This window comes from Clostridiales bacterium, from assembly GCA_018333995.1.
Taxonomy (GTDB): Bacteria; Actinomycetota; Coriobacteriia; order Anaerosomatales; family SLCP01; genus JAGXSG01.
Map to the genome: position 1 here is coordinate 1 of JAGXSG010000016.1, position 57,671 is coordinate 57,671.

Here is a 57,671-nt window from a genome sequence, read left to right on the forward strand (position 1 = left end):
CGAAAACGCCGAAGCCTTGCGCGACGTTTGTCACAGAGCCTGCGTCAACGTCTGCTTGCGTGATGGTGTAGGCGGCCGTGAAGGTGATCTGCGCGCCGGGGGCGAGGACGTCGGGGTCGCCCGGGACGTCTGCGCGGCTCGTCGCGGCCTTGTCGTCTGTGACGGTGAATGGGCCCATCAAGGTCACGTTGCCTGAGTTGGTGAGCGTGTAGGTGTAGGCGATGACGTCGCCGGCCGCGTCATAGGTGGCAGGCGCCGCGGACTTCACGAGCGCAAGTTCAGGGTTCTGAAGCGCGTTACCAAAGTCCTTGTCCCACAGCTTGGTCCCGTTCACAACCGTGAAGCTGCCAACAGGCGCGACCGTCTGGAACCATCCGGGCTGTAAGACCTCGGCCAGGGTGTACGAGCCTGGCAAGGGGTTCAAGAACGCGTACTTCCCAGTAGAGTCCGTGATCGTCGATGCGTAGAGCGCGCCGCCGCGGGACAACTCGATACGCCAGCCCCCAAGACCGGACTCGCCAACGTCCTTGACGCCGTCAGCATTCAGGTCTTGGAACTTCATCCCATTGATGAGGGCGCTGTAGGTGAACGTGTTCGTCTTGTCTGCATTCAGGGTCTCGGACATCGTCTCACTACCGAGCAGGATTTCGATCCCACCGTAGGTGGCGTACCAGTCCACGCGCGTGATGGTCGAGCCTTTGGGAAGGGTCACCGATCCTGCGTACTTCGTCGCAGCCCCAGCCACGAGAGGCACATCGGGCCTCGGGCTGCTGGAGCCACTCAGCCAGTAACGGGCGAAGAAGGTTGCGCCCGCGGGAGCGCCCGAGTATGTGAGCTCGAATGTCTTGACCACCGTCTCAGGGGCGGGTTTGAAGCAGAAGCTCACGTGGCTGAGCCCATACGGCCTGTTGTTCTGCGTGTTGATCGGAGCCTGCAGGCCGGTGTCCCACGTCGCCCCTCCGAGAGGCACGTAGTCGTACAGGTTGGCGTCGGGGCCACCCTTGGCGACCACCTTATAGACGATAATTCCGCTCGCGGACCAATCAAACGACGTGCTCGACGCGTTCGAAATGGTCACTGTGCCGCCACCGGGCACCGCATACACGCCGTTCGTAGGCGCTCTGTCGATCTTGAACTCGGTGTAGCCCTCGGATGGAGAGATACTGCTACATGTGGGATTGCCCTCAAGGAATATCGCGGTCACGCCTCGACCGCTCGTCTGGCTGTTACTCGCGATCCGCACGGTGCCGCCGGTCGCACCGCCCCCGGTCGATGTCGAGGTCGAGGCGATTCGGGATCCATCCGTGGCTTCTAATACGCTATCGCCATCAGAGTTCGCGGAATCGGCTTCGGCGCCCACGTCGTCACTGTCCGTCAGACCCTCTGTCTCGCCCGCGATGTCGACCGGTGCGTCATCACCGGCGACCGGTGCGTCATCACCGGCGACAGACGCCGTCGCCACTACTGATTCGCCGACGTCAGCGGATGTCTCGGGTGGCGGCGCCGCCTCCCCGGCATACGACACGGGCGGCGACGCACCGGCACCCGTGAACATTATGGAAATCACGAGAATCAGATATGTCTTGAACACCCTGTGTAGCAAAGAGTTGCTACGCACCATACGCGACATGGTTTCCAACCCCTCTTCTCAGTGACACCGGACCCCTGCCTGACCGCTTTCGAAAAGGACTGAAAACGACAGATCTAATGGGCCGGTCTCACCACTGGCTCCCCGCCGCCCTGCTCGGTGACCGACATGATGTCGGCGACGGATCTTAGCCTCCCTGATGATTCGGGCACAGCCCGAACCATCACGATGGGGTTTTCAACGGGTGTCGTGCTCGGGCTACCTTCTTCAGCGTATACCCGCAGTCCGAGGAAGACACTGGTGAGCGCCATCGTTCATTCGTATGAACTCGGGTTGGCGCGGTGTTCAGGCAGTCGCGTCAGCGCGTGTCCGGGTCACGGCGTTTACGTTGCACCGGTGGTCGGCAGAACTCTACAAGGGCGCGTTTGAGCACCTCATCCATGGTATTCACCGGGATGATCGCCAACTCATCACGAATATGTTGTGGAACCAGTTCGAGGTCGCGCTCGTTCTCTTTAGGTATCAGCACGGTTGCCAGTCCTGCCCGGTGTGCCGCGAGAAGTTTCTCTTTGAGGCCGCCGATGGGCAGGACCCGGCCCCTCAGCGTGATCTCACCGGTCATGGCGATGTCCCGCCGCACCGGGCACCCCATCAGAACGGACGCGAGAGAAACCGCCATGGTGATCCCCGCCGACGGCCCGTCTTTGGGAATCGCCGCCGCCGGCACGTGGATGTGCATGTCGCACTTCTCGGCGAAATCCTGATCGATGCCGAGCGCCTCGGCCCGCGTCCGGATGTAGGAAACCGCGGCTTGCGCCGACTCGCGCATCACGTCGCCGAGGTGCCCAGTCATCAAGAGCGATCCTTTGCCGGGCATCTTGGTCGCCTCGATCGTGATGACATCGCCGCCGGCCTCCGTCCACACCAGGCCCGTCGCGGCTCCGATCTCATCTTTCTCCTCGGCGAGGCCGTACGAGAACTTCGGGGGACCTAGATACTTGTGGGCGGTCCGCCCGGTGACGCGTGTCTTGCCCCTTTTGCCCTCAACAACCTTGCGGGCGACTTGGCGGCACACCATCGCGGCCGTTCGCTCCAGGTTGCGAACTCCCGCTTCGCGGGTGTAACGGCGGACGATCTCTCGAAGCGCGTCTTCGGTGAACTCAAGCTTGCCAGGTGTCAGACCGTGCTCCCTGATCTGTTTGGGCACCAGGTACGCCTCGGCGATGTGGAGCTTCTCGTCTTCTGTGTAGCCGGGGAAGTGAATGACCTCCATGCGGTCGCGCAGGGCGGGCGGAATCGGGTCTAGGAGATTGGCGGTGGTGATGAACATGACATTGGAGAGGTCGAACGGCGCCTCGAGGTAGTGGTCTTGGAACGCGTAGTTTTGCTCAGGATCGAGCACCTCGAGCAGTGCGGAGGTTGGGTCGCCACGGAAATCCATCCCGACCTTGTCGATCTCGTCCATCATGAAGACAGGGTTGCTGGTGCCCGCCTGGTTGATCGACTGGATAATGCGGCCGGGAAGCGCGCCCACATAGGTGCGGCGATGCCCACGTATCTCGGCCTCGTCACGCACCCCGCCAAGCGATATCCGGATGAACTCGCGCCCAAGCGAGCGCGCAATCGATTTGCCGATCGAGGTCTTGCCCACACCTGGCGGACCGACGAAGCATAGAATCGGTCCGCGCATCTTGTCAGTGAGCTTGTGCACGGCAAGGTATTCGAGGACGCGTTCCTTAACCTTCTCGAGACCGTAATGGTCCTCGTCGAGGATCTTTTGCGCGTCAATCAAATCGAGCTTCTCTGTGGACTCGACACGCCACGGCAGCCCAATCAGCCAGTCGAGGTACGTGCGGATGACGCTCGTCTCGGCGGCCGCCGGCGGCATCTTCTCAAGACGTCCAAGCTCCTTTAGAGCCTTCTCCTCGACCGCATCCGGCATGCCCGATGCGGCGATCCTTTCCCGGTACTCGTCAACCTCGGCCTGAATCTCGTCAAGATGACCGAGTTCCTGTTGAATCGCTTTTAGCTGCTCGCGCAAGAAGTACTCCCGCTGCGTCTTGGTCATCGACTCCTTTACTCGATCCTGGATCTTCGAGCCAAGCTCGAGGATCTCGAGCTCCTTTTTCAGAAACACCGAAGCCGTCTCGAGTCGCTTCCGAGGGTCTGCCGCCTCGAGGATCTGCTGTTTCTCGCCAACTTTCAGGTTCAAGTGGAAAACGATGAAGTCCGCGAGCCTTCCGGGCTCCTCAATGGCCGAGGCGGCCATGAGCACTTCTTGCGGAATCGGCTTGCCGAGGTCAGTCGCGCGCTCAAAATCATTCACGATCGCACGCATGAGCGCGTGCGTCTCGAAATCAGCCTCCGTCTCCTCCTCGATCACCTCGACACGCACGAGGAAGTGCGGCTCCGTCTGAAGGTACTCCAGGATACGTATCCGCTGCTGGCCCTCGACGAGCGCTTTGGCGGTGCCGTCGGGCAGCTTCAGCTCTTGCAGGATGGTCGAGACGCACCCTATCTCGTAGATGTCACCAACTCCCGGATCAGGCGTCTCGGCCTCCTTCTGCGTGACGAGGGCCACGAGATGGTCACCGCGCAGTGCCTCCTCGAGCGCCAGCATCGATCGCTCTCTGCCCACGAAGAGCGGGACGACGAGATTCGGGAAGAGTACGAGGTCCCGCAAGGGTATGAGCGGAAGTACCTCGGGAATGCTGTTGGTCTGGCTACTCTGGGGCATCTCGGCGTGGTTCCCTTCTCTTGTCGCCGTGCGATAATCATTCTGCCCTATTCACCCTGGCGATACACGCGCCGGTCACTGTGGCGGACAGGGCGTACGTGTGGAGACTAGGTGTGAGGAGCACCCTTTGGCTCTGACCCACGTAATCGGCAGACCGCCAACCAAGCGGCTTGCACTTGCGGCCGTGGCGTGTCTCACCGCGGCCCTCATTGGCCTGCCTGGAAGTAGTGTGGTACACGCCGCGCCTGAGAGCGCGACCATCGACGTGCATGTGTCGGCGAACGCGATATCAGTACCCTCCGACGGGGCATTCTCGGTTGCCGTCTCATCGTTCGTGAAGGTGCCCACACCATACTTCGAGGTCCGCTTTCAACTACGGCGGCCAGACGGGCGGCTCCTCTTCCAACGCACAGAGGTGCGAAACAACGTCGAAGCCGGAACGGTCGACGTCGTGTTCGAGCGAACCCTCGACGACCTTTCACTCCGGCCGGCGGCGTATCCGTACGAGATACGCGTGCGAACCGAGACCGGCGAGCCTCGGGAGCAGACGATCGAAGGCGCCCTGCTCGTGCATGCGCGTGAGCCCGAGGTAACACCATTTGCCCTCGTCGTCCGCGTGAATCCCGTCCCCCTGTTCGATCCCGAGGGCCGGTTCGTGTCAAGCCCCCACGAAACAGACGGCGCGCGACAAGCGGTCGAAACGCTTGCGGCCGCGGTGCTTTCCGATCCCCGGCTGTCCGTTTCGCTTCTCATGCCACCAGTGGTGCTCGACGAGTGGTCCCAGATCGCAGACGGCTTTCAGATCGCCGGACCGGCAGGCATAACCGACGTGGGCGCTGACGAGGCTGCGCCCCTCCAGTACCGTCAGTCACTCGACGATCTCAAAGCGGCGCTCGCAACCGGTCGACTCGAACTTCTCAACGTCCCCTACGCCGACCCGGATCTCGCGGGACTGATCGAAATGCGCTCCTTGCACGACCTCGGCACGCACTACTCTCGCGCCCAATCGACGGTTCTTGCCACTACCGAGACGAGCCCTTCTGCCGGATCCGCGACCTCATCGCTGTACGCAAGCGAAACGGTGCTGGATGTCTTGGCTGGCCGAGGCATCGAGTACGTGCTGCTCGACCCGGATAGCCTGCGCGCGCACGACGCTAGCGCGACCCCGGGAGTGTGGAGTCTTCGGGGATCGGCACTCAAAGCGCTCGCGGTCGACACTGTCGCGCGCGAGCTGATCGCCTCACGCGACGCCACTGCCGCCATCGAGCACATCTTCTCGCGCTCGGTGTCATCTGAGCCGAGCGTCCCGGTGGTCGCCGTACACGACGCGGGAACCGGATCTCCCGCCGGGATCGTGGCGGCGCTCGATCTCGTTCGCGCGATGGCTAGCGTTCCGTGGGCGCAACCGGTGACAGCGGCTGAAGCCGCGCTTGCGCCACCGAGCGGCACAGCGGCCCCGATTGCGCAGCATCCGGCCGACGACGCTCCACCGGGGTACTGGGATGAGGTCGCTCAAGCCCGGCGATACGCCCACGCGCTCGAAAGCGCGGTCGGCACGAACGACCCCGACGCCCAGGCGGTCGCAAGAGCGTCACTCATCGCGCAAAGCAGGAGTTGGGCGGGACCCGATGGCCGGTGGAGTCTTGCTGACCGTGGCCGCGCCTTCTCGGCCACCGCTGTTCGCCAAGCGCGAAGTCTCCTCGAACAGGTAAGCGTGACAACACGGGACGTGACCCTCTCCGGTCCGCGGGGGCGTATCCCGCTTAGCATCACGAACGGATCGGACAAGACCCTGACCGTCACCCTCAAGCTCTTCGGCGAGGGGATGCACTTCGGAAGCGGCGCGTCCGAGAGGATCACATTGCGTCCGCAAGAGAGCTACCATACCGTTCCCGTTGACTTGCAGTCGTCACTGAGCGGCAGGTTCACCGTGGAGATCTGGGCATCGGAGGTTATGCTCACGCAGACGACAGCGACCGTGCGAGCATCGTACCTCGACAGACTCGCCGTTATCGGCGGGGTTGCGCTCGTACTCATCGGACTCCTCTACTTCATCCGGCGCAAAACACGCGAACTCGGGGACGTACCGTAGTTGAGAGCGTGGATTCTCCACACGATCACCGTGTCCCGGACGGGACGAAACGCTAGCGTTCCCTATACCATTGGGCATACTGTGACGAAGCCCGGCATATGATCGACCCGAGGATGCGCCCATGAAGACCGTCGTACTCGACACCAACGTGCTACTAGCCGATCCAAACGCACTGCTCGCATTCCCGGATGCCGAGGTCGTGATCCCTGAAACGGTCTTGAGCGAACTCGATAAGCTCAAAACCTCACGAGTCGATCCTGACCTGCGCTTCCGCGGCCGTGAGGTGAGCCGAATTCTTTTCGAGCTCTCCGAGCAGGGCAACCTCATCGAGGGTGTCGACCTTCCCGACGGTGGCACGCTGCGAGTGGTTCCGCTCGACACGGACGCTGAGATTCCTGACGGACTGACCGTTCGCAACTCCGATGACCGAATCCTGGCCGTCACGGTCCAACTGAGCCAAGCGGGCTCTCCGGACGGCATCAGGCTCGTGACCAACGACCTCAACATGCTCCTCAAAGCGCAAACGTACGGCGTCGAGGTCGAACGTCACTCAGATGGACCAGACGGCGGTTTCGCGAAGCGATTCATCATCCGCCCGTTCCAGCGGTACCGGATACCTCTTGGCATCCTCGCTACCTCGGTCGCGATTTTCGCAGCCATCGTGTTTGTGTCGGTGTGGGGCCCCGGCACGCGGGCACCGTTAGCTGGCACCCTCCCCGCCGAGTTCCGCGACCAGCTTCCAGTCAGTCAACAACGCATCCTCGACTACTTGATCGCGCTTGACCAGAACGAAACGGATCTCGACACGCGGCTCTCACTCGCAAACCTCTACTTCGACCTCCTCGTGAACACCGGGGACATCGGCTACGCGACTCTCGCGATACGCCACTACGAGCGCTATTTGGAGATTCGCCCAGAGAACTCCGAGGTGCGAGTAAACTACTCCGTCGCACTGTTCCGCGCTGGAAGCACCGACCGGGCGATCCAGGAGAGCGTGCGCATCCTGGAGCATGAGCCGAACCACGTGCTCGCGAACTACTATCTCGGCCTGTACTACTGGCGGGGCCGTCAGGACTTCCCGCTCGCCGCGAGTCAGTTCAGCAAGGTGATCACCCTAACTGGCAACGGAGACGAGCGGGCGCAGACGATCAACCGTGACGCGGCCGCCGCGCTCGAGCAGGTACGAGTCGACGCCGAGGCCGCGGGCGAACCGCTTCCCGAGGGGGGGACGTTTTAGCATGCACTCCGTCGACATCGCCATCATCGGTGCTGGTCCCGCCGGTCTGACCGCTGCCCTCTACGCCGCCCGCGCACGGGCGCGCACCGTTGTATTCGAGCGAGGGATCCCGGGTGGACAGATCATCACGACCGATTGGGTGGAGAACTATCCGGGTTTTCCCAAGGGGCTCTCCGGACAAGAGCTCGGTGACCTTATGCTGGCCCAGGCCGAGGAGTTTGGTGCCGAGGTCAAGCCGTTCACCCCTGTCTCGTCGCTCCGGGGCGAAGGCCTCGATTTCGTCGTGTCGACCGAGGACGGAGAGGAATATCTAGCGAAGGCCGTCGTCATCGCGACCGGAGCCGTGCCAAAGAAGCTCGGGGTTCCCGGAGAGGCCGAATACACCGGGCGCGGAGTGTCGTGGTGCGCGACGTGTGACGGCGCGCTCTACCGGGACAAGACCGTCGCGGTGGTGGGCGGCGGAAACGCGGCGGTGGAAGAGGCGCTGTTCCTCACCAAGTTCGCTTCCCGCGTCTACCTCATCCATAGGCGAGGAGAACTGCGCGCGACCAAGTGTATCCAGGAGCGCTGCTTTGATAACAAGAAGATTGAGATGAAGTGGAGCCGTGTGGTCGATGCCATCGAAGGCGACGGCTCGCGAGTCACGGCCGTACGTCTTTCGCCCGCCGAAGGCGGCGTTGCCGAGCGACTTGAACTCGACGGCGTGTTTGTCTTCGTCGGAGTCGATCCGGTCAACTCGATCGTGAGTGACCTCGTCGAGCTCAACGAAAGCGGGTACGTCAAGATCGATCACGACGGCCGCACCGGGTGGCCGGGACTGTTCGCGGCAGGCGACGTGACTGACTCCGAGCTCAAACAGGTGATCACCGCGGCCGCGAAGGGCGCGTCGGCTGCGTTCGAGGCGCTGCGGTACGTCGATGATAAGGTATGCTCCATCTAGAGTGCATCGCCGAAAGGAGTCAGGGATATGGGAGACACGCTAATCCAGGTGACCGACGCAAGCTTCGAGCAAGACATCGTAAACGCGGCCACGCCGGCCGTACTCGATTTCTGGGCACCGTGGTGCGGCCCGTGCCGCATGATGGAACCCGTGCTTAAAGAGCTCGCCGAGGAGTACGCTGGAAAGCTCGTTGTGGGCAAGCTCAACGTCGACGAGAACCCCACAACCGCGAGCACATTTGAGATTCTGTCGATCCCCACCCTCCTCATCTTCAAGGACGGCGCTGTCGTCAAGAAGCTCGTTGGAGCGATGCCTAAGAAGAAGCTCGCGGAGGAGCTCGCCCCCTTGCTCGGATAGCGTGCGACGCTGCGCCGGCCTCGAGCCATGTTCGTACGTCGCGCCCGTCCCACCTTCTTCGTCACCGGCTCATCGAAGGGCGGTAGGTCACCATTTGCCAGACCGGAATACATATCGGACAGTTGAAGCTCATGATCGCGCAGGCAGATGAGACGGTCGCGCTCGCGCAAAAGTGGCTCGAGCAAATTCACCACCTGGCGGATCACGCCGACCTCGCTGCCGAAAGCGCTCTGGTAGCGCAATCAACTGTGCTTCTCGGTGAAGCGCGGTCCAAGCTTGAAAGCGCGATTGAGGATCTTGAGTCGGAAACCGGCGGCTCAACGGTAAGACGCGTCTAGCCGCTCGCTTCACGCCCGCACGCCGGACACGCCTGCATCGTCAGCGGCTTCTCCAGGCCGCTCGATGCGAGTAACGCCGCGTCAGCGAACACCTCTCGCGTCGGACCGTCAGCCCTCACCGCGCCGTCACTCATCACCACCGTTCTCTCGCACAGCTCGAGCGCCAGGTCGAGATCGTGGGTCGCAATGATTTTTGTGTGCTCGAACGTCGCGAGCAGATCGATGAGGCGACGCCGCGCTCGCGGATCGAGGTTCGACGACGGTTCGTCCATCACGAGAGCGCTCGGACACATCGCAAGTACCGTCGCAATGGCCACGGCGCGCTTCTCTCCTCCTGAGAGGCGGTACGGCGGCCGATCAGCCAGGTGCGACGCGCCCACACGTGCGAGCGCGTCGGCCACTCGCGTCGCGACCTCCTCCGGCGGCATGCCGAGGTTCATCGGCCCAAATCCAACATCTTCACGCACGCTCGGCATGAATAGCTGGTCGTCTGGATCTTGGAAGACCATCCCGATATTGCGGCGAATCTCTTGGACGGTCGACCGCGTGACCGGTGCCTCACCGACGCGGACACTGCCTGTAGCGGGAAACAAGAACCCCATGAGATGCATGAGCAGCGTGGACTTGCCTGCACCGTTCGCGCCCACGAGCGCGATCGACTCCCCGTGGGTGACGCGCATCGTTACCCCGCAGAGCGCCGCCGTACCGTCGGGGTAGCGATAGTGAACGTCCGTGATCTCGATGCTGTGGTGGCTCATCCAATCACCCGCGTCACCAGCGTGCCCACGAGTAGCGGCACGTCAACGATTCGCATCGTGACAAATAGCGTCGACCATCCCGCGAAAAAGAATGCGTCCCCGCGGCGGAATCGCAAGACGTGCATCGTACGGATTTCGCCATCGAAGCCGCGAGCACGCATCGCCTGGTAGACCCTCTGAGCGCGAGCATACGTCCTGAGTAGAAGGTGGCCGAGAATCTGCACGTAGACGCCTAACCCCATGCCAGCGCCGTCGAAGGAGCGAAGCGCCCTGGCGCGCGACATGCGCATCGTCTCTTCGCCGAGGACAAAGAGGTACCGGTAGAGAAAGAGCAGCTGCGTCACGAGCACGTCGGGAACGCGCATCTTCCCAAGAGCCATGCACACGCCCGCGAAACTGGTGGTGGCGATGAGCACGAGAGCCGCGAGTGTCGTGAGGAGGAAGCGAACGACGATGGATGCGTAGGACACCCAGCCGCCCGTCACCCCGAGGTCTCCGATGTATAGCAGGACCTCGCGGTCGAAGACTGGATTGAACGCGCCCACGAAGAGCGCGAACGGCGCGACAGCAGCGAGTTTGCGCAAGAGAAATCCGGCCGGAAGGTCAGCCTCGGCCATCAGAACCACCGGATAAAGGGCGAATGGCGCCATCGCGATCAACGCGTAACGGTCGAACGACACAACGCACACGAGGAACACCAAGGTGGTCAAGACCTTTGCGCGGGGGTCAATACGGTGAACGGCCGACTTTCCGTAGGAGAGCCTGTCGAGGCGCCCGAGGTCGTAGAGTCCATTTTCGAGAGTAGACATCGCGGGCACCTACACCAGACCATGGCCGGTGGTCGTGGCGGCGAACTTGCCGTGTTTGACCCCCTTCGTCCCAATCAGTTCAGACGCGAGCTGACCGATCCGGCGCGCCTGTCCTCTGAGCACCACCACCTCGAGACAGTGGTGAGCGTCGAGATGAATGTGAAGGGTCGACACGATCTCATCATGGTGATTGTGTTGGCGTTCCGTCAGTCTGTCGGCGAGATCGGTTGAGTGGTGGTCGTAGACGAGCGTGACGGTTCCCACCGCCTCTTCCTCGCCCGCCGTCCACTGCTCCTCAACGAGCGCCCCGCGAATGAGGTCGCGAACCGCCTCAGACCGGTTGACGTAACCCTTCTTGGCAATGAGAGCATCGAAACTGTCGAGCAGGCGCGCATCCGCCGATACACCAAATCTGACCACTCCCGACACGGTTCCTCCTTGTAATTCGTTCCGAATCGCTTGACGCAGACGGGTTCGGTGCTTATCTTTGGCGCAAGCGTAACACGAGTTCCCAACTCGTGGCACGACTTGGCCCTTCGCCGCCACCGGCACCGCGACGAACGAGCAGGAGACACCTATGCATATGGCAGACGCGCTTATATCCCCGGCTGTAGGCGGGTTGATGTGGGGAGCTACCGCGGTCACCACGGTGTATTGCGCGCGGAAGGTTCGGGAAGAGATCGACGAGGCGGCTGTGCCACTCATGGGCGTCACAGGCGCGTTCATCTTCGCCGCACAGATGCTCAACTTCTCGATTCCCGGCACGGGATCGAGCGGTCACCTCGGGGGCGGTCTCATTCTTGCGGCACTTCTCGGTCCGCACGCCGCGTTCCTGGTGATGCTCTCGGTGCTTGTAGTGCAGGCACTGTTCTTCGCGGATGGAGGCCTGCTCGCCCTCGGAGCGAGCTCTTTTAACCTCGGATTCTTTCCCGCGTTTGTAGCGTTTCCCTTCATCTACCGGGCAATCGTAGGTAACAAGCCCACTCCACGCCGCGTGCTCGTCGGAAGTGTCGCCGGCGCGGTCGTGGGGTTGCAGCTCGGGGCGTTTGGCGTGGTTGCGCAGACCACGCTTTCCGGCGTGAGCGAACTGCCCTTCACGGCGTTCATGCTCATGATGCAGCCGATCCACCTCGCCATCGGAGTGGTCGAGGGACTTATCACCGCCGGGGTGATCACGTTCGTGCTGCGAACGCAGCCTGACATCTTGAGCCGGGTAACGTCGGGCCGCCCGCTTGCGGGGATCGTGGCGCGCCCGGTCCTGACGGTCCTGCTCGGCGCGGCGCTCGTCTCCGGAACCGCACTCGCGTGGTTCGCCTCGGCCGATCCCGATGGACTTGACTGGGCGATTGAGCGGGTCGCCGGTACCACCGAAATCACGGGTGCCGCCGCCGATGCCCACGAAGCGGCAGCGGGCGTGCAGGCACGAACGTCCTTCTTGCCCGATTACGGTTTCCCCACGGCCAACGAGGATGACGGCGACGGGGCGTGGCCCGCAGTCGATGCGGGAACGTCGACTGCGGGAATCGTTGGAGGAGTTATCACCCTCGGCGTGACGGCGCTCATAGGCGTCATGCTCAGACGGCGTCCGAAGGGCCGTACACAACCCGCACCGGACACTGTCTGACACGCTCCTGCCGCGGGTTGCTGTTACAATCGGCATGTGAAGCACGTACGCGCAGACTCCCGGCATGCGTCAAGCCCCGCTCGCGAGGCTCCGACGTTCTTCGAGTGCCCGCAGTGCGGCTTTCTCACCCCTGACGCCCGATTCGGTGCCGATGAGATCGTGTGTCCGACGTGCGGCGCGCACGGCGACGGCCGACGCACATTCCCACCGGAAAGACTGCGCCGTCTTGACGCTCGTATCCGCTCTTACCATGACGATGAAGAGCACGAGATCGTCGTCATCTTGGTCGAGACGTTCCTCGAGTCGATTCTCGAAGACATCATCGACCGCATCCTCAAGGCGCGCGGCGCGGACGTGACCGTCCGGGAGGTCGTTCTCGATGGCCAGCGGGCGATCGGAGCACGCATCGGCCGCCTTTTCCCGCATCTGACCGGTGAAGAGTTCGAAGAGGCCGCGGCAGAGCTCGGCTACCGGGAGTTCCCGCAGCGGTGGCGCAAGCTGCGCGCCGCACGCAACGCGTTCATCCACGACTCGCCATTCCGTGGCACGCAGGAATCGCTTAGCGCTGATGACGCCGCAACCGCCATGGAGCTGCTCGACCAGGCGTACGAGCTGTTCGTCCTGATCAACAACCGCTTCGTTGCGTCAGCGGAACAAACGTCCCCGTTTTGCGATCGCGCGTGACCACACCTCCCGATTACCAACCGTGATCACGTTGCTCATACACGTCCGCGGCGTCGTACAGGGTGTCGGATTCCGGCCGTTCGTGTACGGACTCGCAACACGTCTCGGTCTGACCGGCTGGGTTCTCAACGCTTCAGACGGTGTCCACTGTCTGATCCAAGGTGACGCGGAAACTACCTCCCGCTTCCTCCACGCGCTTCGCGAGGAAGTACCGCCGATAGCGTTCATAGACTCGGTCGATACCGAGGAGGTGGAGCACGAACGACTCACCGGATTTGAGATTCGGAAGTCCACAGTAAAAGAGGGAGCGATGACGCTCGTCTCCCCCGATATCGCCACGTGCCCGGCGTGTGTGGCCGAGATGAGCGATCCGTCAGACCGGCGCTTCAGGTACCCGTTCATCAACTGCACCAACTGCGGCCCCCGTTTCACCATCATCGACGACGTGCCCTACGACCGGCCTGCAACCGCGATGCGCGAGTTCGCAATGTGTCCCGCGTGCGCCGCGGAGTATAAAAACCCCGCTGACCGGCGCTTCCACGCCCAACCTGACGCGTGCTTTGTGTGCGGCCCGAGGCTCTACCTGCACGCTCCGGACGCTTCATCGGGATGGCGTTGGTCGCAGGATTTTGAGACTGACCCGCGGCCCCACCGCTCTATAGCCGCCGAGCGCGAGCGCTCTGACGCGATCATCGCGCACGCGGCCGCGCTCGTCGTGTCAGGTGGTATCCTCGCGATCAAAGGGCTCGGCGGTTTCCACCTCGCCTGCGACGCAACAAACGCCGACGCGGTCAAGTTGCTGCGCGAGCGCAAGTTCCGGTGGGGCAAGCCGCTTGCGATCATGGTGCCGGACCTTACTATGGCGCGCGAGATGGCCGACATTGACACTGTTGAGGCGGGGCTTCTAAAAGGCACGGTTCGCCCAATCGTGCTTCTTCGCAGGCGCGCCGAACGGATCGTCGGCGACCCCCCGCACATCGCTTCGGACGTGGTCGGCGACCTGCCCGATATCGGCATCATGCTCCCGTACACACCGGTGCACCACTTGCTGCTCGAAGCGTGCGGCCGCCCGCTCGTGATGACATCGGGCAACCTCACCGACGAGCCAATCGCGACCGGCAACGCCGAGGCGCTCGACAGACTTTCCGCGATCGCCGACGGTTTCCTTCTGCACGACCGCTCGATACGCTCGCGCTACGACGACTCGGTTGTGCGCAGCGTTGCAGGCATGGCGCAGCCCCTTCGCCGGGCCCGCGGATACGCGCCCCATCCGCTCTCAGTGCCGTTCTCGGCGGACGAAGCAATCCTCGCGACAGGGCCGGAGCAGAAGAACACCTTCGCGCTGCTCACCGGCGACCAGGTGTTTGTATCGCAGCACATCGGCGACATGGAAAACGTGGCCGCGCTCGAGCATTTCCACGACACCCTTGCGCTCTACAAGCGGCTCTTCCGCGTCGCCCCCGCGCTCGTCGCCCACGACATGCATCCTGAGTACCTCACAACCAAGTTCGCCCTGACACTCGACCTGCCAAGCATCGCCGTGCAACATCATCACGCCCACATCGCCGGTGTGGCCGCCGAGCACGGCGTGAGCGATCCAGTCATCGGAGTGGCGTTCGATGGCACCGGCTACGGGGCGGACGGCCATATCTGGGGCGGTGAGGTGCTGATCAGCACGTGGGGCGGATTCGAACGAGTGGCGCACCTCCGCGAGGTCCCGATGCCCGGAGGGGCGGCGGCGATCCGGCGCCCGGCTCGCATGGCCCTCGGCACGCTTCTCGGTCTGGATCCGGCGCTCCTCGGCCATCCGGGGGCCGAACCATTGCTCTCGCGCCTCGCCGATGGTGAGGAGGCGACCGTGCGCCGCATGATCACACGTTCGCTCAACTGCCCCCTCACCTCTTCGATGGGGCGCCTGTTCGACGCGGTCTCCGCGCTCGCAGGCATACGCGACAACGCGCGTTACGAGGGTGAGGCCGCGATAGAACTGGAGGCCGCGCTCGACCCGCAAGCCGAGGGGGCGTACGAGTTTGCGCTTGTCGGCTCAGGACCGCTCATCATCGACTCCGCGCCGGTGATAGTGTCGGTGCTCGACGACATCGCACGCGGCACGCCCGCCGCCACGATATCGGCACGCTTCCACCGTGCCGTCGCGCGCTGTATAGTCACAACTGCCGCCGATGTCGCGAAACATGCCGGGACGAGAACCGTCTCCCTTGCGGGGGGCGTGTTCCTCAACCGTTTCGTGCTCGAAGCGGCGATGCGAGACCTTGGCCGAGCCGACTTTACCGCTCTTACCCACGAGCGGCTGCCGGTGAGCGACGGCTCAGTCTCGTATGGGCAAGCCGTGGTCGCCTGGGCCAGACGGCATGAAGTGTAGGGCCGATCGGGACCGAACCAGTTTCTCGTAAGGAGGACGTCGACTATGTGTCTTGCCATTCCCGCTCAGGTACGCTCGCTCGGTGCAAACAACATGGCGGAGGTCGAGATCATGGGGGTGACTCGTCATGTGAGTCTCGACCTGATCCCCGGCGCCGCTGTTGGCGACCACGTGCTCGTGCACGCGGGCTTCGCCATCCAGGTGGTGGACGAAGAGTTCGCAAACGAGACGATCGAGCTGCTCAAGCAGCTCGACATCTATCAGATCGGTGAGGCCGAGTAACATGGACCTCACTGGATTCCGTGACCCGGCACTCGCAACCGGACTCATCGACACGATAGCGGCCACCGTTGATCGCCCGATCTCGATCATGGAGGTGTGCGGCACCCACACCGTCGCGGTCGCGAAGCACGGGCTCCGCGGCGTGATGCCCGAGCGGCTGCGGCTACTCTCCGGACCCGGATGCCCGGTCTGTGTGACGTCCAACGCCGACATAGATCTCGCGATCGAGTTCGCACGTCAACCCGGCGTGATAGTGGCGACCTTCGGAGACATGATGAAGGTGCCCGGCTCACGTTCATCGCTCGCGCGCGAGAAGGCGGACGGGCGCGACGTGCGCATCGTCTACTCGCCGCTCGACGCCCTAGCGCTCGCCGGGCGCGAACCGGATCGGCATGTCGTCTTCATCGGCGTGGGCTTCGAAACAACGATACCGCTTATCGCCGCCGCCATTGAACGCGCCGCGGCGGCCGATATTGCGAATTTCAGCGTCTTTTCGGCGCACAAGACGGTACCCAAGGCGCTCCGCGCGCTCGTCGACGATCCCGATGTCGCGGTCGACGGCTTCATCCTCCCCGGACATGTCTCCGCGATCATCGGCATCGAGCCCTACCGATTCCTCGCCGAGGAGTACGGGGTCGCGAGTGTGATCACGGGGTTCGAACCGGTCGATGTCTTGCAGGGTATCTGGATGCTCGCGGCCCAGCTCGCAGAGGGGCGCGCGGACGTCGAGATCGCATACACACGCGGCGTGCCCGCACAGGGCAATCCTATCGCCATCGCGCACATCGAACGCGTTTTCGAGCCGAGCGACGCGGAGTGGCGCGGGATCGGCGTGATCCCCGGTACGGGCTTGTCGATCCGCTCTTCCCATGAGCGGTTCGACGCGATGGTTCGTGTGCCAGTCGAACCCGAGCCGCCCCGAGAGACCCCCGGTTGTCAGTGCGGCGAGGTCCTGCGGGGAGTGACGCTCCCGTTCGAGTGCCGACTCTACGCCAAAGCGTGCACGCCGGAACATCCGGTGGGACCGTGCATGGTCTCCTCGGAAGGATCGTGCGCGGCGTACTATCGATACACGGACCACGGCAAGTCGTAAGAGCGACACGAGACCTGCCCACGCCGCGATATCGCGGCAGGGTACCCATCGATACTTTGAGGAGCGAGATGGACTCCGACACGATCCTTCTAGCGCACGGCAGCGGCGGCTCTCTCATGCGCCGCCTGATCGACGAGGTCTTCGTCGCCGACTTCGCCGACTCCGCGCTAAGCGCGACTGACGACGCCGCCACACTCGAGATGCCTGCCGGGCAGCTCGCATTCTCAACCGACACCTATGTCGTCTCACCACTCTTCTTCCCAGGAGGCGACATCGGACGACTCGCCGTGTGCGGCACGGTGAACGACGTCGCGACAGCGGGTGCGCGACCGCTCTACCTCTCGGTGGGCTTCATCCTCGAAGAAGGGTTGTCCGTCGCAGACCTGCGGCGCGTGCTCGCCTCGATGCGGAATGCCGCCCTTGAAGCCGAGGTGCACATCGTCACAGGCGACACTAAGGTAGTCGAACGCGGTCACGGCGACGGCATCTACATCAACACCACCGGGATCGGAGTAGTGCCCGCAGGCGTGTCGCTGTCCGTCGCGCGATGCGTTCCCGGCGACATCGTGCTGCTCTCGGGCACGCTCGGCGATCACGGCATCGCGGTCGTATCGATCCGCGAAGGCCTCGAGTTCTCGACGGACCTCACGACTGACGCCGCTCCGCTCGGTCGACTCGTCGCTTCAGTGCTTGACGCCGCACCCGGCGTGCGCTGTTTCCGTGACCCGACCCGCGGAGGACTGGCCTCCGCGCTCAACGAGATAGCCGGGGCCTCCGGCGTCTCGATAACCGTCGAAGAAACGTCGGTCCCCGTTCACCAACAGGTGATGGGTGCGTGCGAGATGCTCGGATACGACGTCTACCATGTCGCCAACGAGGGTAAGATGCTTGCCGTGGTGCCCCCCGAGCAAGCCGACGCGGCACTGGCGGCGATGCGCTCCGCCCCGTACGGCGAGAATGCTGCCATCATCGGCGTCGTAGGCGAATCCCCCGCCGGCACCGTGCACGTCCGGACGGCCTTCGGCGCGACCCGCATCATGGACATGCTCGTCGGCGAACAGCTGCCGAGGATCTGCTAGCACCCGCGACCGTGGAAGCCGGGCTCTCGCGAAGCGCGTCAGCAGGTATCGCCCGTATCGCGATCGCCGCTACCGTCTGGGGCTCAATCGCCATCTTCGTGCGAGGCGCCGAGTCTCACCCGGCGGTCGTGGTCTTCTGGCGTGTCGCGTTCGCGGCCCTCGCCATAGGCGCGTATCTGGCGTTTCGCGGGCGTCTCGGAGAGCTGATGGCGCTACCGCCACGCACCAAGCTGATCATCGCGGGCATGGGCGTGCTGCTCACGCTGAACTGGGTGCTCTTTCTCGCGGCCCTGTCCCTGACCAAGGTGGCGGTCGCCGTGTTGCTCGGCTACTGCGGTCCGATCATAGTCGCTGTCTTAAACCCTATCATCGCTCGGCAGCCTTTCGATGCGCGCATCGTCGCGCCGCTCGCGCTCGCGCTCGGCGGAACGGCGATCATCGTTGGACCCCAGAACATCGCGCTCCAGGAAGGCACCCACCTGCTAGGAGCGGGGCTCGCACTCGCGTCCGCCATCACGTACGCGCTGCTCATCGTCATCGTCAAACAACTGCTCAAGGATATTCCCGCATCCACGTACATGTTTGGCGAGTACCTGGTGGCTATGTTGGTACTGTTGCCAGCGGTGCTCCTGCTCGACGGCCCCGCCACGTTGCTCCAGTGGGGCTCCGTCGCAACGCTCGGCATTGTGCACACCGCGTTCACCGGAGCACTCTTCTTAACGGGACTGCGCCTCGTGCGCGCCGACCACGCGGCGATCATCACGTATGCCGAGCCGGTGAGCGCCGTCCTGTTCGCCGCCGCGTTCCTCGGCGAGCGAATTGGCCTGTTCACGATTGCGGGTGGAGCGCTCGTCATCATAGGCGGGCTGATCGTTGCCCGGCTCAAGCCCGCTGCCGCGACGGTCGAAGGTCCTCCCGTCCCCGTACAAGCGACCGACACTCCCCCCGGTACCGCCGCCCGGTAGCGGACGACTCCGGAGGGCGGCCCCGCTATACTCAGAAGCGAGAGTCGCTCCCTGCCCGCCACCTGCCAAGGAGACCCGCATGGGCAGCATGCAAACGCTGATCGACAACGACGCGGTCGCCCGGCTCGTCAACCGTGACGTTTCGCTCTTCTCGGTCGACGTGGATCAACGCCAGGCAATCAAGCAGCGTCTCGGTTGGACCGATCTGGCCGAGAAGGCTGTCGCGCGTCTCCCGCAGGTCACGACCCTCGCCTCGGCGATGCGCGCCGAGGGCGTTCGCGACGTCGTGGTACTCGGCATGGGCGGCTCTTCACTGGCATCGCTCGTCATGGCGAGCGTGTTAGGTCCGGTTCCGGACGACTCGCGCCTGCACGTGCTCGACACGACGTCACCGCAGGAGTGCGCACGCCTCCTCGCTTCGCTCAACCCAGCCGAGACGGCGTTCGTGCTCGCGAGCAAATCGGGGACGACACTCGAGCCGCTCTCACTCTATGCGATCTTCCGGGCATGGATGGACGAAGCACTCGGACGAGTGACCGCAGGCAGACACTTCGTCGTCATCACCGATCCCGGCAGCGACCTCGAGCGTCGACGGCAGAAAGATATCATGCGCATCGCGCTCCTCGCCCCGCCTACAGTGGGTGGCCGCTTCAGCGCGCTGTCACTCTTTGGCCTCGCGCCAACAGCCCTCGCGGGCATCGACGTCACAGCCGTAGTCGAGCACGCGCTCGCGACCGAGAAGGCGTGCCGGAGCCGTGCGGAAGACAATCCCGGCGCCCATCTCGCAGCGTGGATCGCTGACGCGTACGCCGCCGGACGCGACAAGCTCACGTTCGTCGCGTCGCCGCGGTACACCTCGTTTGGGGTGTGGATCGAGCAGCTTGTCGCCGAGTCGACTGGCAAGCGCGGCCACGGTGTGGTCCCGGTGCCAGAAGATGGCGGCGTTCCTCCTGAGGCGTACGGACGTGATCGCGCGCTCGTGGTCATGCGCGAAGCGGACGATTCGAAAGTCTCCAATTTCGCTGAAGCGGCACGCGTCGCGGGTGTCCCGGTGATGGAGTTCGTCCTGAGCGAACCCGCGGCGATCGGCGGCGAGTTCGTTCGGTGGACGTTCGCGGTGGGCCTCCTCGGTCACCTGCTCGGTGTCAATCCGTTCGATGAGCCTGACGTCGCAAAAGCAAAAGCCGCCACCGTTGAAGTGCTCAACGGGAAGGCGGCGGTTCCTCGGGCGCGCGTCGACCTCGACGGTGTGTGGCCAACATTCGCGGGCGGCCTCGCAAGCGCACCCGATCCTGCCGGACTCGAAGAGGCGATCGTTTCGCTCCTCACAACCGCACGGTCCGGCGATTACCTCGCCGTGCTCGCCTACCTTCCCTACGATGAAGCCCTCCTGGCGCCGCTGCGTAGCGCGTGCCGCGAAGCGTCGGCGTCACTATCGGTTCCGGCGTGCGTCGAGATGGGTCCCCGGTATCTGCACTCGACCGGCCAGCTCCACAAAGGCGGACCTGATAGCGGCGTATTCCTCATGATAACCACTCGCGATCAGACCGATGTAGCGATCCCGGGCGCACCCTACACCCTCTCGCAACTCTTCCGCGCGCAAGCCGAGGGTGACCTCGTCACGCTTTCAGAAGCCAAGCGGCGGATCCTCCGGCTCGACCTGCCCTCCGCAGAACCGTCTGCCCTCACACGCGTGGCTGACGCCATCGCCCGCGGTGCCCGCAACGTGCGGACATGACGCTACAGGCCGAGGGCCTTCTTGAGAGACGGTACCCGCCGTCTCGACACAGGCACCTGCGAGTTCTCCTGATCCTGGAGGGTGAGCAGAAGCGTGCCTCCGTACATCGGGACCACTTCGCGCACCTTAGACAGATTGACGAGGTAGCGACGGTGGACGCGAAAAAACCCTGCCGTCGTCAACCGCTTCTCCAGTTGAGAGAGGGAGACCGTGGACAGGTACCGCTCGCCGTCAGTATGAAGGTAGGAGTAGTCGTCTCTTGCCATCACGTAGCAGATGTCCTCGACGTGGAGCAGCAGCTTCTTTCCGCTCTTTTCCACCGGGATCCGATCGACGCGCGCACCATCGGCGGGAGCTGGGGAAAGACGCGCGATCGCGGCCCGTAATCGTTCCATCTCCACCGGCTTCATGAGATAGTCGGTCGCTGAGACCTCGAACGCTTTCACCGCGTGCTCGCTATGGGCTGTCACGAACACGATCGCAGGCTGGCGATCCACGCCCGCAAGGGTCTCGGCAAGCCGCATTCCCGAAAGTCCCGGCATGTCTATATCGAGAAAGACCACGTCGTACGGGATTGCCTTGATAAGCTGGAACGCCTCTGACACGTTCGAAGCCTCGCCCACAACCTCGACACCGCCAACTTCGTCAAGCAAGAAGCGGAGCTCGGCGCGCGCTGGAGCTTCGTCGTCGACAACGAGCGCCTTAAGCGTCATCCGAGCCTCCTCGATCCGTCTCGCCGAGCACGACGGTAATCAGTACCTGTGTTCCGCCGCCCTCGGCGTGCTTGACGGTCAAGCCGGAACCAGGGCCGTAGTATCCCCTCAGCCTATCGTCCACGTTTTTAAGCGCGATTCCAAGTCCCTTCCCGAATCCTGGCTCCAGAACGCGGCTGAGATCATCCTTTGCGATTCCGGCACCATCGTCGGTTACTTCGATCTCGATTCGGGAGCCGGCGCGACGAGTGGTGATCGAGATCGTTAAGGGATCGACCTCTTTCATGCCGTGCTGCACGGAGTTTTCGACGACCGGCTGGATCGCGAAGGCGGGAACAAGCAGGCCCTGCACCCCGGTATCGATTTCCTCGATAACCTCGAGACGGTCGCCAAAACGCGCCTTCTCAAACGCGAGATACGTGCGCACGTACTCTAACTCCTGCTCGAGAGGCACGAGGTCTTCCGTCGCCTCGAGTGTGCGACGGTAGAAGCGGGCGAAATCACGGAGCAGTTCCCGCGCTTTCTCGGGGTCGGTACGGATGAGCATGGCGATCGTGTTAATCGTGTTAAAGAGGAAATGCGGGTGTATCTGCGCTTGCAGCGCCTTGAGTTCCATACGGCACGCGAGTTCCGTCTGCCGCTCAAGTTCTGAAAGCTCGAGTTGTGTCGAGAGCAAGCGGGCTAATCCTTCGGCCATCGCGATCTGCGTCTCGTTGAGCAAGCTGCGATGCATGTAGTAAAACTTCAGAGTGCCGACCGGCTGACCTCTCATTTCGAGCGGCACGACTATCGCGGCCTTGAGCACGCATTCCCATTGGGGACAGCCGATTTCGGCGCTGTTCTCAAGGATACGGTGTTCGTTGGTCTCGATCACCTCGCGTGTCCCTCGCGTCATGATCGGCTCACCCGCAACATGGTGGTCCTCACCTATTCCCGCGAATCCAAGCACGCGCTCCGTGTCGGTGATCGCGACGGCGGCCGCCTCGCTGTGCTCGAGCGCAAGGCGGCACACAGCGCCCGCGCTCTTCTCGGTCAGCCCTTGACGCAGGTAACCCAGGCTCCCGTTTGCGATCTCTAACGTGCGATGCGACTGCATGGCCTTCAGATGGTCGGGTCGGCTGACCCAGCGCGCCACGCCGCTGCCAACCGCAATGAACGCAAGCCCCGCGAGCGCGATCACGAGCATCCAACCCGGTGCGGTGGAAGAGATGATGACCCAGCCCGCCACTACCGCAAGTACGGTCGAGGCGAACAGCAGGATCGTATCGAATAAGATCGTGCGCCGGGGCGTCACGATGCGCACGCGGTTCACCCCTCCCGAACATCACGAACGAGAAACACCAGTCTCGTTGCGAGTTCGCGCATCCCAGCTTTCGCGTAGAGGCGGCGCGATGCCATATTTGCCTGCTGGGTGCACAGACTCACCGTGCCAGAGCACGTCCGGCCGAGATACCGGAGCGCTTCAGAAAGAAGCGCTTCGCCGACACCACGCCTGCGCGTGGCGGGGCTGACCGCCAGACGTCCGATCGTTGGGCTGTCTCTCACGACCGTGGCCAGAGTATAGCCGATGACCCTTCCGGCCTCATCGGCGACCGAAAGGCGATCCTCTTCAAGGTGGCGGGTTAACCTATTGGCGTCGTAGCGCCAGAACTCGTCGAAGCACGCCGCGTCGAGCGTCACAAGCGCGCCGAGATCGCCCGGAACCGCAGGACGGATGATCACACCCGGTGGTGGTTGAACGCGCTTGGGCTCACGCGCGGCGCGCAGCACGACCATCTCAGTGTGCACACGCATCCCCGCAGCCTCGTAGCGGCACGCGGTATCGGCACAAACAAGCGGGCTCAGCAACAGACCGAACTCCTGCGCCCCTGCGACAGAGGCAAGCGAATCGATCAGAGCGCCGATCCGCTCCTCGGCGCAGTACAAGCCCTTCACGGCGAGAATGTCGAGGTGATCGCGCCACCTCTCAACTATCGCTGCTTCGGTGCCGTTTTGGGATATCTGTATCCGCCACGGACCCTGCTTCCGGAAGCGTTCGTACTCCTCGGCCGAATCGAACAGGAGCGCGCGCCTCACCACCGGCCACAGCCGCACAGCTTCATCATCGGTAGCCGTACGCAAAGCGCCGCCGTTCACACGAGGCCTGCCTCACTCGCCCCCAGGAGTATCGCGCTCACGGCAAGCATGAACGCGAAACCCGTGCGGAGCGTGCGCTCTCCCGCGGCTGCGGTAAAACGCGCACCGATGATCGCTCCGGGAACCGCTCCGATCGCAAGAGCGAGCGCAAGCCCCGGATCAACGTTGCCGAGCACCCAGTGCGCGACCGCGCCCGGTACCGCAAGGACGGCGATAGCGACAAGACTTGTTCCCATCGCGACCTTGACGCGGTATCCCAGCAGCCGATGCAGGAGCGGGACAAGCACGATGCCGCCCCCCAAGCCGAGAAACCCCGAGAAGAGTCCGGTCACGATGCCGAGAAGAGCGACGGTTGCCGGACGCCGGAGAGCCGGAGCACGCGTTACGCTGGAGTCATCGCCCTGCCCCCCGCGAAGCACCATCACGGCGGCACAGAGTATCATGAAGGAGTTGGCAACGATGACGGCAGTCCCGCCCGCGTGCACGGACGCCTGCGCGCCCGCGGCGGACGCGATTACTCCCCACGCCCCAACCGCGACGCCCGTCTTCACGTCCGCGTGCCCACTGCGCATGTGCGCGATCGCTCCCGCGGCCGAGACAGGCACAATCGAGGCGAGTGCGGTCCCGACAGTCACGAGGGCCGGGTACCCGAACACAAGCCGGAGCGCTGGGATCGTAAGCACGCTTCCGCCCACCCCGAACGCGCCTGAGAGCATACCGGCGATCAGGCCGGTGAACACGGTCGCAAGTGAAAGCGTAAGCGTGAGCATCACCGCTTCGTGTCGTGGCGAATCTGAGGGAACCGGCCGGTGATCGCCGCGCGGTCTACTCGGCGCTCACCAGAGAACAGCGATCGTAACGCTATATCGTCCCAGATCCGATCGAGAAACATCGGCCACCTGCGCTGAAAGTCGAAGTAGTTATGACAGTTCTGCCGAGCGTACTCGGACGCGTCTTTGACGGCCGCGCGAGCGACCCTGAAGTACCGTCCTCCCTCTGAGCGGCGGGAGACGCCTCGAAGCATCGCGGTAGCGACCGCGCGCCACACCACAGACGACGACATGAACCGGCCAGGATAGGGCTCCATTGACTCGGGCGTCACCTGTCTCAAATCGACCTGCGACTTGGCGAATTCGATCTTGCGGTGCTCGTAGACGAAGCGGTACACGTCCTGGCGGAACTGTAGCGCTTCACTGGGAAGCCGAGGCGGACGGTGAATCACCGACCACTCTCCGTCGAGGAACACGTCACCGCCGTGCATGCGGACGTTGATGACATAGTCGATGTCCTCGCCCCGCACCACCCATGGGTCAAACGAAACGTTGCAATACATGTCTCGATGAAGCGCGAGGCATCCTCCAAACGCGACAGTCGATGGCGTCATCCTCGGCGGACGATCGACCATCGCGAGAGCCTCATTGAACGCGTCCTCCCGGCGCCAGAACATGTCCGCCCATTGCGGGTCAGCGTGACGCTGGTAACGGCCATCCTCATCGGTGTAGTAGCCGGTCTTCGCCAAAATCGCCTTGCCGTCGTCCAGCCGCATCCCCAGACCCTCAAACGCCTTCGTGAAGAAGGCCGGGTCATCGATGATCTGGTCGTCGTCGATGAACAAGACCGCCTCGCTCCCAAGCACCGCGGCGGCGATGAGGCCGACGTTACGCACGGCGCCGTACCCCACAAGATTCACTCCAGGAATCATGTCCGCGAACTCGAGTTGCTCCATGCGGCGATGAAGCGATCCGATCTCAGCGGGACCAAACACGAACGCGTCCATGCCCGGGATGTCCGCGAGAATCTCACGCACGCGGTCCTCCGCCGCGTGTTCGATCGAAGGGTCCGTCGCAGCCACGGTGACTACAACCCGCTCGACTCCCTCGACCTCCTGCAACGAACGCAAACACGCTGGCAGCGTACCGTCTGAATCGATTGGTGTGGGGTGGTCGTATACGGCGAGCACGTTGTTTGGCACCCTGTTGCGGCGCCCCGTCCAGAAGGTAGGGATGATCACGCACGGATTCACGCTGGCCACCTCTGCGTCTGCGGTGTCTGCGCCAAAGTTGCATCGGACCGCTCCGATTCTACCGCTTCACCCTCCTCGTGCACATGGAGACCGCATCGCTTGAGCGCCTCGCGGATGACGGCAGCCGGACGCGAGCCGATGATGAGCTCGTTGCACACCAGCGTCGCCGGCGTCGCGTCGATGCCGATATGCAGCGCGACGTGCCTAAACTGATGGAGCCTCTCGTCGTAGCGGTCTTCGCTCCAAGCCAGCCGGGCGGCGGCAGAATCGACACCGGCGCCTTCGGCCACCGTCAGCAATATCTCCTCATCGCCGATATCGAGACCCTCGGCAAAGTACGCCGCAAAGATCGAGCGGTGGACCGCTTCGTGAATCTCGCTCCCGTGGTCGCGAGCAAGCTCGGCTAGCGTGTGCGCCTTGTGCGTGTTGGGCAGAAACTCCGGCAGCACAAGCGGAAAACCTTCCTTCTTCGCAACCCGGCGCAGGTGCTCAGAGACACGGTCTGAGTGTCCGGCCGCCTCAAGTTCACTCACACGCCAGCCCTCAAGAGGCATCGAAGGCCTGAGCTCGAAGGGCACAAGCACCATCTCAAAGTCCGTATCCACGCGCACCGTGTCCAACCGGAACTGGTCGACGTAGCAAAACGGTCAAGTGTAGTCGAAGAACACGAGCACGCGGGGGCGCTCGAGCACCGGTTCTGCGTGTCCGGATCCGACATCAAGACCGTGGCCCTCACGCTCCAGCGTCATTTCACTCCCTGCTCTGTCATTCGACGATCCCGAGGTTGTGTCCACACGAGACGCAAACGCCCGCACGCGTCGCGCGCCTGATGATGGTGTACCCATCGCGGACGATCGCGCGCGCGCCGCACGCGGGACAGACGGTGTCCCCAACACCTGTCTCTAACACATTGCCGATGTAGATGTAGTCGAGTCCCTCCTCGGCGCCGATCTCGGCGGCGCGTCTCAACGTCTCGACCGGCGTTGGTTCGAGATGCGCGAATTCGAGACACGGGATGAACCGTGTCACGTGCCACGGTGTGGCGGTTCCGAGCGACCGCGCCACAAACCGCGCGATTGCCCGCAACTCCGTGGCGGAGTCGTTGATCGTGGGGACGACATTCGTGACGACCTCGACATGCATTGACCACGCCTCTTGAGCGTAAACCGCCATGTCGAGCACCGGGCCTCCCGAGGGAACCTTGCACAACGCTCGGTATGTGGCGTCTGACGCCCCCTTGATGTCAACACGCCACACATCAATATGCTGCCCGAGATAGTCAAGTCCGTCGCTCGTGATGTAACCGTTTGTGACCATCACCGTGTACAATCCGCTGGCCTTTGCGATCCGGGCGACGTCATGGACGTACTCGGCCCAGATAACAGGTTCGTTGTAGGTGAAGGCGATGCCCGCGCAGCCGGAATTGAGCGCGCACTGGACGGCGTCATCTGGTGTTATCGCCTCGATCCGCACACCGTGCCCGGCACCCTTCTCCCTGCTGATTCGCCAGTTCTGACAGTGACCGCACGACATCGTGCAGCCAACGCTCCCCACTGAATACACCGTCGAACCTGGGTGGTAATGGAACACGGGCTTCTTCTCGATCGGATCGACCGCGGCCGAAGAGACGCACGCGTACGTAGTGGCGATGAGCGTGCCTCCGTCGTTCCTCCGCACGCCGCACACACCGGTACGGCCTACAGCGATCAGGCACCGGTGGGGACAGAGCAGGCAACGAACGCACGTGTCTTCCGGTCGCCAAAGATCCGCGGTACGCACGGTCAGCGCTCCTCGTGGCCGGGAGCGAGTCTCACTCGATCGCGCCCCTGTTCCTTGGCCCGGTAGAGCGCCCTGTCAGCGTCCTCGAACAGCACTTCGTGACTCGTCATGGCCGAGTGTGCCGAAGCCAAGCCCACCGAGATGGTCACGGGCACGATCCCAGCGGCTTCCGCGCCGGCCGGCACGCGCAACCGGGAAACCGCGATACGCAACTTCTCCGCGACCGCGTACGCCGCGGTCTTGTCGACGCCCGGTAAAATGATCGAAAACTCGTCACCGCCGTAGCGGACAGCGATGTCCGTCTCACGCAAGACGTTCTTGATCGTGTCCGCGACAGCGCGGAGCGTCGCGTCTCCCGTCGAGTGCCCATACGTGTCGTTGATCGCCTTGAATCCGTCGAGATCGAGCATGAGAAGCGAGAGCGACGGACCGTACCGGCGGAACCGGGCGAACTCGTTCACGAGCCGCTCGGCGAAGACTCGACGGTTCCACAGCCCGGTGAGCGGGTCGACGGTAGCAGACTCGCGCAACGCTGCCACCTGGTCTTCCAAGCCGCGAACGTGCATCGGGACGCACATCCGCCACTGGGAGGCCCCGGCGAGGACCGCCGCGGCGTGCTCCACACATGTCCGATAGCCACACGCGCCACAATCGCGAGTCTCATCCCGGCTGGAAAAACCCCCGTCCCGCAAGGCGGCATCGATAGCCGCATCGTCGAAACTTAGCAGCGGCACCGGATCGGGCGAAAACTCCCGGCGCACCTCAACGCCCGGAAGCAGCGTGAGCACCCTGCGTGAGGGAATAGGTGCTGTCCTGTGCTGCGTCAACTCGAATGTCCGCAGTGACCGCCGGGCGTAGCTCGACAGGTGCGCACCCATCGCGGGGCCGTCAACACAGCTCTCGCAGTAGAGCATGTCCACGACGCCAGGCGTTGTCTCACCGGCCTCTATGGCGGCCAGCAGCCGGTCGACCGTAGCAAGTCCCCTGACCGTCACCACTCCTCCGGGCACGTTGTCGCGAGCTTGCAGCAACGTCCGGGGAAAGCCGTCGGTAAGCGAGATTTCCTTCCTGGCGGCCAGCGAGCGAGCCTGACTCCCGCCGGTCACTCCTTCGGTACCCGCTATGCCGCTCACCATGCTCTTGAGCTCATCAAAGCCGATGACCGCGTCGATGGCGCCCGCAAACGCAATATCCGCATACTCGTCTTTTCGGGCGAAGCACGGCGACACGTAGACGACAGCGAGATCGGGACCGGCGTACATCTCGCGAACAAGACGTGCCTGCGCGATGTAGGGCGGGACGATCGGCGCGAGACACCCCGCAAGCGAAGGCCGGTACTTGCGTACCCACTCCGTGACCACGGGGCACGTGGAGCGCAGCATCGGGCGGCGCGGCAACTCCGGTTCAGCGGAGGCCCACACCGTTTCGTACTCGACAGCCACCATTTCCTCGCCGAGAAACGTGCTCTCAACCGCATGGAACCCGAGTGCGAGGCACGCTTCTTCCACGCGCTCGGGCGTCGCGGGATGCATCGCCGCGGCAAACTCCGTCGCGAGCACCACTACGACCTTCGCAGAAGAGGCGAGCAAGCTCCGCACGCGGGGAACATCGTCCCTGACACGCATGCCGCCCGATCCGCACGCACCGACGCACGCCCCGCACCTCACGCAGCGCTCCGTGACCACACGGGGGCTTCCGTCCGCGACACGGATCGCGCGTGCGACGCATACGCGCGCGCACACCCAGCACAACTCGCACCCTGGCGGCGGATCGATGATCGTGATGCCCGTCGGGGCGTCTACGTGTTCGTAGCGCGTATCCACTCATCTCCCGCCATCAGCGAAACACGGCATCCCAACACATGTTCGCGAGTTCAGCTCTGATCCGAGCCTCTATCGCCGATGAACGCGGCGTGCTTCCTGAGCAGCGTGACGAGGGGAAGCCCGAGCCCGTAGAGCACGATCGCTTGACCGGCCCCGACACTCATCACGCCGAGCAGATATACGGCCACGAACCCGTTTGCCGCGTCGATGCCCAGAATCGGCGCCTGCTCGACGCCGAGCGCCTTGAACAACATCGGCAGATACGCCGGGACGATCAGCGCGTTTGACACCACCGGTCCCAGCAGTGCGACGGCGACACGAGCCCGGAAACGCCACGTCCACGCCGCACCGAGTGCGGTCGCACACGACCCTAACACGACATCGAAGAGCGCAGCGGCGCCCAGCTGAGGAAGGAGGGTCGCGTTCGCAAGCGCGGTGCCAGCGGCCAGGCCTGGGATTGCCGCCGGCGTGAACACGGCGACCGCGGTGATCGCCTCACTCAATCGCAGCTGGATCGGACCCCATCCAAGCTGTGCGGGCATCTGCAGTACGGCGACCGTAACGGCAGTGTGTACGGCGGCGATCACGCCCGCCTGCGCTATGTGGCGTGGCCTGCTCACCCTGGGCCTCGCGTGTCATCATCGGGAGGAAAGTCGGGCACAACGATCGTGAACGTCGAGCCTTCGCCCTCGACGCTCTCCACCGAGATCGTCCCTCCGAGAGACTCAATCGCCGCCTTCGCGATCGGCAGACCGAGACCGAATCCTCCCGTGCTCTTCGAGCGTGACACATCCGAGCGGTAGAACCGTTCAAAGACGTTGGGCAGTTCGTCCGCTGATATGCCAATACCCGTATCGCTCACTCGCGCGACCACGAAGCCCTCTTCCGCCCAGCAATCCAAGGTGACTGTCCCGCCCTCGGGAGTGTACTTGAAAGCGTTGTCCACCAGAACGGAAAGCGCGTCTTCAAAGCGTGACGGCTCTGCGAGAATCGGCAACTCGACTTCGGGCGGACCTTCGTAGTGCACGCCCTTGTCCTGATAGCGGGTTATGGCGCCGGCCATGACCTCACGGGCGACCTGCACCACGTCGAAGGATGTTATTGCGAAATCCGTGACCTGTTCACTTCTAACGAGCGAAAGGAGATCGCCACACAATCTCGCCATCCGGCGTGACTCGCGATCGATGGCCTCGACCGCCTCGTCCCTGACATCCGCATCATCAGCGCTCCACGCCCGCAGGATGTTGGTGTAGCCCCTGATACCCGCCACCGGAGTCGCGAGCTCATGGGAGGCGTCGGCCACAAAGCGCGTCTGCGTCGCGGCCCGGTACCGCAAGCGCGCAATTAGGGCATTTAGCGCATTCCCGAGCTCCACCATTTCTCGGGGACCCACTACCGGCAGTTCGACATCGAGGCGGCCTGAGTCGATCGACTCCGCGGCAAGTCGCAACTCTTCGATCAGTCTTAGCACCCATCCGATGCCCATCTGGATCATGAGCACCATCATCACCATGCCAGCGATTCCGAGAGCCGCAATCGGAAGTGCGACTGTGTTGATGACGGATTCCTCGGCCCATGGGAGGTACGTGACATCCATGACGCCGCGCGAGCCATCGGGAAGGTAGAGGGGGGCGTGGACAGTATGCACCGCGATCCGCGCATCGCCTATCAGGACGCCGAGAGCCGAACCCTCCCGCGCTACGGACTCCGTTTGCTGGCCGAGGTGCCTCGATTGACGGCGCCTTATGTCATCGGCGGTGACAGCTCGGTCTCCACTCGACCATAGCAGTGACAGGTTCGCGTCGTAGAGCGCTACCTCTATCTCGTCCCCACGGCCCTCGTCGAGCAACTCTGAAAGGCCGCTCAACAAGCGGCGGGTCGCCTCGCGCTGGAGTGCCTCGCCCTCCAACCCCTCGGCGGCAGCGTCGATCTGCGCCTCGGCGGCCATGGCACTCACCGCGCCTGTCATCACCGCGGCGTTCTTTGCCGCCGCTTCGCGCGCCACCGCTGTCAACGCATCACCAAGCACCGCGAACGTCGCAAGGAGCAACCCGCCAACGATGAACACCGCGACTATGGTCGACACCAGCAAGAACCATACGCGTAGCGACGACCGTCTCATCTATCCCCTTGCGAAGAAGTACCCGACGCCCCTGATCGTTTGGATGATGGAGTTTTGTTCATCACCGATCTTGTTGCGCAGGTGACAAACGAAAACCTCGATCACGTTGCTGTCCGTGCTCCTCTGTGCGCCCCAGACCGAATCGAGGATCTCGTCGCGCGTCACCACGCGCCCCGCATTGGTGACAAGAAAGGCGAGCAAATCGAACTCTCGTGCAGTGAGCTCTATCGGTTCCCCGTTGAGCGTCGCCCTCCGTGATGCGGCATCGACTTCGACCCCCGACGCTCTCACCGCTGAGCCAACACGCCCTTGCTCGGTGCGTTTCAGCAACGCCCTCACGCGCGAGAGCAGCTCCGGAATCTCGAAGGGCTTGCGAAGGTAGTCGTCGGCGCCTGAATTAAATCCGGAAACGACGTCTTCGGTCTCAGCCCGTGCGGTGAGCATCAGTATGGGCACCTCGATGCCAAGCGATCTGACCGTCTCGGCCACTTCGATGCCATCCATGCCTGGCAGCATCAGGTCGAGGATGATGAGGTCGGGGGTGTCCTGCTCGATGATATCGAGCGCCTCAAGGCCGTCGTCGACCTTATGAACCCGGTAGCCTGCGTGCATGAGCTCGAGTTCAACGAACCGGGCGATCGTCCGATCGTCTTCCACCACGAGGATCTTCTCGTCCCCTGCGCGTTCTCCTTGCTGGTACATACTCGGTGCCCACCCCCACTGTCTCGGTCGTCCGTGTCCTATCCCTATCGCTTCACAAGCTCCTCTGCGATCTGGACCGCGTTGAGCGCCGCGCCCTTGCGCAACTGGTCGGCGACGATCCACATCGCGATACCGTGCTCCACACTGTTGTCCCGGCGTATTCTGCCGAGGAAGACTTCGTCTGTTCCCTCAAGGTCCGCAGGCATCGGGTACGCTGATGACCCTTGGCCGTCAACAACGGTGATCCCAGGAGCGCTGGCGAGCGCCCGCACGGCCTGGTCAACACTGATCGCGCTGGCGAACTCGACCGACACGGCCTCAGAGTGACAGCGCAAAACGGGAACCCTCACGCATGTCGCCATCACGTTGATCTCGGGGGCGTGCATGATCTTCCTCGTCTCGACCGCCATCTTCCACTCCTCTTTGGTGGTGCCGTCGTCGAGGAAGACGTCTATCTGGGGGATGCAGTTGAAGGCGATCCTGTGCGCAAACTGCTCGGGCACGACTTCCTTGCCATCAAGGAACGCCTCCGTTTGTTCGTGAAGCTCTCGCATCGCGGCCGCCCCGGCACCAGACGCCGCCTGGTACGTGGATACCACAACTCTCTTGATTGGGGCGAGCGCGTGAAGCGGGGCGAGAGCCACTACCATCTGGATGGTCGAGCAGTTGGGATTCGCTACGATCCCTGAGTGCCACGCGACGTCCTCGCCGTTTACCTCGGGAACAACGAGCGGCACACCTTCATCCATGCGAAACGCCGAGGAGTTGTCGATCATCACACAGCCCGCGCCCACAACCGCGTCGCGAAAGCGTCTCGACACCGCCGCGCCCGCACTGAAAAGCGCGATGTGCACACCTTCAAACGATCGTGCAGTGAGCTCCTCGACGACGAACTCTTCGCCGGCGAACGGCACCGTCGAACCCGCACTCCTGCTCGAGGCGAGCGCGATGACCTTGGCGGCAGGGAACTCCCTCTGCTCGAGAACGGCGAGCATCTCGCGCCCGACGGCACCCGTGACGCCGGCTACAGCCACTACGGGGCGTGCGGGGAGCGGCGGCCACGCCATCAACTCACCGCCCTGCACGCGGGAGAGGTTTCAACAGATATCTCGGCCGCGTCGAGCCCGAAGCTCGAATGGAGGGCTCGAACCGCCGTTTCGACTTCATCTGCGGAGATGACGCAGGAAACCCTGATCGATGACGTCGAGATCATGTCGAGGTTGACACCCGCATCCGCGAGCGCCTTGAACATCTGAGCGGCGACACCCGGATGCGTTTTCATTCCAGCTCCAACAAGGGACACCTTCGCGATCGACTCATCCACGCTCCACGTGCGCGCATCGAGCTCCTCGACGACTTCACTCGTCGCCCGGCGGGCCCGCGCGAGATCGTCTTTGGGCGTGGTGAACGATATGTCTGTCGTGCCGCTCTCAGAGACGTTTTGAATGATCATATCGACGTTCACGTTGGCCTCGGCAAGCCTGCCAAAGACAATCGCCGCCACCCCGGGCCGGTCCGCCACATCCCGGATGGTGATCTTCGCCTCAGAGGTGTCGTGCGTGACACCAGAGATTATCGCTTGCTCCATCGTATCGTCGGCCTCCTTGACGATCGTGCCCGGCGCGTCGTTGAAACTCGAGCGGGAGTGGATCACTACACCGTGGTTGCGCGCGAACTCGACAGCGCGAAGCTGGAGTACGCGAGCCCCCGTTGCCGCCATCTCGAGCATCTCCTCGTAAGAAATGGTGTCGAGCTTGCGCGCCAGCGGCACGACTCGCGGGTCTGCCGTGTAGACGCCGTCGACGTCACTGTAGATGTCGCAGACATCGGCTCTCAGCCCGGCGGCGATCGCGACAGCCGTTGTGTCCGAGCCGCCCCTGCCGAGCGTCGTGATCTGGCCATCGTCAGTCACGCCCTGGAACCCCGCGATGATCACGATGTGGCCGGTAGCGAGCGCAGCGCGAACCCGCTCCGCCCTGACCTCGCGAATCTTAGCTTTGGTATGACCGGAATCGGTCACGATACCCACTTGCGGACCGGTGAACGAGACCGCTTCGTGCCCGAGAGAGTGAATCGCCATGGCAAGCAGCGCGATCGTCACCTGTTCACCCGTGGCGAGCAGCATGTCCATCTCGCGCTCCGGAGGGTGAGGCGATACGCGCGCCGCGAGTTCGGCGAGTTCGTCAGTCACATCACCCATCGCCGAGACAACCGCCACGACCTGATCGCCAGCGCACTTCCTGTCTACCAGTCGACGCGCGACGCCAAGAATCCGCTCCGTGTTAGCGACTGAGGTGCCTCCGAACTTGGTCACAACCAGCGCCACTGATCTCCTTCACTCGAAAATCCCTGGAATCATCCCGATGGACTCCCACCATGTAGTGTATCATCGGCCGCCGACACCCGGACTCAGCTGGCGTAGAAGCGCAACCGCTCCGCGAGGCTCCGCATACGTTCAGGCAACACCGCCATCGAGTCCGCGCAGAAGTGATCGACCAGCGCGTGCCCGGATGTGCGGCCCATCACCTCCTCGATAGCGCGCACCGCGGTGCGCAGCCCTTCAATCTCCTCGGCGATAGCGTGACCCTGCGCCCTTTTGACCGCGACACGGCCCCCAGTGATCCGGATCGCCTGTCCAGCCTCGGCGAAGCGCTCGTTGAGCTCCTTTTCCACGTTGTCCGCAAGGCGAGGACCGCCGAGTATCCTAAAGCTTCCGAGCATCCCCTCGGACAGGGCCACAAAGACCGCGTGCGCCTCGTCGATGCCGATATCTTCCGTCTGGACGGACGCCTCTGGGTGATCGAGATGCTCATGGCTATCGAGCTCCTCGATGAGGGCCTCAACGACATCCGGATCGAACTGCGCTCCGGCACACCGCCTCAACTCGGCGATCGCCTCCGGGCGGCTGCGGCCATCCCGGTATGGACGATCGGAGATCATTGCCTCATAGGCGTCCGCGACGGCAAGTATGCGAGCGAGCAGAGGTATCTCCTCTCCTCGCAGTCCCGCCGGGTAACCATTGCCGTCCCAGTACTCATGGTGGTGCCTGACAACAGGCGTGATGGGCCACGGGAACCCCACCGGCTTCAAGATGTTGGCGCCAATCAGCGGGTGGTGCCGCATCTGCCCCATCTCCGCGTCGGTAAGCGTGCCCGGCTTGAGAAGGATTTCTTCCTTAATGCCAATCTTGCCGATGTCGTGGAGGTACGCCGCCATCTCGAGCGCGACCAGCTGATCGTGCGATAGACCAAGACGCTGCCCGATGAGCCCTGCATAAATTGCGACACCTTCCGAGTGACCCCTTGTGAACGGATCCTTCGCGTCAACCGCGGCCGCAAGCGAACGGACCGTCGCCAGATACGCTTCCTGCAAGCTTGAAAACAGCTCGATATTGCCTATGGCGATCGTAACGTGATTCGCGATTGTCGACAGCAGGCGCACGTCTTCGCTGTCGAATCGCTGCTCCGGGTCTTGGCTTCCCACCATGATCGCGCCGACAGCGCCCTCAGCCGACACGAGGGGGACACAGAGCGCCGCGAGCGCCCCCGTGACCACCTCGACCTGACCGCCACCGACGCTGTCTGAGGGATTGAAAATGAGCGGACGTGACTCGGCTATCACCCACTCTGACATGGAGCTGCGGACCGTCTGGTCGTCGACACGCACCCCCGCAAGGCCTCTGTGGGCACGAATCTTGATCGCGCCGCCCTCCGTCTCGCGCATCGTCACGTAACCGAGATCCGCTCCGAATATCCGGAGGGCGGAACCGAGGACCGATTCGAGCAGCTCGTCCATATCGAGGGTCGAGCCGAGCGACCTGCTCATCTCGTAGAGCGTGGCCAACTCAAGAAGTTTCTTCGTGAGAGTTCCGCTACGCTCTTCGAGCGACTCGGTCATCTGGTTGAAGCTCTTCGCAAGCTGTCCGATCTCGTTTGCGCCCCTGACTTCGATCTGCGTCGAGAAGTCCCCATCCGCAACTCGCCGCGCACCCTCGGTAAGCGACTCGAGCGGGATTGAAACCCTGCGCGCGACCCACCCTCCAAGCCCCACAAGCGCAAGCACCGCGACCACGGACCACATCACAATGAAGTTCACCGTAGTCGAGCGCGCCTCAGCCGTCACTTGATGGCTTATCAGCGAGAGAACGTATGCGTCGCTCTCGGCGCCTTCCGCTTGGACTGACACCGGAAGGCGGTCCACACGCACCGTATGCGGATGCTCTCCGACGGTAATCGTCCCGAGCGCGTGTTCCGCACCGCCTTCTTCGATGGCAGACACGAGCTCAAGGATCGCATCACGCTGGCTTTCGAGCGCCGTCGAGACGACGCTTGTGTCAAGGAGACGTTCGGGATCGAGGGATCCGGAGATGGCGGTCGTGCCAAGAGCGGTGAACACGAACGCGTATGCGTTCCCTGAACCAGACGCAAGTCCCGCAACGAACTCTTCGTCAAGCAACGTGGACACGCAGACCGTGCGGGAACCGCTGGTCGGCTGGCCGACAACCAGTCGCAAAAGACCATCACTCCCCACCACGACCTTCGCCTGCCTCCCCGCACTGGCAGATATCGCGTCTGCGGTGAGCGGAACGCGCCCGCACTCCGGAGTGTCCTCGCCCGCGGCGGCTACGATCTGACCTCCCGTGTCCACCACCGCGACCGTCGTGAATCGGTACACGCGTTGCGCTCGCTCGAGCGCCGCCTCGATCGCCGGCACATCTCCCGCTTCGATCGCCGCCGTCAGCCCCGCGTCGCTCGCGGTAAGCCCAGCGAGCGATTCCATCATGCGAACACGATCTTCAAGACGGGCCTGAATCCCCGCTGAGGCGCTTTCGGCTACCTCTTCGATCCACCGGTCCGTCAGCTCAGACAGGAAGTACGTCGCGACAACGGTGGCCACGCCACCCACAATGAGCGCCGCGAGCACGAGCGGGATTGCAATCTGGTAGTACAGATGCCTCCCGAGCAACACCCGCCGCATCCCTCACCCGCCCGTCTCGAAGGCGGATGGCTGATCCCGCATCTCACGTCTCGCCGCAAGCGCCCGGCCAAGCGTGACCTCATCGGCGTACTCGAGATCACCTCCCACAGGCAGGCCAGACGCGATCCGGGTGACCGAGATTCCAAGAGGCTGGAGCATGCGCGCGAGATAGAGCGCTGTCGTCTCCCCCTCAACAGTGGTGTTGGTGGCGACCACAACCTCTCTCACTGTCCCCCCGGCGACCCTGTCGAGCAGCTCGCGAACGCGCAGCCGGTCCGGGCCGATGCCGTCCGCGGGAGAGATGACCCCGCCGAGCACATGGTAGAGGCCACGGAACTCGCCCGTGCGCTCGATTGCGACGACGTCGCGCGGCTCCTCGACGACACACACGAGCGACGCGTCACGTTCCGGGTCTGCGCATGTCTGACACACTTCGCCTTCGGCGAAGTCGAAACAGCGAGGGCAGAAGTGGATGACGCGCTTGACCTCCACGAGCGCGCCGGCGAGCCGCTCGGCATGTTCGATGTCGGCTCGGAGCACATGGTATGCGATACGCTGAGCGGACTTGGGCCCGATGCCAGGCAACCGTTCGAGTTCCTCAAGCAAACGGGCGATAGGGGGAGCGTGATACATCGGCGAGCCCTACGTGAGACCGGGAATATTCAGGCCGCCTGTGACCGCCGCCATCTTTCTCGACGCGAGTTCCTGTGCTTGCCGAAGCGCCTCGTTGACCGCCGCGGCAACCATGTCTTCGAGAATCGCGAGGTCTTCGAGGTCCACGGCATCCGGATCTATTGTCAGCCGCTGCAGCTTCAGGTCGCCCGAGATCGCGGCTGTGACGGCGCCGCCACCGACAGAGACTTCAACGTGCTCCTCGGCGAGTTCCTGTTGGACTCGCGCCATCTCGGTCTGCATCTTTTGCGCCTGCTTCATCATGGCGCCCAAGTTTGGTTTCATCCCATCACTCCATCTACTTGTCGGTGTGCGACGTCTCGGACACTTTCTGCGCGCCGAGCGTTTCGGTCATGAGAGTCTCGATGTCCGGCGAGCTACCGGAGTTCGCACGTGTCGCCTCTCTCGGCTGGGCCGATGTCGGCATCTCCGGCGGTCGCACCGCACCGCGGCCTAGCTGGAAACGGAATGGCGGCGGCGGGCCGAGGACCGTTGTCATCGCGCCTTTGAGCAACTCTATGCTCTCCGGCTCTGAAGCCTGGCTCATCGGGAAACGGGCGGCCGAGGGAAACTCGACGACAAGAGTCTCGCCGTCGGCGTCGATGTCGACCTCTGTGCCGTCGAACATGGCACTCCTGGCGGGCTTGCGCTTTCGGACCTCAGCGACGATCGCGGGCCATGCGCGCTTGGCCCTCGCGCGATCGAATGTGCCAGCCGTCCCAGGGCAGGACGGCGCGTGCGCGGGGGTGGGGGTGAGAGCGAGGGCGGGGGTGGGAGCGGCATCCGAAGCGATCAGCGGCGGGGCGCTCGCTTCGGCGTGCGAGACGGTCGAAACCGCACTGACCGGCGCGCCCGCTTCGAGCGCCTCGACTCGCTCCGCGAGCGCTTCGAGCGTGAGCTCGCCATGCGGACGCGCCAACCGCGTGAGCGCGACCTCGAGCGCGAGGCGCGGATCGGGCGACCACCGCATGTCTCCCGTTAGCTCGCCGAGCAAGTCGAGCACGCGTGAGAGCCGGTCGAGCCCGAACTCATGCGCCTGAGCCGTGAGGCGGGCAAGATCTGACGATGGCGCCACGACGATTCCGTCGGCGTCTCCCACCGCCGCGATCACGTACAGGTCACGCACGTGCCCCACGAGCTGCCGGACGAACTCCGGCATGTCGACTCCCATCTGGGTGATTCGCGCCACGAATCGAAGGCTTCCCGCGACGTCGCGCTGGGCGATGAGTCCGGCAACCTCGAAGATCAGCGCCGAGTCGACCTCACCGAGCAACCCTTCGACATCCTCAAGGGAAATTGAGCGGCCTGAATACGCCGCGAGCTGCTCAAGTGTGGAAATCGCGTCGCGCATCCCGCCAGCCGCGTGGCGAGCTACGAGCGCGAGCGCGCCGTCGGCGACCTCGAAGCCTTCCGCACGCGCTATGTAGTCGAGACGGCGCACAATGTCGTCGATGCCGATCCGGTGGAAATCAAAGCGCTGGCATCGCGAGTGAATCGTCTCGGGCACCTTGTGCGGATGAGTGGTGCACAAGATGAACACCGTTCGCGCGGGCGGCTCTTCGATACTTTTGAGAAGCGCGTTGAACGAGTGTGTCGAGAGCATGTGCACTTCGTCGATGATGTAGAGCTTCCACGCGCCTCGCACTGGCGGGTACTGCAGCCGGTTGATGATCTCCTCGCGCACGACCTCGACCTGCGTGCGGGAGGCGGCGTCAAGTTCATAGACGTCCGGATGGGTACCTTCGACTATCGCGACACACTGCTCGCAGTCGCCGTCTGGATCGGGTGTCGGACCGTGCTCGCACTGCAACGCTTTGGCGAAGATGCGAGCGGTGGTCGTCTTGCCGGTGCCGCGTGCTCCCGTGAACAGGTATGCGTGCGCTACCGTGCCCTCGGCCAGAGCGTTTCGCAGCGTGCGCGTCACGTGCTCCTGTCCAGCGACGTCCGCGAACGTCTGGGGACGGTACTTTCGGTAAAGGGATATCTGTGCCATCGGTTCCTTCCACGATACCCGTGTGCGACCGGAGCACCCCGCAGCGGGGAGGAGACACACGCCTGACGCCTTCGAGCGGGACCCGGACGCCCGGCAGAGGACGCTTATGGCTGCTTCCTCCCGGACCTGACCAGGTTCACGCCGTATCGCCGTCCGGATCCCGCTCGAAGGCGCTCCGCATAGAGCCCTCAGTATAGAGCCGATCGGCTCCTTCAACCAGAGGGCCGTGCTCAGCGGAGCGCGGCAGGAACGCTTCGGGGAAAGGGGAACAATCTTGTACGACGAAGGGAGGCACCCCGGATGGACACACTCGATCGCAGATCGCTTCTTGCGCTCGCCGGTCACGCTGGATGGCCGGCGATCTCTGTCTACCTGCCGGCACATCGCGCGGGCGCCGAGACGCAACAAAATCCAATCCGCTTGAAGAACCTCCTGAAAGAGGTCGAGGCTGCGCTTGCCCAGGGCGGTATGCGCGCCCCGCAGATCGACACACTTCTCTCGGACGTATGGAAACTCCAGGGAGATCCCGCGTTTTGGCGGGATGGCTTCGACGGGCTGGCCGTCTTCATCGGCCAGGCAACCTTCACGGTGTACCGGACAGCGGTCACTCTTCCCGAACGCGTCCGGGTCGGCAAGCACTTCTTTATCAGGCCGCTCGTTCCCGCGCTCGCACCGCACCTGCGCTTCATTGTGCTCGCACTCAGCAAGAATCGGGTGCGTCTGCTTGAGGGAACCGGTGAGGAGGTACGCGAGATCGATCCTGCCGGCATTCCCCAGGGCCTCGCCGAAGCGCTCAAGTACGACGACTACGAGAGGCAGGTGCACTTCCACTCGCGGACACCAGCGGCCGCGGCTGGCCGAGGAGGCAAACGAGCCGCTATGTTCCACGGCCACGGCGGACACGCGGACATCGCGAAAGAGTCCCTCGAGCGCTACTTCCGGCTCGTCGACAAGGGACTTGTAGAACTGATCGGCACGGCCGGAACACCGCTGCTCCTGGCTGGGGTCGACTACCTGCTGCCGATCTACCGCGCCGTCAGCACATACCGTGACCTGCTACCCGAAGCTCTCACCGGAAATCCGGACGAGACTCCCGCGGCCACTTTGCACGTCGAAGCGCTCGAGGTGCTCAGCCCTTACGTCCGACGGAAGCTTGAAGACGACCTCGCGTCGCTGGAGAGCGCCCGGGAAAACGCCACTGCGGCAAGCACCCTCGAAGATGTCGTGCTCGCCGCCCATGCCGGACGCGTCGAGACTCTCTTTGTCGCTGAGACTGACGAGATGTGGGGAAGCGTCGCGCCCGGCATCATCGAGGTGGCCGGATCACACGACCAAGCGCGAGGCGACACCGACCTGCTTGACCGGGCGGCGGCGCAGACCCTGCTCCACGGTGGCGATGTGCACGTGTTGGCGCCGGGCGAAGCGGCAGCGGCCATCGGCTCACCCGCAGCGGCGGTGCTTCGCTACTGAGGCTCCTCCGACGTGGCCTTCTCCGCCGCTTGAGACGGTCGCAGCAAGGACGACCGGCCAGAATGGGGCCTGAGTGACGCGTGCTCCCGGGCCATCACGACGCGCACCGCGCCGATTCCAACAATGACGGCCGCAAACGCGAACACCATTTGCCACGACAGCGTGAGGCCAAACAGCCCGATCCACAGTTCCCTGAAGATGATGGCGAGCGACACATCAGCGAGGTTCACGATGCTGATCCGCTGGGTTCGCAGGTAATCGACGAGCGAGTGGAATATCTCGATGAAGATGAAGATGGTGAGTATCTCGACGAACAGATTCTTCACGTCATAGACTTTGACACCCACGATACCCAGGTACAGGTCGACTCCGATTAGCCAGACCTTCCATCCGAGCGCGGCAAGCACGAGCACCACCAAAACGTCGATGATGATCGACATCGCGAAGCCCGAGAAGCGGTCGACCGCAGCCGCAACCGGCTTCCCCGGTCCGTACTGGCTCATCTTGCGCGCCGTATCGTCACCCGTGTCGTCACTCATCTGGCGGTCTCCTCTGCTGGTTCGATTCCTGGCCACGGGCGGTGTACGCCCTCGCTCACAGCCCGTTTCCCCCAGCCGAAGAGCTCACGTGCCGGTGACACGAGGTGCAGTCGATCGGAAACGCCGTGATATCGACGGTGGGATGCTCGCTGTCGGGCATCGCATGGCACGCCTTGCAGAAGTACCGCATGTCGTGCCCCCCGCCAAGCGCCTCGGGGATTTCGTAGACGAGGAGCCCTCGCTGCACGCGGCTTCCGTCCGCCGAGCGCACATCACCTCGTAAGACGTAGTCGTTCGCGGCGCCGTGCGGCTCGTGGCACACCCGGCAGTCGAGAGTGTCACCCGGCAGATAGCCCATCTCCGGTCGCAAGAATCGCGGGTTCCCAACCTTCGCACCGTGCCGGTTGCCCTTCTCGTGCGCAGGATTCAGGTAGACCGATGCGATGTCGGTAGTCGTGGTCTCCCCTCCAGGACCAAGTGGCGGCAGCACCCACGGCAGCGTATCGCTAGCGGTAGGCAGCGTCCCATCGTGGCATGTCAGGCAGTGGTCTGTGCCGCTCGATCCGGTCCATACACCTTGCGGTGACGGATCGTACGGATCCACGAGCGGATACTGCGCTGTGACGGCGTGGGTGTTGTGGCAGTTCTGACACGCCATCCGGGCACCGGTGGCAGCCTGGTCGCTCGCGAGCAAATCGTGACGGCTGCTTGGACTGGCCGAAAACGTCAGGAGGGCCTGGATATCGGGTGTCTCCGGAGTCGCGCTCGCGGCGGCGTGACACTGCATGCAGCCCTTATAGCCATCGTCGTAGTGGAGTAGCTGGCTGCTGGGGGAGCCGTGTGCGAAATGACACGCGAGACACGTGACTCCGCTGCCGCCTTCCGGCGGCTCAACACCAGTGTTGTGGATCGAGCCCTCGAAGACTCGCATATCCCCAGCAGGCAGAGCCGAGCCCTGCCCGTGACACGTGTAGCACAGCGCGTTGCCGCCGCCCGTCCCACTGACATCCAGCAGCCGTCGCGTCTCGGAGGTGTCCACGGAACCGTGCGGGTTGTGACACGATGAGCACGACAAGCCGCCACTATGGATGCCGGAACCTGAAGCGTGCAACGCGCCACTCGCATTCTGCGCGACGTCCATGGTGACCGCGGGACCGCCTGTGCCGTCATGGCAGGTCTCGCACAGCGGCCGCTCTCCCACGCCCCCCACGGCGAGCAAGCTCCTTTCGTTGGGAGCGTTATGTATCGTGTGGCACACGCTGCATCGAGCTGAGTCCGGCTCAGCGAACAACGCGTGCGGGTCGGCGGACGCGGTGGCGACGCGCGATCTTGCATACCTCTCGACGGATCTCGCACCCGTCACCCCGTCTGAGTCGACCGCGGCGACAGAGTACCAGTAGCGCTGATAGGGAGTGACGGCCTCGTCGACGTACTCGGTCCCAAGGACCGGCTCGGCAGTGAGAGTGACGGGATGCCCTCCGCTATACGCCGCACGGAACACATGATAGCCGGCGAGGTTCGAAAGACCGCTTGGTGTCCAGCGCAGCGTGATCGAGCCCGCCGTTTCAACGATCTCGGTACGCAGGCCCCGCGGTGCGGGCGCCGGTGGCGTCTCGACCGTCGCGAACTCGACCGTCTGCGTGCTGAGCTCACTCGCCCCGCGATCGTCTTGGACCGACACCGCATAGGTGAGCAACGCCGACGAAGAAGCGTTCGTGTCAGACAGTGAGCGGTTATCAACGCCAATCGTCGTGCCGACGTGCGCCCAATCCCCGCCATCCGAGCGGAACACGTGGTAGCGTACCTCGCCAAACGTCTGGCCGGTCGGGGGGTTCCAGGCAACGAAAACCTCGTCACCTCGCACCGGCCGTGCCGCCACCAGACCGGGCGGGTCAGGCGGGAACGACTGGGCGGTCATCCCGTACACCGACGCGCTCGGACCCGATTGATTGCCAGCGGTGTCCACGGCCCTGATGTAGACCCAGTACTCGATGTTGGGCCGGATACCTTGAACTATCGCCGCGTTGGAGGTGGTCGTCGCAACCGGGTTCCCATAGTCGTGGCCGTCCCGATCGAACAGGTACACGTCGTAGCGCGCCACACCGCTACCGGGCGCCGCGTCGATCACCACGTCCCAGCTCATCAACGCCCCATCGAGTCCGTACCCCGCACCTTGAACGTTCTGGGGGGCCGCCGGTACCACCGTGTCCACCGAGAAGCTCACAGTCCTGGTCGGCTCGTTGTCGCGAACTCGTTCATCGTCATGCGTGCTGAAGTGCAGATTCGAAGATCCTTCGGGCACCGTAAACGGAGCGGAGTACACGCTCCACGGTCCATCGGTCGATGACCACGAGTAGTGCGTCGTCACAGACGCTGGAGCCGGAGCGGGACTCGTCCACGACAGCGTGACCGACGGAACGGTGATGAACCAACCGCTCTCGCCGTCAGGCGTCGCCGGGACAGTGGTCGCGGTCGTGGTGACCGGAGACGTGTCGATCGCGTTCGTCCGTACGGTGACCTGCGGACTCGCGGCGGACTCGTTGCCCGCCACGTCAACTGCGGTCACCGAGAACGTGTACTCCGTGTCAGGCGTCAATCCTGTGACCGCAAACTCGAGCGCGGTCGTAGTTGTCACCACTGAAGAGCCCTGCCACAGCCGGTAGTAGGCCAGCCCTGACGTCACATCCGTAACGGCAGGCCACGAGACCGTCACCGCCGAGGTCCCCTCAACACTTGCCGCACAGTTCGCGGGCGCTGTCGGCAACACCGTGTCGACCCTAAGCGCAAGGCTCTGAACCGCCTCTCGATTGCCCGCCGAGTCGATCGAGTGATAGCAAAGCGTCCCAACTCCCTCGGGTGCCAGGATCGACGCGACGTACGTCGACCACGGGCCATCTGAAGAGTGCCAGCTGTACCGGGTGATCCCGGACTCGTTCTTCTGTAGAGTGATCGTCGGCGCGGTGACGTACCACTCATGCAGACCATCCGGCGCAGCCGGGTCGACGCTTGCGATGGTCACCGGCGGCGCAGCCGTGGTTGTCCGGAGCGTTGTTCCAGTACTGCCAACGATCCATCCGTGATCGCTGTCGACGAACGAGATAGCGTTTAGTTGATTCGCGGTGCCGGTCGCCTGGCCCGTCCAGGTGGTGCCGCCATCGCTTGTACGCCTGAGAACGCCGGTCGCTCCCACCGCCCACGCACGCGAGGCGTCGAGAGCAAAGACCCCGAATAACGTGCCTGTCACACCGGAGGCCTGAGCCGTCCACGTCGCTCCGCCGTCGGTCGTCTTCCGTATCACGCCTGCCGCGCCAGCAACCCACCCCGTGTTCGCATCAATGAACGTTGCACTGTGGAGAATCGAAGCGACTCCCGAGGTTTGCGGCGTCCACGTACCGCCTCCATTGGTCGTCCTGAGGATCACCCCTCCGTCGCCAAAAGCCCAGCCGGTGGTCGCGTTCACAAAGCGGACGCCTCGCAAGATGGTCGTCACCCCGGAGGCCTGAGCCGTCCACGTCGCGCCGCCGTCTGTGGTAGCGCGAATGACACCTCCGTCGCCAACAGCCCATCCCCTCGCGGCATCGACAAAATCGACGCCGCGAAGCGCCGAGGTCACGCCAGAAACCTGCGGTGCCCACGTCATGCCTCCATTGGCTGTAACGCGAATCACTCCCGCACTTCCTACCACCCAGCCAGTGTCAGCACTGACGAAGTCGACGCCATTAAGCGCGGAAGTGGTCCCTGACCCAAGATTTCTCCACGTCAACCCGCCATCACGAGTGCGGCGGAGCAGACCCGAGGCGCCCACCGCCCATCCCGAGTTGGCGTCGTGGAACGCAAGCGCGTTGATCGCCAACGTCGTCCCGTACGACACTGACGTCCACAGCACGCCCGAGTTGACGGTCTTGCGTATCGCGCCAGAGTCCCCCATCAACCACCCTTGGCTAGCGCTGGCGGCGTGAACCGAGTACAGCACGCCAGTGGTTCCGGACGCCTGAGGCGACCAGCTTGTTCCCCCGTCAACCGTACGTAGCACGGTCCCAGCCGCCCCGACAACCCAACCGTTCATGCTGTCAGAGAACCCGATCCCCCACAGCGTCTGCGTGGTACCGGAGGTCTGTGCCGTCCAGGTGGCGCCACCATTCACGGTTTTTCGAATGCGCCCGGTGGTACTTACCACGAACCACGTCTGCGCATCGATGACCTCGAGGGCGTAGATGGCACCGGTAATACCCGAGGCGACCGTCGCCCATGTCGCCCCGCCGTCGGTGGTCCTGCGTATCGTCCCGGAAGCACCCGTCGCGATCACGGTTCCTTGATCGACCACCTCAACCGCGTAGAGGATCGCGGTAGTGTTCGACGGCTGCGGAACCCATGTAGCACCGCCGTTCGTCGTCTTGAGGATCGTTCCGCCGTCGCCCACCACCCAGCCAACATCCGCGCTCGCGAATCGAACGCCTCTGAGAATCGATGTCACGCCCGAACTCTGTCGCGTCCACGACACCCCGCCGTTCGTCGTCTTGAGGATCGTTCCGCCGTCACCTACCACCCAGCCGGTCTGCCCGTCGACGAAATCAACCCCCCGCAAGTGAGCGGCACCCGAAGTAAGGAGCTCCCATGACTCGCCACCGTCGTCGGTACGCATGATCGTCCCGGACGCACCCGCGATCCATCCTGTCAGAGCCCCGACAAAGTCGACTCCAAAAAGCGCGCGTGTCGTTCCCTGCATCTCAGATTGCCACGTGTCGCCCCCATCGGCGGTCAGAAGGACCGTTCCCGCCGTACCCACGACGCACGCCGTTTGGGCAGAGGTCGGCGCGATCGCCCAGAGCGCGAGTGTGCCGCTGTCTTGAGTTCTCCACGTCGCGCCGCCATCGCTCGTCGCCCTGATGACTCCTGCGGCACCCGTGATCCACGCATTCTGTCCGCTGGTGAATTCGATATCGTACAGCGTCTGCGTGGTGCCGACGGCGCGAGCCGTCCACGTCGCGCCGCCATCCGCAGTCGCGAGTACCGTCCCTGAAGCACCGACGGCCCATGCTGTGTTGGCGTCGATGGCGGTCACCCCCAACAGCGTGACGGTAGTGCCTGACGTCTGCGCGCCCCACGTCACTCCTCCATTGGTCGTCTTGAGAAGCGTACCGTACGCACCCACTGCCCACCCGGTATTGCGGTCCACGAAGTCGACGCTGTTGAGCACCGCCGTTGTCCCTGACGTCTGTGTAGTCCACGTCGTCGCGCCGCCGTTGGAGGTGTGACGGATCCGTCCGCCGTTACCAACGCTCCATCCGGTGTCCGCGTCAACGAACGACACCGCGTTCATGGCGGCCGTCCCCACGTTGGCGTTCTGCGCAACCCACGTGGCACCGCCGTCCGACGTCTTTCTCACGACACCAGACGCCCCCACAACCCATCCCGTGTTCGCGTCGGTGAACTCCACCCCGCTCAGGAGCGTCGTGACCCCTGAGTCGAGCGCTTCCCACACCACGCCGGCAGTGTCGGTCTTGAGCACGGTGCCGTTCGCGCCCACCGCGAACCCCTTGTTCGCGCCTATGAAGTCGATTGCCCGCAACTCATTGCCCTGCGGTATCGGATTCTGCCAGTACCAACCCCGATCACCGGTGGGCCCGGTAGACAGATACGCGAGCGACGTGCCCGGAAGCCCCGTCGCCATCAGCACGGCAGAAAGTAGGCACACGCCCGCAAAGCGTGACCAGCGACGTATCGTTGTCGTATGCCGCGCACTCATCGGTACGACTCCAGACGCTCTCGCAACATCTCCGGGTCGATCCCCTGAGGTTCCGCCTCCATAACCAGCGTCACGTGCCGCCGGGCCTCCTCAATTCTTCCTGCTTGCGCCAAGACGTCCGCCAAGAGTAAACGCGATCCGTGCAGTGCGGGATTCAAGTTCAACGCCGAGCGAAGCGAACGTTCAGCGCCCGCCAGATCCCCCCGGTCAAAATAGAGCACGGCAAGGTCATGGTGCACGGTCGGCTGCTCGGGATCGATGGCCAGCGAGCGTTGATACGCCTGCTCGGCGGCGGCAAGATCTCCCTCGGCCTCGCTCACCTTGGCGAGTGTGACATGAGGGCTTGCCTCCTTGCTTCCTGAGGCGAGCTCCCTTTGCGCGCCGCGCCGGACCTCATCGAGCGATTGAGGAACGGGCACCACGGACACGGGCACAGGATCCTCCCCCGCTTTACCCGCACAACCGGCCATTCCAAATATGATAATGAATACGATGGCGAGCGCGCCCGCCCGGCACCGATGGATACCGCGATCGTGGTTCACGCTCATCCTGTCCACCTGAGCACCGATGACACCAGCACGGCACGGCATCTAAGCACCGGGTATGTGATCACTACACATTCCTGATCCGAAATCGTTTCACTGCCGCCAGTGTAGCGCATCGCAACACTTTTCGCTCACGCGCGCCGGTCACTTTACTCTCTGAACAGGGCATAGTGTGCCCATGAGCGCTCCTGCGGAGGTTTGGCGGTGTAAGCTGTGTTTCACACTTAAGGTCGCGCAGCGACCCGCCGATAATTACTTGACTGGGTGATCGCGGAACCGCGACGACCACGAGCACGTGCGAAGGGGGTCTTGCGGCATCGTGCCAACCGAGCGGCGATTGACCGAGGTTCTCGGCTCCGTCCACGATGGCTCGCCGGATATCGTCATATGCGTCGATGAAGATCTTGGCATCGTGTACGCGAACCAGACGGCGTCGGCCAGAGCGGGCGTCTCGGCCCGAGATCTGATCGGCGTCGCATGCCATGAAGCGTTAATGGCGTGCGCCGTCCCCTGTGGCGTGTGCCGCGCGGACGAAGTATTCGAGTCCGGTGCGACTCTCAGCTATACGGGTGGCGCCGACACCCATCACCCTGGGGCCGAGATCGAGCACACGTGGCAACCGATCCGTGACGATACTGGGCGCGTGCTTTGCGTACTTGAGCGCATCCGCGTGGAGGTCGCCCCGGGCTGTCTGACCGGACCAGCTGGCCCGTCCGCCGCGGCAACGGTCGCGTCGCCGCCGCGCGCGTGCGGACATCTCGACACGACTCCGGCCATCTTGCTCACCCTCGACAAAGAGGGCAAGGTCACGCTGATCAACAAAACCGGCTGCGAACTGCTCGGCGTGCCGGAGCACGATGTCGTCGGGCACCCGCTGGTCGAGGAGTTCATAGAGCCTTCCGAGCGTGCTCAATGTGTCGAGCACTTCGAAACGCTCCTGACCTCCGCGCCACGCGATGTCGAACCGTGCGAGAACACGATCGTGCGCCCCGACGGCTCCCGGCGTACCATCGAGTGGCACGCTTCGGCGCTCCACGACGAAGACGGTGCCGTGACAGGCGTGGTCGCGTCGGGTGTCGACATCAGCCGCAGAAAGGCGGCGCAGTCTGAGCTCGTGTTCCATTCCTGGGTGCTCGACCAGGCAAACGACTCGGTGATCGTGCACACCCCAGAGGGAGTCCCCGTCTACGCCAACGCGAAAGCGGCGGCGATGTGCGCCATGAGCCGGGAAGCGCTGCTTGGCCTTGAGCCGTTCGGCTGGCTTGCCGAGGGGCATCGCGCCCTTCCAGACGCCGTCCAAGAGTCGCTCGAGGTGACCGGCGCCGCGATCTACGAAACACTCTACCGCACCGCGGACGGCCATACGACGCCGGTTGAGGTCCACGCGACCGCCATGGACGCAGACGGGCGGGGATTGATAGCCGCCGCCGGCCGTGACATCTCCGAGCGTAAGCGGACCGAACACATGATGACCCGGCTCGCGTTTTACGACTCGCTCACGGGACTCGCGAACCGGGCGCTCTTCCTCGACCGTCTCAGGCACGCCGCAGCGACGAAGGCGCGAGCCAACGAACGCCTTGCTGTTGCCTTCATCGACCTCGACCACTTCAAGGCCGTGAACGACACCTTCGGACACCGTACCGGGGACGCCGTCCTTGTAGAGGTCGCCAAGCGCTTGAGCTCGGTGCTTCGCGAGTCAGACACACTCGCACGTCTCGGCGGGGACGAGTTCACGGTCCTCCTCGAGGGAGTGCAGTCCGAGCGCGATGCGGAACTCGTGGCGAGCAAGCTGCTCGAAGCGATCGAGCGGCCGCTGCGCGTGGCCGGCAACGAGATCCGTCTCACGGGCAGCATCGGTATCGCGATAGGCGCGCCGAGCGAGGGTGACGACTCAGCAACCCTTCTTACGCGCGCGGATACGGCGATGTACCGGGCCAAACAGAGCGGCCGTGCGACTTTCTGTCTCCACGAGCCCGCGTACTCCGAGGATGCCTGCGAGAGGCTTACGCTGTCGCGCGACCTGCACCACGCACTCGAACTAGGCGAGTTCGACGTGCACTTTCAACCAATAGTCCGGGTTGAAGATGGGCGCCTGAGGGGCGCGGAGGCATTCGTTCGCTGGCACCACCCGTCTCTCGGCCCCATCCCGCCAGCGACGTTCCTCCCCATCGCTGAAGAGAGCGGTTTGATTGGGATCATCGGCGACTGGGTTCTTAAAACCGCTGTCGCACGGTTCGCAACGTGGCGTCCTCGTGGCTTGCCTCACGATGCGCGTTTGACGGTCAACCTATCCGCCCGTCAGCTTTCGGCGCATGGGCTGGTGGACCGGATCGACGCGCTCGTGCGCGAGCATGATCTGAGCGGAGACGTCCTCGAGTTCGAGATCACGGAGAGCACCGTCATGCACGAGACTGGCGTGGCACGCGAGACGCTCGCGGCCTTGCGTGATTTGGGCGTCCGCACATCGATAGATGACTTTGGCAGCGGGTACTCCTCGCTTGAGCAGTTGCTCGCCCTTGGAATCGACACGATCAAGATCGACCAGCGCTTCGTGCGAGGGCTCGGACGCAACGTCCAATCCACAGCGATCTGTCGTGCGGTGATCTCGATGGCCGAACAGCTCGGTCTCACCGTGGTCGCGGAGGGTGTGGAGACCAGGGTGCAAGCGGCGTGTCTTCGCGCCGAGCGCTGCCATGAGATGCAGGGTTATCTCGTCAGCCCGCCGCTTCCGGCGTCCGCTGCGGAGACTCTACTCACCCGTGATACGATCGCGCACTGGAAAGGTCATGCGCACGGCGCCTCCCGCATCGCACCGGTGTGACCCATCGCATCCGTGCCGCGACGTCCCGCGAGAGAATGATTCAGAGCGCGGCGGCAATTCGGGCGGCCAGCCGCGCGTTCGCGTAGACAAGCTGCTTGTTGGCGTGTTGGCTCGCCCCGCCTGTCGCACGGTGGATGCGTGCGAGCAGATACGGCGTCACCGCAGCGCCAGAAACCCCCGAAGCGGCCGCCTCGGCAAGTGCGGATTCGATGATGCCCTGGAGAAACTCCGCGTCTAGCGCGTGCTCCTCGGCGATCGGGTTTGCGACGACCACGCCCCCGGCAATCCCGAGCGCGCGTTTCGCGCGGATCACAGCAGCTGCCGCCTCGGGTGATTCGACACGCGCCGGAACCGGATGTCCGCTCGACGCGGCATAGAACGCAGGTAGCTCGCCGGTCTGGTATCCCAGGACCGGAACGCCGCGCGTTTCCAGGTACTCCAGCGTCAGACCAAGGTCGAGCACCGACTTCGCTCCCGCGCACACGACCGTAACGTCAGTACGAGCGAGCTCCTCGAGGTCCGCGGATACGTCGAAGGTCTCCGGCGCACCCCGGTGCACCCCCCCGATCCCGCCCGTGGCAAACAGTTCGATCCCCGCGAGTGCCGCGGCGATCATCGTGGCGGCGACAGTGGTAGCGCCATCCGCCCCGCGAGCGGCGAGCACCGGCAGATCCCTCCTGCTAGCCTTGGCGATAGCGGCACCATCTCGTGCAAATCGCTCTATCTCGGCGGCTGCGAGGCCAACCGTGAGCACACCACCCACGACACCGACGGTCGCCGGCACCGCGCCCTCCTCCCGCACCACGCGCTCGCTTTCACGTGCGCACTCGAGATTCGCCGGGTACGGAAAGCCGTGCGTGATGATCGCCGACTCGAGAGCCACCACCGGTATCCCATGTGCGCGTGCGGCGACCACCTCGTCGGACGCGCGCCAGAGATCACTCATTCCCTCTCCTTCTTAACGGCCGTCGAGGCGGCGAGCACGCTCATGTCCTCGGAAACTGTCTCGCCGGTTGCAAGGGTGAGGGCCGCCGCTCCTACGGCGAATCGCGCTGTCCGCACCACGCTCCATTCGCTGAGGGTCGCAAAGACGACACCTGCCATGAACGCATCGCCAGCTCCAGTCGCGTTCACCACGTCACCAGTGGGTGCCTGGGTGTAGCCCCGCTCAGTCCCGCTCGTCCAAAACACGCCGTCCGCTCCCGCGGTCACCCACACTCGGTCAGGACCACGGCTGGCGAGCAGTTCCGCCGCTAAAGCGGGGTCCGGCTCACCGGTGAGCGCCTCGGCCTCCGCCGCGCTCGCTTTCAGTCCTTTGATCTTGGTCAAAAATGGCACGAGCCTCTGAGCCTTGGCGACCGAAACACAATCGGCGAACACCGGGACCCGCGAACACGACTCAAACACCTGACTCAAGGTAGCGGGAGCGGGGTTTGCGTCGACCACCACTCCGTCGATCGCTTCAAGACCCTCAAGCGACACGCGAATCGCTGCGGGGGTCAGATACTCAAGAACACTCATGTCTGATACGGCCGCCACAGGATTGCCCGAGCGATCAATCACCGCCACGTACGTCGAGCCTGGCGCTTCATCAACGAACACCGAGTGACTGATGTCGACGCCTGCCTTCCGGCACTCAAGAATCAGATGCCGGGCTCTCTCGTCACCGCCGAACGCGGTAACCAAGTTGACCGTCGCGCCCATTCGCACGAGGTTTATCGCGATATTGTGACCGACACCTCCCGTGCTCACACGAATGTGGCCTGGACTTGAGTCGCCCGCGATTGTCCGTGCATCGGCCATGCCCAGGATGTCGGTGTTCGCTCCGCCGACAACGAGCACACGAAGTCCTTCCGTGCCATCACGCGAATGCATCGGTCTTCCCTCCGTAGACCTACCCCCCTAGAAGAGTGTCCCTCCTCGCTGGGAATGTAAACCGTTTCCGCCATCGCACGAGAGCGTCCCCGCATCACAGGGAACACTCACCAACAAGAGACGAGCAACCACCGGGGGAAAGCGATGACGGAGACAGACGGACAGACCGATTTCGACGTGCTGGTAGCCGGGGCGGGACCCGCTGGGCTTACCGCGGGCATGTACAGCGCACGTCAGGGACTCACGACCGCGGTCGTAACCAGCGACGTCGGCGGACAGGCCGCGTGGGCTGGCCGTATCGATAACTACCTCGGCTGGCAGGCGATCACGGGACCGGAACTTGTCGCCGCGTTCAGGGAGCACGTCTCACTGTTCGGCGTACGTTGCTTCGAAGGTCGGCTTGTAAGCGCGATCGTCCCCGATGGGCCGGGATTTTCCGTCTACACACGTGAGGGAGACACGTTCCACGCACTGGCGGTGATCATCGCTACCGGCAAGGCGCCCAACCGCCTCGCAGTCCCAGGAGAAACCGAACTCATCGGCCGCGGGGTATCATACTGCGCCACATGCGATGCCGCATTCTTCTCCCGCCGGGATGTCGCGGTTGTGGGACCGGGCGAGTCTGCTGCGGACGCCGCTCTCCAGCTTGCGGCTCTCGGCGTCAATCGTGTCACTGTGCTGACGTCCGCTCCGCTCAAGGCGCCCTCCGCCGTTCTCGAACGTATCACAGCCGAGCCAAGCATCACGGTACGTGAGCGCGTCAAAGTCACGCGCATCGAAGGGAAGGACCGCGTAACTGGCGTGGCCCTTGTAGACAAGGCCACATCAATCGAAGAGATCTTGCCTGTAGCTGGTGTGTTCATCGAAACCGGAGCCATCGCTGCCGCCGAGTTCACAGCGGGACTTGTGGATGTGAACGGCAAAGGCGAGATCATCGTCGACCGCTCGTGCGCGACAAGCCATCCCGGCATCTACGCTGCGGGTGACGTGACTAACGGCCTCGGCAAGCAGGTGATCATCGCGGCCGGCGAGGGTGCCCGGGCCGCGATCGCCGCTGGCCGCGACCTCAAGCGGCGGTGAGTGCCGTATGGACCCGCGAGCGTTGACGTTCGTGCGTGCGACGATCGGCGCGGCTGCTGCTGGAACGCTCATCTGTGGTGTCGGCTGGTCGATCGCGGCAGACCTCATCAGCACGCCGCAGGAGGCGCCGACGTGGTTGCGCGAGACCCCGATCGCGCACCGGGGACTCCACACCGGCGACGCGGTGCGTCCGGAAAACTCCCTCGCGGCGTTCAGGGCCGCGGCGGACGGCGGCTACCCCATCGAGCTTGACGTCCACCTCGCGGCGGACGGCGTGCCCGTGGTCTTCCACGACGATGCCCTTGAGCGCATGACAGGCGATCCTCGCCTCGTCAGTGAAGTGACCTCGGCAGAGCTCAAGAACCTTGCGCTGCTCAACTCAAGCGAGCGGATACCGGCGCTCGACGAGGTGCTCGCCCTGGTTGAGAACAGGGTGCCCATCCTCATCGAGATCAAGCAACGCGGTGAGCCGGGCGCACTTGAACGAGCTGTCGTCAACGTTGTCCGGGCGCATCCGGCCGAGGTCGCCGTGCAGTCGTTCAACCCCTACTCGCTAGCGTACGTCAAGACCATCGCACCCGATCTGCCGCGGGGCCAGCTCTCTGGCTCGCTTGCCGGAGAGAAACTCCCAGGATGGCAGACGTTCGCGTTGAGGCACACACTCATGAACTGGGCGAGCAAGCCCGCGTTCATCGCCTACGAACTCGATGCGCTGCCCTCATGGGGAACGTCCCTGCAGCGCGCGAGGGGCCGTCCGCTACTCGGATGGACGGCGAACAATCCTGAAGACTTTGAGCGCGCCCAACACGTGTGCGACGGAGTGATTTTCAGTCATGGCGCGTTTTGACGGCTGCTCGGCGTTCCCGCACCCTCGGCGTCACGCCCCCCAGCGCTCAGACTCTAAGCGTCGCAGTCAGGCGGCTTGGGACGCGCAACAAGCCTAGTGCGTCGCCTATCGACCGGGTGACGACATCGGCCGATACGACCGCCGGCCCCGCGGCCCCCTCTGGCCCGATGACGCAGATTCCTATCGCGGATGCCTTGAGCATGGCGTCGTCGTTCGCGCCGTTGCCCACGGCCACCGTCGAAGACGCCCCCAGCGACTCCACGAATGCGGCCTTCTGCGCCGACTCATTCCCCGGTTCGATCACCGTGACACCAACGCCGAGCGACGCGGCCATTGCGGCGGCGCCCCCGTGAGCGTCGGCAGTGACCAGCGCTACCTTAAGCGTGCCACCAAGCGCGGCTACCGCCTCTTCGACGCCGTCGATCAGCACGCCATCGAAAGCGATTGTCCCGTTCACATCGAGCACGAGATGCGCTAACGTGAGACATCCCTTTCCAGGAATATCTATGATAAGCATGGGGTTCCTCCGTACGCTGATTTCCGCTCATAATAACTGGAATCGCCATCGTAAAGGCGCGTCCAGGAATTGACGAGAGATGGAATCTGGCCGATAATCAAAGCAATTCCTATCTCGCAATACTTCGCCTGCTAAACTCGGGAGGGCCGCTTGATGATCGACAGAGACCAGGCGTTCGAACGCATCCGCCAAGCGGGGCTTAGACTGACGCCTCAACGACGGGCCGTCATTGAAGAGCTCGCCGGTGACCGCAGTCATCCGCTCGCTGAGAATGTGGCCTCTCGGGTTGCCGCGCGTGTGCCCGGAGTCTCGCTTTCAACCGTCTACAAGATATTGCACGAACTGGGTGGTCTCGGGCTCGTACGCGAACTCTCGCTCCCGGGCGCGATGCGATTCGATCCCGATGTTGATCCTCACGCGCACCTTGTGTGCTCTGAGTGCGGTTCGGTTTACGACATTCCCGTGCCTGTCGCGACCACCGAAGATCTGTTCTCAGCCGCGGAACGGGCTACGGGCACTGACGTCATTCACATGGAGGTCACGCTGTATGGGCGATGCGCCCAGTGCAGTCCCCGTGCATGAGACCGATTTCTTCGCGTGCGCGAACTCTGGTTTCCCACGGATTTAGAAAGGGATTTCAGTGAAATCGACCCTCATCGTGCTCGCCGTCGTGATCGCGCTTCTCGCCTTCACCACCGCCGGGTGGGCGGGTTTCCGCGCCACGACGACCCGCGTCGCTCCAGGTGACCCGGCGCCGTATGAAGGACACCCTGCCTACGGCTGTGTCTGGTGCCACATAGTCGAACGCTGATCCCGACGCCGATCACAGCTCCGGGACGTCTGGGGCCGGCGTTCGTCCTGGGCGCCCGGTCATCTCGGCCAATACGCGCCTGAGCGCGAGCGCGAACCGCTCACGGTCGTCGTCGTCGAAAGGAGCGGGGCCGCGTGTTCGACCGCCCGCGCGCCTGTGCCGCTGTTCAGCATGGCGCACCGCAAGCTCCAGATCGATGGTAGACGCCAACCACATCCGCCCTCGTGGCGAAAGCGCGTGCGCGCCTCGGCCTAAAGCCATCGCGGCAAGCCCTGTGTCGTGAGTAACCACGACGTCTCCAGCCCGAAGCATCTCAACCATCGCAAAGTCCGCTGCGTCGCGTCCCGATGCGACCTGCACCGCACTCACACCCGAACGCTCGGTGTAGCGCGCAAAGTTCTGGGTCTCGTTTCCTACGAGCACGACAGGCACTCTCGCACTGTGAGCGATGGAAATCGCTTGCCGCGTCACCGGGCACGCGTCCGCGTCGATGTAGAGCGTCGTCATACTCGGAAGTGTACCGCGCACATGGCGATACCTCCTCTATAGGCATGGTTAAGCAAGCGTCAGGAAGTAATCCGCGTGGGAAGAATCTACCTGTTAGCTCAAGCGGCCCGGTTGCGGGCCTCGGGTGAGGGAGGTCTTTATGGATCTGTTCTTGCGTACGTGTAACGCGGAGCGGATGAACATCGCACGCATCGTCGGCCGAGGATTCGTAGTGATCGGCGGCTTGGTCTGGACAGTGATGTTCTTCGCCTCGGAGACCGCAGCCAGATACGCTGACATCACATACACGCTTGATGACGTTGTGCAGGCCGGCATCGGTGCCGCGATTCCGGCGGCTGTTGCGGTGCTTGTCTTCGTCATCTCCCTCTTTTATGAGCGTCTCGCTGCGTTACTTCTCATCTTGGCTGCCATTGCGACCGTCGTGTACGGGGTCATGGCTACCTGGGAACCCGCACTCTGGGTCACCGCGTCGCTTGTCATTATCTCGCCGCTTGTTATCGGCGCTGCGCTCTTCCTCGTTGCGGCGCGCACCCAACGCGTCTGCGAGCTTGAGGGAAAGACGACCGCCGGCTAAGACATCTGTCAAGAAACGCCGGGTTTCGCCCGGAACCGCTTAGGGATGTGAGTTTCTTTCCGGACCCACGGACGGGATGGAGAGCGAAAACGTCGATCCTTGTCCTAACGTACTGCGAAGTGCCACCGTGCCCCCGAGCAACGTGGCAAGACCCCGCGAGATGGCAAGGCCCAGGCCCGTGCCCTCCAGCTGGCCAACCGGGCGGCGTTGCCGTTGCGCGAATTCTCCAAAGATCGACTCTTGTTGCCCTTCAGGGATGCCCGGACCCGTGTCTGTCACGGAAAACCGGATACTATCGTTTTCCAGGTTCTCCAAAGCCAGCGTCACTGAGCCAGAATCTGTGAATTTGACCGCGTTTCCAAGAAAATTAAGCAGCACCTGCCTGATCTTGACCGCGTCTGACACCACCGTCCCAAACGGTTCCTCGGGCAGCTCGAGCGTGACCGAGAGGCCTTTGGCGTGCGCCGCGGGAGCGACCACCCCGAGGGTTTCGCGAGCCAGCTCACAAGGATCGAACGCGGCTACTTCAATATCAGCCTTGCCGGCCTCGATGCGGGAAAGATCGAGGACGTCGTTGATCAGGTCGAGCAGGTGTCTCCCGGAACGATTGACCATCTCGAGCTGGCGGGCCTGCTCCTCATTAAGCGCTCCGGTCAATCCGTCAAGCATGATCCTGGAAAAACCGATAATCGAGTTGA

At 63.6% G+C, this 57,671-nt stretch carries 50 protein-coding genes and 1 other RNA gene (1 of these 51 running past the window's edge); 20 read left to right on the forward strand and 31 right to left on the reverse strand.

The window, feature by feature from the left end:
* Together KGZ40_04675 and lon are read right to left on the reverse strand one after the other, a co-directional pair.
* Positions 1-1,630, reverse strand: a 1,630-nt coding sequence (locus KGZ40_04675) for a hypothetical protein (protein ID MBS3956803.1), incomplete at its 3' end; no start/stop codon positions are given.
* Between the two features lie 316 nt (positions 1,631-1,946).
* A complete protein-coding gene (gene lon, locus KGZ40_04680) occupies positions 1,947-4,325 on the reverse strand; it encodes an endopeptidase La (GenBank protein MBS3956804.1) in 2,379 nt (792 codons plus the stop codon).
* A 127-nt stretch (positions 4,326-4,452) separates the two neighbouring features.
* On the opposite strand from lon, the gene KGZ40_04685 reads away from it, so the two are divergent.
* The 5 genes from KGZ40_04685 (at position 4,453) to KGZ40_04705 (ending at position 9,289) form a co-directional block, all read left to right on the forward strand.
* Positions 4,453-6,417, forward strand: coding sequence for a hypothetical protein (locus tag KGZ40_04685; protein ID MBS3956805.1), 1,965 nt, complete (start codon positions 4,453-4,455; stop codon positions 6,415-6,417).
* Positions 6,418-6,538: 121 nt separating this feature from the next.
* On the forward strand, positions 6,539-7,654 hold the full coding sequence (locus tag KGZ40_04690; protein ID MBS3956806.1) for a hypothetical protein: 1,116 nt from the start codon (positions 6,539-6,541) through the stop codon (positions 7,652-7,654).
* A gap of 1 nt (position 7,655) precedes the next feature.
* Positions 7,656-8,594 (forward strand): thioredoxin-disulfide reductase, encoded by a 939-nt coding sequence (gene trxB / locus KGZ40_04695; protein ID MBS3956807.1) that lies wholly within the window; start codon positions 7,656-7,658, stop codon positions 8,592-8,594.
* Between the two features lie 27 nt (positions 8,595-8,621).
* Positions 8,622-8,951, forward strand: a complete 330-nt coding sequence (trxA, locus tag KGZ40_04700; GenBank protein ID MBS3956808.1) for a thioredoxin — start codon at positions 8,622-8,624, stop codon at positions 8,949-8,951.
* Between the two features lie 131 nt (positions 8,952-9,082).
* Positions 9,083-9,289, forward strand: a complete 207-nt coding sequence (locus KGZ40_04705; GenBank protein ID MBS3956809.1) for a hypothetical protein — start codon at positions 9,083-9,085, stop codon at positions 9,287-9,289.
* On the opposite strand, the gene KGZ40_04710 is transcribed toward KGZ40_04705, so the two are convergent.
* Genes KGZ40_04710 through nikR form a run of 3 tightly spaced genes read right to left on the reverse strand, consistent with a single transcriptional unit; the run spans position 9,286 to position 11,285 of the window.
* On the reverse strand, positions 9,286-10,047 hold the full coding sequence (locus tag KGZ40_04710) for an ABC transporter ATP-binding protein (GenBank protein MBS3956810.1): 762 nt from the start codon (positions 10,045-10,047) through the stop codon (positions 9,286-9,288). The two genes, KGZ40_04705 and KGZ40_04710, sit on opposite strands and share 4 nt — an antisense overlap.
* On the reverse strand, positions 10,044-10,856 hold the full coding sequence (gene cbiQ, locus KGZ40_04715) for a cobalt ECF transporter T component CbiQ (protein MBS3956811.1): 813 nt from the start codon (positions 10,854-10,856) through the stop codon (positions 10,044-10,046). The genes KGZ40_04710 and cbiQ overlap by 4 nt, the downstream gene beginning before the upstream one ends.
* Positions 10,857-10,865: 9 nt before the next feature.
* A complete protein-coding gene (gene nikR, locus KGZ40_04720; protein MBS3956812.1) occupies positions 10,866-11,285 on the reverse strand; it encodes a nickel-responsive transcriptional regulator NikR in 420 nt (139 codons plus the stop codon).
* A 148-nt stretch (positions 11,286-11,433) separates the two neighbouring features.
* Between nikR and KGZ40_04725 the strand changes: the two genes are divergently transcribed.
* The 8 genes from KGZ40_04725 (at position 11,434) to KGZ40_04760 (ending at position 20,701) form a co-directional block, all read left to right on the forward strand.
* Positions 11,434-12,480, forward strand: coding sequence for an energy-coupling factor ABC transporter permease (locus KGZ40_04725; protein ID MBS3956813.1), 1,047 nt, complete (start codon positions 11,434-11,436; stop codon positions 12,478-12,480).
* Between the two features lie 36 nt (positions 12,481-12,516).
* Positions 12,517-13,164 (forward strand): hypothetical protein, encoded by a 648-nt coding sequence (locus tag KGZ40_04730; GenBank protein MBS3956814.1) that lies wholly within the window; start codon positions 12,517-12,519, stop codon positions 13,162-13,164.
* A gap of 22 nt (positions 13,165-13,186) precedes the next feature.
* Complete coding sequence (gene hypF / locus KGZ40_04735) at positions 13,187-15,544, forward strand: carbamoyltransferase HypF (GenBank protein ID MBS3956815.1); 2,358 nt, start codon at positions 13,187-13,189, stop codon at positions 15,542-15,544.
* A gap of 45 nt (positions 15,545-15,589) precedes the next feature.
* Positions 15,590-15,826, forward strand: a complete 237-nt coding sequence (locus KGZ40_04740) for a HypC/HybG/HupF family hydrogenase formation chaperone (GenBank protein MBS3956816.1) — start codon at positions 15,590-15,592, stop codon at positions 15,824-15,826.
* 1 nt (position 15,827) lies between these two features.
* Positions 15,828-16,919, forward strand: a complete 1,092-nt coding sequence (hypD, locus tag KGZ40_04745; protein ID MBS3956817.1) for a hydrogenase formation protein HypD — start codon at positions 15,828-15,830, stop codon at positions 16,917-16,919.
* A gap of 68 nt (positions 16,920-16,987) precedes the next feature.
* Positions 16,988-17,998, forward strand: a complete 1,011-nt coding sequence (hypE, locus tag KGZ40_04750) for a hydrogenase expression/formation protein HypE (GenBank protein ID MBS3956818.1) — start codon at positions 16,988-16,990, stop codon at positions 17,996-17,998.
* A gap of 11 nt (positions 17,999-18,009) precedes the next feature.
* A complete protein-coding gene (locus tag KGZ40_04755) occupies positions 18,010-18,963 on the forward strand; it encodes a DMT family transporter (GenBank protein ID MBS3956819.1) in 954 nt (317 codons plus the stop codon).
* Between the two features lie 79 nt (positions 18,964-19,042).
* Positions 19,043-20,701, forward strand: a complete 1,659-nt coding sequence (locus tag KGZ40_04760) for a hypothetical protein (GenBank protein MBS3956820.1) — start codon at positions 19,043-19,045, stop codon at positions 20,699-20,701.
* A gap of 2 nt (positions 20,702-20,703) precedes the next feature.
* Here KGZ40_04760 and KGZ40_04765 read toward each other — a convergent pair whose 3' ends face one another.
* From KGZ40_04765 to ffs, 18 genes are all read right to left on the reverse strand, one after another.
* On the reverse strand, positions 20,704-21,414 hold the full coding sequence (locus tag KGZ40_04765; GenBank protein ID MBS3956821.1) for a response regulator transcription factor: 711 nt from the start codon (positions 21,412-21,414) through the stop codon (positions 20,704-20,706).
* A complete protein-coding gene (locus KGZ40_04770; protein ID MBS3956822.1) occupies positions 21,404-22,717 on the reverse strand; it encodes a histidine kinase in 1,314 nt (437 codons plus the stop codon). The genes KGZ40_04765 and KGZ40_04770 overlap by 11 nt, the downstream gene beginning before the upstream one ends.
* Before the next feature lie 5 nt (positions 22,718-22,722).
* Positions 22,723-23,550, reverse strand: coding sequence for a GNAT family N-acetyltransferase (locus tag KGZ40_04775; GenBank protein MBS3956823.1), 828 nt, complete (start codon positions 23,548-23,550; stop codon positions 22,723-22,725).
* On the reverse strand, positions 23,547-24,320 hold the full coding sequence (locus KGZ40_04780) for a sulfite exporter TauE/SafE family protein (protein MBS3956824.1): 774 nt from the start codon (positions 24,318-24,320) through the stop codon (positions 23,547-23,549). The genes KGZ40_04775 and KGZ40_04780 overlap by 4 nt, the downstream gene beginning before the upstream one ends.
* Positions 24,320-25,573 (reverse strand): hypothetical protein, encoded by a 1,254-nt coding sequence (locus KGZ40_04785; protein ID MBS3956825.1) that lies wholly within the window; start codon positions 25,571-25,573, stop codon positions 24,320-24,322. Before KGZ40_04785 ends, KGZ40_04780 begins: the two co-directional genes overlap by 1 nt.
* Complete coding sequence (locus KGZ40_04790; protein ID MBS3956826.1) at positions 25,570-26,178, reverse strand: DsbA family protein; 609 nt, start codon at positions 26,176-26,178, stop codon at positions 25,570-25,572. The genes KGZ40_04785 and KGZ40_04790 overlap by 4 nt, the downstream gene beginning before the upstream one ends.
* Before the next feature lie 160 nt (positions 26,179-26,338).
* On the reverse strand, positions 26,339-27,352 hold the full coding sequence (amrS, locus tag KGZ40_04795; GenBank protein MBS3956827.1) for an AmmeMemoRadiSam system radical SAM enzyme: 1,014 nt from the start codon (positions 27,350-27,352) through the stop codon (positions 26,339-26,341).
* Between the two features lie 2 nt (positions 27,353-27,354).
* The gene (locus KGZ40_04800) at positions 27,355-29,175 is read right to left on the reverse strand and encodes a diguanylate cyclase (GenBank protein ID MBS3956828.1); all 1,821 of its coding nucleotides are present in this window, start codon (positions 29,173-29,175) and stop codon (positions 27,355-27,357) included.
* A 50-nt stretch (positions 29,176-29,225) separates the two neighbouring features.
* The gene (locus KGZ40_04805; protein MBS3956829.1) at positions 29,226-29,795 is read right to left on the reverse strand and encodes a QueT transporter family protein; all 570 of its coding nucleotides are present in this window, start codon (positions 29,793-29,795) and stop codon (positions 29,226-29,228) included.
* Positions 29,792-31,297 (reverse strand): HAMP domain-containing histidine kinase, encoded by a 1,506-nt coding sequence (locus KGZ40_04810; GenBank protein MBS3956830.1) that lies wholly within the window; start codon positions 31,295-31,297, stop codon positions 29,792-29,794. The genes KGZ40_04805 and KGZ40_04810 overlap by 4 nt, the downstream gene beginning before the upstream one ends.
* Positions 31,298-31,999, reverse strand: coding sequence for a response regulator transcription factor (locus KGZ40_04815; GenBank protein ID MBS3956831.1), 702 nt, complete (start codon positions 31,997-31,999; stop codon positions 31,298-31,300).
* 44 nt (positions 32,000-32,043) lie between these two features.
* On the reverse strand, positions 32,044-33,066 hold the full coding sequence (locus KGZ40_04820; GenBank protein MBS3956832.1) for an aspartate-semialdehyde dehydrogenase: 1,023 nt from the start codon (positions 33,064-33,066) through the stop codon (positions 32,044-32,046).
* A complete protein-coding gene (locus KGZ40_04825; GenBank protein ID MBS3956833.1) occupies positions 33,066-34,325 on the reverse strand; it encodes an aspartate kinase in 1,260 nt (419 codons plus the stop codon). The genes KGZ40_04820 and KGZ40_04825 overlap by 1 nt, the downstream gene beginning before the upstream one ends.
* Before the next feature lie 83 nt (positions 34,326-34,408).
* Positions 34,409-36,976 (reverse strand): HD domain-containing protein, encoded by a 2,568-nt coding sequence (locus KGZ40_04830; GenBank protein MBS3956834.1) that lies wholly within the window; start codon positions 36,974-36,976, stop codon positions 34,409-34,411.
* A 3-nt stretch (positions 36,977-36,979) separates the two neighbouring features.
* Entirely contained in the window at positions 36,980-37,609 is a 630-nt protein-coding gene (gene recR / locus KGZ40_04835; protein MBS3956835.1) for a recombination mediator RecR, read from the reverse strand.
* Positions 37,610-37,618: 9 nt separating this feature from the next.
* A complete protein-coding gene (locus KGZ40_04840) occupies positions 37,619-37,933 on the reverse strand; it encodes a YbaB/EbfC family nucleoid-associated protein (protein ID MBS3956836.1) in 315 nt (104 codons plus the stop codon).
* Between the two features lie 13 nt (positions 37,934-37,946).
* The gene (dnaX, locus tag KGZ40_04845) at positions 37,947-39,641 is read right to left on the reverse strand and encodes a DNA polymerase III subunit gamma/tau (GenBank protein MBS3956837.1); all 1,695 of its coding nucleotides are present in this window, start codon (positions 39,639-39,641) and stop codon (positions 37,947-37,949) included.
* 70 nt (positions 39,642-39,711) lie between these two features.
* An RNA gene (gene ffs, locus KGZ40_04850) (signal recognition particle sRNA small type) lies at positions 39,712-39,807 on the reverse strand.
* 134 nt (positions 39,808-39,941) lie between these two features.
* Here ffs and KGZ40_04855 point away from each other — a divergent pair.
* Positions 39,942-41,111, forward strand: a complete 1,170-nt coding sequence (locus tag KGZ40_04855; protein ID MBS3956838.1) for a hypothetical protein — start codon at positions 39,942-39,944, stop codon at positions 41,109-41,111.
* On the opposite strand, the gene KGZ40_04860 is transcribed toward KGZ40_04855, so the two are convergent.
* The 3 genes from KGZ40_04860 to KGZ40_04870 are packed head-to-tail and all read right to left on the reverse strand — an operon-like array spanning position 41,105 to position 47,944.
* On the reverse strand, positions 41,105-41,650 hold the full coding sequence (locus KGZ40_04860) for a phosphate-starvation-inducible PsiE family protein (protein ID MBS3956839.1): 546 nt from the start codon (positions 41,648-41,650) through the stop codon (positions 41,105-41,107). The genes KGZ40_04855 and KGZ40_04860 overlap by 7 nt on opposite strands.
* Positions 41,651-41,705: 55 nt before the next feature.
* The gene (locus KGZ40_04865; GenBank protein ID MBS3956840.1) at positions 41,706-47,396 is read right to left on the reverse strand and encodes a fibronectin type III domain-containing protein; all 5,691 of its coding nucleotides are present in this window, start codon (positions 47,394-47,396) and stop codon (positions 41,706-41,708) included.
* Positions 47,393-47,944: a tetratricopeptide repeat protein gene (locus tag KGZ40_04870; GenBank protein ID MBS3956841.1), complete on the reverse strand. Its 552-nt coding sequence runs from the start codon at positions 47,942-47,944 to the stop codon at positions 47,393-47,395. The genes KGZ40_04865 and KGZ40_04870 overlap by 4 nt, the downstream gene beginning before the upstream one ends.
* A gap of 316 nt (positions 47,945-48,260) precedes the next feature.
* Between KGZ40_04870 and KGZ40_04875 the strand changes: the two genes are divergently transcribed.
* Complete coding sequence (locus KGZ40_04875; GenBank protein MBS3956842.1) at positions 48,261-50,762, forward strand: EAL domain-containing protein; 2,502 nt, start codon at positions 48,261-48,263, stop codon at positions 50,760-50,762.
* A 40-nt stretch (positions 50,763-50,802) separates the two neighbouring features.
* Here KGZ40_04875 and KGZ40_04880 read toward each other — a convergent pair whose 3' ends face one another.
* A complete protein-coding gene (locus KGZ40_04880) occupies positions 50,803-51,708 on the reverse strand; it encodes a pseudouridine-5'-phosphate glycosidase (protein MBS3956843.1) in 906 nt (301 codons plus the stop codon).
* On the reverse strand, positions 51,705-52,637 hold the full coding sequence (locus tag KGZ40_04885) for a carbohydrate kinase family protein (GenBank protein ID MBS3956844.1): 933 nt from the start codon (positions 52,635-52,637) through the stop codon (positions 51,705-51,707). Before KGZ40_04885 ends, KGZ40_04880 begins: the two co-directional genes overlap by 4 nt.
* A gap of 144 nt (positions 52,638-52,781) precedes the next feature.
* Here KGZ40_04885 and KGZ40_04890 point away from each other — a divergent pair, with 144 nt between their 5' ends.
* Positions 52,782-53,717 carry an FAD-dependent oxidoreductase gene (locus tag KGZ40_04890; GenBank protein MBS3956845.1) on the forward strand — a complete coding sequence of 312 codons (936 nt, stop codon included), beginning with the start codon at positions 52,782-52,784 and terminating at the stop codon, positions 53,715-53,717.
* Positions 53,718-53,724: 7 nt separating this feature from the next.
* Positions 53,725-54,564 carry a glycerophosphodiester phosphodiesterase gene (locus KGZ40_04895; protein MBS3956846.1) on the forward strand — a complete coding sequence of 280 codons (840 nt, stop codon included), beginning with the start codon at positions 53,725-53,727 and terminating at the stop codon, positions 54,562-54,564.
* 46 nt (positions 54,565-54,610) lie between these two features.
* Here KGZ40_04895 and KGZ40_04900 read toward each other — a convergent pair whose 3' ends face one another.
* Positions 54,611-55,081: an HAD family hydrolase gene (locus tag KGZ40_04900; protein ID MBS3956847.1), complete on the reverse strand. Its 471-nt coding sequence runs from the start codon at positions 55,079-55,081 to the stop codon at positions 54,611-54,613.
* 153 nt (positions 55,082-55,234) lie between these two features.
* Between KGZ40_04900 and KGZ40_04905 the strand changes: the two genes are divergently transcribed.
* Positions 55,235-55,663 (forward strand): transcriptional repressor, encoded by a 429-nt coding sequence (locus KGZ40_04905; protein ID MBS3956848.1) that lies wholly within the window; start codon positions 55,235-55,237, stop codon positions 55,661-55,663.
* Between the two features lie 58 nt (positions 55,664-55,721).
* Positions 55,722-55,892: a hypothetical protein gene (locus KGZ40_04910; protein ID MBS3956849.1), complete on the forward strand. Its 171-nt coding sequence runs from the start codon at positions 55,722-55,724 to the stop codon at positions 55,890-55,892.
* Between the two features lie 12 nt (positions 55,893-55,904).
* Here KGZ40_04910 and KGZ40_04915 read toward each other — a convergent pair whose 3' ends face one another.
* Positions 55,905-56,420, reverse strand: a complete 516-nt coding sequence (locus KGZ40_04915; protein ID MBS3956850.1) for a DUF188 domain-containing protein — start codon at positions 56,418-56,420, stop codon at positions 55,905-55,907.
* 118 nt (positions 56,421-56,538) lie between these two features.
* Between KGZ40_04915 and KGZ40_04920 the strand changes: the two genes are divergently transcribed.
* Positions 56,539-56,973, forward strand: coding sequence for a hypothetical protein (locus KGZ40_04920; protein ID MBS3956851.1), 435 nt, complete (start codon positions 56,539-56,541; stop codon positions 56,971-56,973).
* A gap of 39 nt (positions 56,974-57,012) precedes the next feature.
* Here KGZ40_04920 and KGZ40_04925 read toward each other — a convergent pair whose 3' ends face one another.
* Positions 57,013-57,671 carry the 3' portion of a PAS domain S-box protein gene (locus KGZ40_04925; GenBank protein MBS3956852.1) on the reverse strand. It continues 2,098 nt past the right edge of the window, so only the last 659 of its 2,757 coding nucleotides appear in the window; its start codon lies off the right edge, out of view; it ends in the stop codon at positions 57,013-57,015.

Coding starts and splice junctions, on each gene's coding strand:
- lon (MBS3956804.1), bottom strand. CDS start 4,325: ATGCCCCAGAGTAGCCAGACCAACAGCATTCCCGAGGTACTTCCGCTC.
- KGZ40_04690 (MBS3956806.1), top strand. CDS start 6,539: ATGAAGACCGTCGTACTCGACACCAACGTGCTACTAGCCGATCCAAAC.
- trxB (MBS3956807.1), top strand. CDS start 7,656: ATGCACTCCGTCGACATCGCCATCATCGGTGCTGGTCCCGCCGGTCTG.
- trxA (MBS3956808.1), top strand. CDS start 8,622: ATGGGAGACACGCTAATCCAGGTGACCGACGCAAGCTTCGAGCAAGAC.
- KGZ40_04705 (MBS3956809.1), top strand. CDS start 9,083: ATGATCGCGCAGGCAGATGAGACGGTCGCGCTCGCGCAAAAGTGGCTC.
- KGZ40_04710 (MBS3956810.1), bottom strand. CDS start 10,047: ATGAGCCACCACAGCATCGAGATCACGGACGTTCACTATCGCTACCCC.
- cbiQ (MBS3956811.1), bottom strand. CDS start 10,856: ATGTCTACTCTCGAAAATGGACTCTACGACCTCGGGCGCCTCGACAGG.
- KGZ40_04725 (MBS3956813.1), top strand. CDS start 11,434: ATGCATATGGCAGACGCGCTTATATCCCCGGCTGTAGGCGGGTTGATG.
- KGZ40_04740 (MBS3956816.1), top strand. CDS start 15,590: ATGTGTCTTGCCATTCCCGCTCAGGTACGCTCGCTCGGTGCAAACAAC.
- hypD (MBS3956817.1), top strand. CDS start 15,828: ATGGACCTCACTGGATTCCGTGACCCGGCACTCGCAACCGGACTCATC.
- hypE (MBS3956818.1), top strand. CDS start 16,988: ATGGACTCCGACACGATCCTTCTAGCGCACGGCAGCGGCGGCTCTCTC.
- KGZ40_04760 (MBS3956820.1), top strand. CDS start 19,043: ATGGGCAGCATGCAAACGCTGATCGACAACGACGCGGTCGCCCGGCTC.
- KGZ40_04765 (MBS3956821.1), bottom strand. CDS start 21,414: ATGACGCTTAAGGCGCTCGTTGTCGACGACGAAGCTCCAGCGCGCGCC.
- KGZ40_04780 (MBS3956824.1), bottom strand. CDS start 24,320: ATGCTCACGCTTACGCTTTCACTTGCGACCGTGTTCACCGGCCTGATC.
- KGZ40_04810 (MBS3956830.1), bottom strand. CDS start 31,297: ATGAGACGGTCGTCGCTACGCGTATGGTTCTTGCTGGTGTCGACCATA.
- KGZ40_04815 (MBS3956831.1), bottom strand. CDS start 31,999: ATGTACCAGCAAGGAGAACGCGCAGGGGACGAGAAGATCCTCGTGGTG.
- KGZ40_04820 (MBS3956832.1), bottom strand. CDS start 33,066: ATGGCGTGGCCGCCGCTCCCCGCACGCCCCGTAGTGGCTGTAGCCGGC.
- KGZ40_04830 (MBS3956834.1), bottom strand. CDS start 36,976: ATGCGGCGGGTGTTGCTCGGGAGGCATCTGTACTACCAGATTGCAATC.
- recR (MBS3956835.1), bottom strand. CDS start 37,609: ATGTATCACGCTCCCCCTATCGCCCGTTTGCTTGAGGAACTCGAACGG.
- KGZ40_04840 (MBS3956836.1), bottom strand. CDS start 37,933: ATGAAACCAAACTTGGGCGCCATGATGAAGCAGGCGCAAAAGATGCAG.
- dnaX (MBS3956837.1), bottom strand. CDS start 39,641: ATGGCACAGATATCCCTTTACCGAAAGTACCGTCCCCAGACGTTCGCG.
- KGZ40_04855 (MBS3956838.1), top strand. CDS start 39,942: ATGGACACACTCGATCGCAGATCGCTTCTTGCGCTCGCCGGTCACGCT.
- KGZ40_04860 (MBS3956839.1), bottom strand. CDS start 41,650: ATGAGTGACGACACGGGTGACGATACGGCGCGCAAGATGAGCCAGTAC.
- KGZ40_04865 (MBS3956840.1), bottom strand. CDS start 47,396: ATGAGTGCGCGGCATACGACAACGATACGTCGCTGGTCACGCTTTGCG.
- KGZ40_04870 (MBS3956841.1), bottom strand. CDS start 47,944: ATGAGCGTGAACCACGATCGCGGTATCCATCGGTGCCGGGCGGGCGCG.
- KGZ40_04880 (MBS3956843.1), bottom strand. CDS start 51,708: ATGAGTGATCTCTGGCGCGCGTCCGACGAGGTGGTCGCCGCACGCGCA.
- KGZ40_04885 (MBS3956844.1), bottom strand. CDS start 52,637: ATGCATTCGCGTGATGGCACGGAAGGACTTCGTGTGCTCGTTGTCGGC.
- KGZ40_04890 (MBS3956845.1), top strand. CDS start 52,782: ATGACGGAGACAGACGGACAGACCGATTTCGACGTGCTGGTAGCCGGG.
- KGZ40_04895 (MBS3956846.1), top strand. CDS start 53,725: ATGGACCCGCGAGCGTTGACGTTCGTGCGTGCGACGATCGGCGCGGCT.
- KGZ40_04900 (MBS3956847.1), bottom strand. CDS start 55,081: ATGCTTATCATAGATATTCCTGGAAAGGGATGTCTCACGTTAGCGCAT.
- KGZ40_04905 (MBS3956848.1), top strand. CDS start 55,235: ATGATCGACAGAGACCAGGCGTTCGAACGCATCCGCCAAGCGGGGCTT.
- KGZ40_04920 (MBS3956851.1), top strand. CDS start 56,539: ATGGATCTGTTCTTGCGTACGTGTAACGCGGAGCGGATGAACATCGCA.